Source organism: Nocardia brasiliensis, assembly GCF_042691675.1.
In the GTDB taxonomy this organism is placed as follows: Bacteria; Actinomycetota; Actinomycetes; order Mycobacteriales; family Mycobacteriaceae; genus Nocardia; species Nocardia brasiliensis_D.
On sequence record NZ_CP170507.1, the window covers coordinates 1422390 to 1480060 of the forward strand.

Annotated in this window: 48 protein-coding genes and 1 tRNA gene (2 of these 49 cut by a window edge); 26 read left to right on the top strand and 23 right to left on the bottom strand. The window is 67.6% G+C overall.

Features of this window, described 5'->3' with window-relative positions:
• The 3 genes from ACFK0J_RS06610 to ACFK0J_RS06620 form a co-directional block, all read right to left on the bottom strand.
• Nucleotides 1-133, bottom strand: partial view of a phospho-sugar mutase gene (locus ACFK0J_RS06610; protein WP_378737498.1) — the 5' end (the start) only. It extends 1364 nt beyond the left edge of the window; only the first 133 of its 1497 coding nucleotides appear in the window; the start codon lies at nt 131-133; its stop codon lies off the left edge, out of view.
• On the bottom strand, nt 134-913 hold the full coding sequence (locus ACFK0J_RS06615) for a purine-nucleoside phosphorylase (RefSeq protein WP_218474196.1): 780 nt from the start codon (nt 911-913) through the stop codon (nt 134-136). It lies immediately after the preceding gene.
• Nucleotides 914-997: 84 nt separating this feature from the next.
• Entirely contained in the window at nt 998-2182 is a 1185-nt protein-coding gene (locus ACFK0J_RS06620; RefSeq protein ID WP_378737500.1) for an FAD-dependent monooxygenase, read from the bottom strand.
• Nucleotides 2183-2264: 82 nt separating this feature from the next.
• Here ACFK0J_RS06620 and ACFK0J_RS06625 point away from each other — a divergent pair, with 82 nt between their 5' ends.
• The 4 genes from ACFK0J_RS06625 to ACFK0J_RS06640 all read left to right on the top strand — a co-directional run bounded on the left by ACFK0J_RS06625 (nt 2265) and on the right by ACFK0J_RS06640 (nt 6490).
• On the top strand, nt 2265-2999 hold the full coding sequence (locus tag ACFK0J_RS06625; protein ID WP_378737502.1) for a TetR/AcrR family transcriptional regulator: 735 nt from the start codon (nt 2265-2267) through the stop codon (nt 2997-2999).
• A 56-nt stretch (nt 3000-3055) separates the two neighbouring features.
• Nucleotides 3056-3760: an enoyl-CoA hydratase-related protein gene (locus tag ACFK0J_RS06630; RefSeq protein WP_378737504.1), complete on the top strand. Its 705-nt coding sequence runs from the start codon at nt 3056-3058 to the stop codon at nt 3758-3760.
• Between the two features lie 203 nt (nt 3761-3963).
• Nucleotides 3964-5136, top strand: a complete 1173-nt coding sequence (locus tag ACFK0J_RS06635; protein ID WP_378742671.1) for a M20 family metallopeptidase — start codon at nt 3964-3966, stop codon at nt 5134-5136.
• A gap of 205 nt (nt 5137-5341) precedes the next feature.
• A complete protein-coding gene (locus ACFK0J_RS06640; protein ID WP_378742673.1) occupies nt 5342-6490 on the top strand; it encodes a M20 family metallopeptidase in 1149 nt (382 codons plus the stop codon).
• A gap of 83 nt (nt 6491-6573) precedes the next feature.
• On the opposite strand, the gene ACFK0J_RS06645 is transcribed toward ACFK0J_RS06640, so the two are convergent.
• Nucleotides 6574-7047, bottom strand: coding sequence for a gamma-glutamylcyclotransferase (locus ACFK0J_RS06645; RefSeq protein ID WP_378737506.1), 474 nt, complete (start codon nt 7045-7047; stop codon nt 6574-6576).
• Between the two features lie 212 nt (nt 7048-7259).
• On the opposite strand from ACFK0J_RS06645, the gene ACFK0J_RS06650 reads away from it, so the two are divergent.
• The 4 genes from ACFK0J_RS06650 to ACFK0J_RS06665 all read left to right on the top strand — a co-directional run bounded on the left by ACFK0J_RS06650 (nt 7260) and on the right by ACFK0J_RS06665 (nt 12316).
• Nucleotides 7260-8663 carry an NAD(P)H-quinone dehydrogenase gene (locus ACFK0J_RS06650; RefSeq protein WP_218474201.1) on the top strand — a complete coding sequence of 468 codons (1404 nt, stop codon included), beginning with the start codon at nt 7260-7262 and terminating at the stop codon, nt 8661-8663.
• 252 nt (nt 8664-8915) lie between these two features.
• Nucleotides 8916-9965, top strand: a complete 1050-nt coding sequence (locus ACFK0J_RS06655; protein WP_378737508.1) for a hypothetical protein — start codon at nt 8916-8918, stop codon at nt 9963-9965.
• 231 nt (nt 9966-10196) lie between these two features.
• Entirely contained in the window at nt 10197-11081 is an 885-nt protein-coding gene (locus ACFK0J_RS06660) for a hypothetical protein (protein WP_378737510.1), read from the top strand.
• A gap of 59 nt (nt 11082-11140) precedes the next feature.
• Entirely contained in the window at nt 11141-12316 is a 1176-nt protein-coding gene (locus tag ACFK0J_RS06665) for a PLP-dependent aminotransferase family protein (RefSeq protein ID WP_378737512.1), read from the top strand.
• Between the two features lie 152 nt (nt 12317-12468).
• Here ACFK0J_RS06665 and glpK read toward each other — a convergent pair whose 3' ends face one another.
• Complete coding sequence (glpK, locus tag ACFK0J_RS06670) at nt 12469-13968, bottom strand: glycerol kinase GlpK (RefSeq protein WP_378737514.1); 1500 nt, start codon at nt 13966-13968, stop codon at nt 12469-12471.
• Between the two features lie 282 nt (nt 13969-14250).
• On the opposite strand from glpK, the gene glpD reads away from it, so the two are divergent.
• The gene (gene glpD, locus ACFK0J_RS06675; RefSeq protein WP_378737516.1) at nt 14251-16017 is read left to right on the top strand and encodes a glycerol-3-phosphate dehydrogenase; all 1767 of its coding nucleotides are present in this window, start codon (nt 14251-14253) and stop codon (nt 16015-16017) included.
• 75 nt (nt 16018-16092) lie between these two features.
• Here glpD and ACFK0J_RS06680 read toward each other — a convergent pair whose 3' ends face one another.
• From ACFK0J_RS06680 to ACFK0J_RS06700, 5 genes are all read right to left on the bottom strand, one after another.
• Nucleotides 16093-16662 carry a TetR/AcrR family transcriptional regulator gene (locus ACFK0J_RS06680; RefSeq protein ID WP_378742675.1) on the bottom strand — a complete coding sequence of 190 codons (570 nt, stop codon included), beginning with the start codon at nt 16660-16662 and terminating at the stop codon, nt 16093-16095.
• A 113-nt stretch (nt 16663-16775) separates the two neighbouring features.
• Nucleotides 16776-18137 carry a hydroxysqualene dehydroxylase HpnE gene (gene hpnE, locus ACFK0J_RS06685; protein ID WP_378737518.1) on the bottom strand — a complete coding sequence of 454 codons (1362 nt, stop codon included), beginning with the start codon at nt 18135-18137 and terminating at the stop codon, nt 16776-16778.
• 55 nt (nt 18138-18192) lie between these two features.
• Nucleotides 18193-18375, bottom strand: coding sequence for a hypothetical protein (locus ACFK0J_RS06690; RefSeq protein WP_378737520.1), 183 nt, complete (start codon nt 18373-18375; stop codon nt 18193-18195).
• Nucleotides 18376-18566: 191 nt separating this feature from the next.
• Nucleotides 18567-19361 carry a DNA-formamidopyrimidine glycosylase family protein gene (locus ACFK0J_RS06695; RefSeq protein ID WP_378742677.1) on the bottom strand — a complete coding sequence of 265 codons (795 nt, stop codon included), beginning with the start codon at nt 19359-19361 and terminating at the stop codon, nt 18567-18569.
• 69 nt (nt 19362-19430) lie between these two features.
• The gene (locus tag ACFK0J_RS06700) at nt 19431-24050 is read right to left on the bottom strand and encodes an ATP-dependent helicase (RefSeq protein ID WP_378737522.1); all 4620 of its coding nucleotides are present in this window, start codon (nt 24048-24050) and stop codon (nt 19431-19433) included.
• Between the two features lie 115 nt (nt 24051-24165).
• On the opposite strand from ACFK0J_RS06700, the gene ACFK0J_RS06705 reads away from it, so the two are divergent.
• Nucleotides 24166-24711 (top strand): histidine phosphatase family protein, encoded by a 546-nt coding sequence (locus ACFK0J_RS06705; RefSeq protein ID WP_378737524.1) that lies wholly within the window; start codon nt 24166-24168, stop codon nt 24709-24711.
• A gap of 12 nt (nt 24712-24723) precedes the next feature.
• On the opposite strand, the gene ACFK0J_RS06710 is transcribed toward ACFK0J_RS06705, so the two are convergent.
• Complete coding sequence (locus ACFK0J_RS06710; protein ID WP_378737526.1) at nt 24724-25350, bottom strand: TetR/AcrR family transcriptional regulator; 627 nt, start codon at nt 25348-25350, stop codon at nt 24724-24726.
• A 68-nt stretch (nt 25351-25418) separates the two neighbouring features.
• Here ACFK0J_RS06710 and ACFK0J_RS06715 point away from each other — a divergent pair, with 68 nt between their 5' ends.
• Entirely contained in the window at nt 25419-26366 is a 948-nt protein-coding gene (locus ACFK0J_RS06715; protein ID WP_378737528.1) for a patatin-like phospholipase family protein, read from the top strand.
• Nucleotides 26363-27199: an SDR family oxidoreductase gene (locus ACFK0J_RS06720; protein ID WP_378737530.1), complete on the top strand. Its 837-nt coding sequence runs from the start codon at nt 26363-26365 to the stop codon at nt 27197-27199. Before ACFK0J_RS06715 ends, ACFK0J_RS06720 begins: the two co-directional genes overlap by 4 nt.
• Nucleotides 27200-27259: 60 nt before the next feature.
• On the opposite strand, the gene ACFK0J_RS06725 is transcribed toward ACFK0J_RS06720, so the two are convergent.
• Complete coding sequence (locus ACFK0J_RS06725) at nt 27260-28414, bottom strand: lipase family protein (RefSeq protein ID WP_378742679.1); 1155 nt, start codon at nt 28412-28414, stop codon at nt 27260-27262.
• Between the two features lie 739 nt (nt 28415-29153).
• Here ACFK0J_RS06725 and ACFK0J_RS06730 point away from each other — a divergent pair.
• The 3 genes from ACFK0J_RS06730 to ACFK0J_RS06740 all read left to right on the top strand — a co-directional run bounded on the left by ACFK0J_RS06730 (nt 29154) and on the right by ACFK0J_RS06740 (nt 34278).
• On the top strand, nt 29154-32627 hold the full coding sequence (locus tag ACFK0J_RS06730) for an indolepyruvate ferredoxin oxidoreductase family protein (protein ID WP_378737532.1): 3474 nt from the start codon (nt 29154-29156) through the stop codon (nt 32625-32627).
• 416 nt (nt 32628-33043) lie between these two features.
• Entirely contained in the window at nt 33044-33805 is a 762-nt protein-coding gene (locus ACFK0J_RS06735; protein WP_378737534.1) for a helix-turn-helix transcriptional regulator, read from the top strand.
• An 80-nt stretch (nt 33806-33885) separates the two neighbouring features.
• A complete protein-coding gene (locus ACFK0J_RS06740) occupies nt 33886-34278 on the top strand; it encodes a DUF2511 domain-containing protein (RefSeq protein ID WP_378737536.1) in 393 nt (130 codons plus the stop codon).
• Nucleotides 34279-34536: 258 nt separating this feature from the next.
• On the opposite strand, the gene ACFK0J_RS06745 is transcribed toward ACFK0J_RS06740, so the two are convergent.
• A tRNA-Met gene (locus tag ACFK0J_RS06745) sits at nt 34537-34610 on the bottom strand.
• A 301-nt stretch (nt 34611-34911) separates the two neighbouring features.
• Here ACFK0J_RS06745 and ACFK0J_RS06750 point away from each other — a divergent pair.
• The 4 genes from ACFK0J_RS06750 to ACFK0J_RS06765 all read left to right on the top strand — a co-directional run bounded on the left by ACFK0J_RS06750 (nt 34912) and on the right by ACFK0J_RS06765 (nt 40549).
• Nucleotides 34912-36639: an MDR family MFS transporter gene (locus ACFK0J_RS06750; RefSeq protein WP_378737538.1), complete on the top strand. Its 1728-nt coding sequence runs from the start codon at nt 34912-34914 to the stop codon at nt 36637-36639.
• A 444-nt stretch (nt 36640-37083) separates the two neighbouring features.
• A complete protein-coding gene (locus ACFK0J_RS06755; RefSeq protein WP_378737540.1) occupies nt 37084-37908 on the top strand; it encodes an acyl-CoA thioesterase in 825 nt (274 codons plus the stop codon).
• A complete protein-coding gene (locus tag ACFK0J_RS06760; RefSeq protein ID WP_378737542.1) occupies nt 37908-39299 on the top strand; it encodes a hypothetical protein in 1392 nt (463 codons plus the stop codon). The genes ACFK0J_RS06755 and ACFK0J_RS06760 overlap by 1 nt, the downstream gene beginning before the upstream one ends.
• Nucleotides 39296-40549: a cytochrome P450 gene (locus tag ACFK0J_RS06765; protein WP_378737544.1), complete on the top strand. Its 1254-nt coding sequence runs from the start codon at nt 39296-39298 to the stop codon at nt 40547-40549. Before ACFK0J_RS06760 ends, ACFK0J_RS06765 begins: the two co-directional genes overlap by 4 nt.
• Nucleotides 40550-40609: 60 nt before the next feature.
• Here the strand turns inward: ACFK0J_RS06765 and ACFK0J_RS06770 are convergent, their stop codons facing one another.
• Entirely contained in the window at nt 40610-42142 is a 1533-nt protein-coding gene (locus ACFK0J_RS06770) for an aldehyde dehydrogenase family protein (protein WP_378742681.1), read from the bottom strand.
• A gap of 145 nt (nt 42143-42287) precedes the next feature.
• Between ACFK0J_RS06770 and ACFK0J_RS06775 the strand changes: the two genes are divergently transcribed.
• Together ACFK0J_RS06775 and lat are read left to right on the top strand one after the other, a co-directional pair.
• On the top strand, nt 42288-42740 hold the full coding sequence (locus ACFK0J_RS06775; protein WP_150404358.1) for an Lrp/AsnC family transcriptional regulator: 453 nt from the start codon (nt 42288-42290) through the stop codon (nt 42738-42740).
• 64 nt (nt 42741-42804) lie between these two features.
• Complete coding sequence (gene lat / locus ACFK0J_RS06780; protein WP_378737546.1) at nt 42805-44139, top strand: L-lysine 6-transaminase; 1335 nt, start codon at nt 42805-42807, stop codon at nt 44137-44139.
• Between the two features lie 197 nt (nt 44140-44336).
• Here lat and ACFK0J_RS06785 read toward each other — a convergent pair whose 3' ends face one another.
• Both ACFK0J_RS06785 and ACFK0J_RS06790 read right to left on the bottom strand, forming a co-directional pair.
• The gene (locus ACFK0J_RS06785) at nt 44337-44678 is read right to left on the bottom strand and encodes a hypothetical protein (protein WP_378737548.1); all 342 of its coding nucleotides are present in this window, start codon (nt 44676-44678) and stop codon (nt 44337-44339) included.
• Nucleotides 44678-45088 (bottom strand): DUF1707 domain-containing protein, encoded by a 411-nt coding sequence (locus tag ACFK0J_RS06790; RefSeq protein ID WP_378737550.1) that lies wholly within the window; start codon nt 45086-45088, stop codon nt 44678-44680. Before ACFK0J_RS06790 ends, ACFK0J_RS06785 begins: the two co-directional genes overlap by 1 nt.
• 30 nt (nt 45089-45118) lie before the next feature.
• On the opposite strand from ACFK0J_RS06790, the gene ACFK0J_RS06795 reads away from it, so the two are divergent.
• Together ACFK0J_RS06795 and ACFK0J_RS06800 are read left to right on the top strand one after the other, a co-directional pair.
• The gene (locus ACFK0J_RS06795; protein ID WP_378737552.1) at nt 45119-46660 is read left to right on the top strand and encodes a serine/threonine-protein kinase; all 1542 of its coding nucleotides are present in this window, start codon (nt 45119-45121) and stop codon (nt 46658-46660) included.
• A 187-nt stretch (nt 46661-46847) separates the two neighbouring features.
• On the top strand, nt 46848-48596 hold the full coding sequence (locus ACFK0J_RS06800; RefSeq protein ID WP_378737554.1) for a protein kinase: 1749 nt from the start codon (nt 46848-46850) through the stop codon (nt 48594-48596).
• Between the two features lie 15 nt (nt 48597-48611).
• On the opposite strand, the gene ACFK0J_RS06805 is transcribed toward ACFK0J_RS06800, so the two are convergent.
• The 3 genes from ACFK0J_RS06805 to ACFK0J_RS06815 form a co-directional block, all read right to left on the bottom strand.
• A complete protein-coding gene (locus ACFK0J_RS06805) occupies nt 48612-49550 on the bottom strand; it encodes a patatin family protein (RefSeq protein ID WP_378737555.1) in 939 nt (312 codons plus the stop codon).
• A gap of 95 nt (nt 49551-49645) precedes the next feature.
• Nucleotides 49646-51448 carry an acetyl/propionyl/methylcrotonyl-CoA carboxylase subunit alpha gene (locus tag ACFK0J_RS06810; protein WP_378737557.1) on the bottom strand — a complete coding sequence of 601 codons (1803 nt, stop codon included), beginning with the start codon at nt 51446-51448 and terminating at the stop codon, nt 49646-49648.
• Between the two features lie 160 nt (nt 51449-51608).
• Entirely contained in the window at nt 51609-52523 is a 915-nt protein-coding gene (locus tag ACFK0J_RS06815; protein ID WP_378737559.1) for a sulfurtransferase, read from the bottom strand.
• A gap of 166 nt (nt 52524-52689) precedes the next feature.
• Here ACFK0J_RS06815 and ACFK0J_RS06820 point away from each other — a divergent pair, with 166 nt between their 5' ends.
• On the top strand, nt 52690-53502 hold the full coding sequence (locus tag ACFK0J_RS06820; protein ID WP_378737561.1) for a helix-turn-helix transcriptional regulator: 813 nt from the start codon (nt 52690-52692) through the stop codon (nt 53500-53502).
• Here the strand turns inward: ACFK0J_RS06820 and ACFK0J_RS06825 are convergent.
• The 3 genes from ACFK0J_RS06825 to ACFK0J_RS06835 form a co-directional block, all read right to left on the bottom strand.
• A complete protein-coding gene (locus tag ACFK0J_RS06825) occupies nt 53428-54063 on the bottom strand; it encodes a Maf family protein (RefSeq protein WP_378737563.1) in 636 nt (211 codons plus the stop codon). The two genes, ACFK0J_RS06820 and ACFK0J_RS06825, sit on opposite strands and share 75 nt — an antisense overlap.
• Nucleotides 54060-54371 (bottom strand): acyl-CoA carboxylase subunit epsilon, encoded by a 312-nt coding sequence (locus ACFK0J_RS06830; RefSeq protein ID WP_378737565.1) that lies wholly within the window; start codon nt 54369-54371, stop codon nt 54060-54062. Before ACFK0J_RS06830 ends, ACFK0J_RS06825 begins: the two co-directional genes overlap by 4 nt.
• A gap of 161 nt (nt 54372-54532) precedes the next feature.
• Nucleotides 54533-56173 carry an acyl-CoA carboxylase subunit beta gene (locus ACFK0J_RS06835; protein ID WP_378737567.1) on the bottom strand — a complete coding sequence of 547 codons (1641 nt, stop codon included), beginning with the start codon at nt 56171-56173 and terminating at the stop codon, nt 54533-54535.
• 206 nt (nt 56174-56379) lie between these two features.
• Between ACFK0J_RS06835 and ACFK0J_RS06840 the strand changes: the two genes are divergently transcribed.
• Nucleotides 56380-56568, top strand: a complete 189-nt coding sequence (locus ACFK0J_RS06840; protein WP_378737569.1) for a hypothetical protein — start codon at nt 56380-56382, stop codon at nt 56566-56568.
• Nucleotides 56569-56597: 29 nt separating this feature from the next.
• Nucleotides 56598-57398 (top strand): biotin--[acetyl-CoA-carboxylase] ligase, encoded by an 801-nt coding sequence (locus tag ACFK0J_RS06845; protein ID WP_378737571.1) that lies wholly within the window; start codon nt 56598-56600, stop codon nt 57396-57398.
• A 115-nt stretch (nt 57399-57513) separates the two neighbouring features.
• Here the strand turns inward: ACFK0J_RS06845 and ACFK0J_RS06850 are convergent, their stop codons facing one another.
• Nucleotides 57514-57671, bottom strand: partial view of an acyl-ACP desaturase gene (locus ACFK0J_RS06850; RefSeq protein ID WP_378737573.1) — the end only. The gene runs 796 nt beyond the window's last position; 158 of the gene's 954 nt are visible here — the last part of the coding sequence; its start codon lies off the right edge, out of view; it ends in the stop codon at nt 57514-57516.

Here is a 57671-nt window from a genome sequence, read left to right on the forward strand (position 1 = left end):
CGCCGCCGCCGAGGCAGCGCCCGCGCAACCAGTCCACGATTCCGGCGGTGGCTCTGGTCACCGTCGCCACGTTCATGCCGTCCGGGCCGTCTTGCAGCGGGCCGCGCAGGCCGGCGGTGCCGAAGCGCAGCATCTACACCCGTTCCAGCACGCCGCGCAGCAGCTTGCCCAATCGCGGTGCGGCGGCATGACCTTCGGCGAGCACCTCGGCGTGCGACAGATGCGCGCCGGTGACGCCCGCGGCCAGGTTGGTGACCAGCGAGATGCCGAGTACCCGAGCGCCGAGCGCGCGACAGGCGATCGCCTCCAGCACCGTCGACATGCCGACCAGATCGGCGCCCATGGTGCGCAGCATCCGGATCTCGGCCGGTGTCTCGTATTGCGGCCCGGTCAGGCCCGCGTACACGCCCTCGGTCAGGCCGGGGTCGATTTCCTTTGCCAGGGCGCGCAATTCGGGATCCCAGGCATCGACCAGGTCGACGAAGGTCGCCCCGGTCAGCGGGGTGCGGCCGGTGAGGTTCAGGTGGTCGTTGATCAGCACCGGCTCGCCGACGGCGAGGCCATCCCGGATACCGCCCGCGGCATTGGTCAGCAGCACGATTTCGGCGCCCGCCGCGACGGCCGCGGCGACCGGGTGCACCACATCGGCGGGCTGGTAGCCCTCGTACAGGTGCTGGCGGCCCATCAGCAGCAGCGTGGGTGTGTCACCGACGGCGACCGAATGGACCATGCCGCCGTGCCCCTGCGCGCTCGGCGTGCCGAACCCCGGTAACTCCGGCATCGGCACCGACGCGACCGGCGTACCGATCTCCGCGGCCGCCTCCTGCCAGCCCGAGCCGAGCACCACCGCAACCCGGTGACGCGGCACTCCAGTACGTTCGGCGATCGCCTCGGCGGCCTGTTCGGCAAGCATGATCGCCACGATAGTCCCGTCGGAAGCGCCGTGCCGGTGTGGTCGGCCAACTCGCAGGTCGGCCCACTCGGCCGCGAGTGCGGTTCAGTGAGCCGCGGATGCCATGGCGGGTGGTGTCCAGCCGTAGAGCGAATCGGTGAATCGGGCGCCCGCTCCCGGCGGCGTGCATCGTGCGACGAAGTCGCGGATCAGGGCGGTGCCAGGGTGACTACCTTGCAGTGCTCGCCCCATTCGACCCGAGGTCCGGGCGAGCCGCTGGGTGCGCGGCCGACGAGTTGAGTCGTATGCGTCGAGGCCCGCGGCGACCCCGTGCCGATCGATCGCGGCGGCCAACACCACCGCGTCCTCGATGGCCAGGCCCGCGCCTTGGCCGATGTCCGGTGTGATCGCGTGGGCGGCGTCGCCTAGGAAGGCGATCGGTCCCCGAATGAAACTCGGCAGTGCGGCGTGGAGGTAGTAGACATCGTGTCGCAGTACTGCCGTCGGTGGTGTCGCGGCGAGCACGTCGGGAATCGGGTCGGACCAAGCATCGGCGTGTGCGATGAGGTGAGCCACATCGGGTACGTCTCGGGCGGCCTCGCCCGAAGTTTCCAAGGCGTACCAGTAGATTTGTCCGTTTCGCAGTGGCGTGACGCCGATCCGCAGGCCCTCGCCCCAGGTCTCGGTCAACACCTCCGCGACACGCAGCGGCGCGGCATCGGCCGCGGGCACTATGCCGCGCCACGCGACGTACCCCGCATGTCGCGGACCGGGATAGTCGGGAAAAACGGTGGCGCGCAACGGACTATGCACCCCATCGGCGGCGACCACGAGATCGGCGGACAGTGCGCGCAATCCGTCCGGGCCCCGCAGCGTGACCGTCGCGGTGGCCCCATCGGGGCAGACGCTGATCGCCCGATGCCCGGTGTGCACCCGCACCTGGTCCAGCGATTCGACCAACAGCCGGTGCAGATCGCCCCGGTGCAGCGAATACAGGCCGCCGCCGTACTTGGTGGCGAGTTCGGCGGCATCGATGCGCAGCACGCGGTGACCCGAGCGCAGTCGGGCTTCGAGGCCGTCCAGCCGCCGACCGTGCGTCTCCAGCGCGGCGTCCAGTCCCAGGCAGCGCAGCGCCGCGACCGCGTTCGGTGCCAGGGTGAGGCCCGATCCCGCAGGTCCGGCGTCCATTGATCTTTCGTAGACGTCCACCTCCCATCCGTGGTGCCCCAACGCTTTAGCGGCGGTCAGTCCGCCGATTCCGGCCCCGATGACGATGGCCTTACCAGGCATATCGATTCCCTTCATACCAAGTTAGAGACAATCCCTTGGGTTAGACCCTCTAACATTCGCTAGAGTATGTAACATCGAACGCGTGACGAGCAAGGGGACGATCAACGCACAGGCAACCAACCGCCGTGACCGAGTACGGCAAGCCACCATGGGCGAGATCCGGGATACCGCCCGTCGGCTGTTGCTGGAGAACGGAGCGCAGGCGGTGACCATCAACGCCATCGCGCGTGAGATGGGTATGAGCGGGCCCGCGCTGTACCGCTACTACCCGCGACACGAAGTACTGGTCCAAGCCATCACCGCGGACTTCTACGACGAACTGACCGCGGCGGTCGCTGCGGCCCGCGACACCCATTCCGGTGCGGGCGAGTCGGTTCGATTGCTCGCCATGTGCCGGGCCATGCGGGCCTGGGCGGTGGCGCACCCGGCGGAGTTCGGCTGGTTGTTCGCCACGCCATCCACCACGCTCGCGCCCGATTCGTTGAGCTATCAGAGCGCGCTCGGCTTCGAAGCGGTCTTCCGGAACGAGGTCGCCGCGCTGTGGCTGCGGCGGCCCTTCGCCGTACCGGATCTCGCGGCGCTGGATCCCTCGCTGCGTGAACAATTGACCACCTACTCGCGAGGCATCGACGGACAGTTGCCGCCGGAAGCGGCGCACGTGTTCCTGAAGAGCTGGATTCGGCTCTACGGCCTGCTGTGCATGGAAGTGCTCCGGCAGCTCGACTTCGCGTTCAGCGATCTCACCCCCGTTTTCGAGGAGTTCTTGCGCGAGTTCAGCGCGGACCTCGGCCTGGACTACACCCCGGAGGAGCGATGATCGGGGATTGCTACCCACCAGTAGGGGTATCGGCGCGGGCCGGATATTCTGCACGCATGCCGTATCTGGAACGTGAAGGGGAAGTGTTCGTCGTCCACCTCGGAAACGAGGGACAGACGGACAGCGAGAACCGCTTCCACCCGGACTGGATCGATGAGTTCCACGGTCTGCTGGACAAGGTGGAGAGCTCGGAGGGGCCCGCCGCGCTGGTCACCGTGGCGACCGGGAAGTTCTACAGCAACGGCCTCGACACCGACTGGCTGTTCGGCAACCTGGACAAGATGCACGGCTACCTGGACCGCGTGCACTCGCTCTACACCCGGTTGCTGCAGTTCCCGATGCCGACGGTCGCCGCGATCAACGGGCACGCCTTCGGTGCGGGCGCGATGCTGGCCACCTCGCACGATTTCCGGGTGATGCGCGCCGACCGCGGCTTCTACTGCCTGCCCGAAGTGCACCTCGGTATGCCGTTCACCATCGGCATGAACGCCCTGCTGACCGAGCGGCTGTCCAACCAGGTCTGCGTGCAGGCGATGACCACCGGCTACCGCTACCCGGCCGACGAGGCGATCGCCGCGGGCATCGTCGACGCCAAGGCCGACGCGGAATCGTTGCTGGCGACTGCCGTGGCCAGGGCCGCGGCACTGGCGAGCAACCGCAAGCCGAATCTGCCGGTCATCAAGCGCGCACTGCACGCCAACGCGCTGGCCGGTCTGGCCGTGCGGACGACTGCGGAAAACCTCGCTTTCGCGGCCGGATAATCGCCATCGCGACCGCTGTGTCGACGCGCTGACCTGCGCAAATATCGGATAGTGCGGCACGGGTAGGTCGTCCGCGGTGGTTGCCCGAAGAGATATGGGCTGCGCTCGGTGTGCGACACAGTGCAACACTGTGTGCCATGCCACCACCGCGCAGCGGGCACCAGGGATCGCGCAACGACTATGACGTCGCGCGCACTGATGCCATGCAGCTGTCGGACGCGGCGATCAAGGCCGCCTGCGACGAGCTGATCGACCTTTCGCACTCCATCCACGCCGAGCCGGAGCTCGCTTTCGAGGAGACCCGCAGCGTCGCCAAGACCATCGCGCCGCTCGCCGAGCGTGGCTTCGAGATCGAGACCGGCGTGGCCGAGCTGCCGACCGCGTTCCGCGCCAGCTTCGGCAGCGGCCCGCTCACCGTCGGCATCTGCGCTGAGTACGACGCCCTGCCCGGCATGGGACATGCCTGCGGGCACAACATCATTGCCGCGTCGGCCGTCGGCACCGCGCTCGGCCTCGCCGAGGTCGCCGATGCCCTCGGACTGACCGTGCTGGTGCTCGGCACCCCGGCCGAGGAGAGCGGCGGCGGCAAAGTGCTGATGCTGGAGCGCGGCATCTTCGACGACGTGGCGATGGCGATGATGGTGCACCCCGGCCCGCTCGACATCGTCGGCGCGCGGTCGCTGGCCATGGCCGATCTGTCGATCGTCTTCCACGGCCGCGAGGCGCATGCCAGCGCCGCCCCGGAACTGGGTCGCAACGCGGGCGACGCGGTCACCGTCAGTCAGGTAGCTCTCGGGTTGCTGCGGCAGCATCTCCAGCCTGGCCAGCAACTTCACGGTATAGTCGGCGATGGTGGCGTAGCCCCCAACATCGTGCCCGGACGTGCGGAACTGCTGTATTACCTACGCGCAGTCGACTCCGCATCTCTCGACAATCTGATGCGACGAGCGTCGGCGTGTTTCGAGGCGGGCGCCCTTGCGACCGGCTGCACCCAGGAAATACGGACTGTCGCGCCGACATATACCGAGCTGACACCCGATCCGGCGTTACTGTTTGCCTATCGCGAGCAGATAACCGGATTGGGGCGAGTGCCGATCGCACCCGAGCTCGAGGCACAGCGGCCGCTCGGGAGTACGGACATGGGCAACGTCACCAACGTCATTCCGGGCATCCACCCGGTTATCGGCATTGATGCCGGAGGTGCGGTGACGCACCAGCCAGACTTCGCCGCGGCGAGTGTCAACGCCTCGGCGGATCGTGCGGTGGTCGATGGTGCGCTGGCACTCGCGCGTACCGCGATCACCGCTGCCAGCGATGAAGAACAAAGGGACAGGTTGTTGCAACGGCTCGTTCAACGACAGGAGGACTTTCAGTGAGGGAGCGCAGCGAGCGAACCGGGGGCTCAGTGCGCCCAGTGCGCACGGCGGAGCCGAGCGACAGCGAGGCGCAGCCGTGAGCACTATCGGCCGTTCGGCGGAGCGGGCGACGGGCACGGAAGCGGGTGCGTGCGCACTCGCGGAGGGCCCGGACATCGTCGCATTGTCGGACACCGTGGGAACGGGGAACACCGTGGGAACGGGATTGGGATCGGTCGAGGGCTGGCTGGCCGAGCACGCGGCCGACCTCGTCCAGTGGCGTCGGCACATCCACGCCAACCCGGAACTTTCTCGCACCGAGTTCGCCACCACCGAGTTCGTCTCGTCCTGGTTGATCAAGGCGGGCCTGACGCCGCAGCCACTGCCCGGCGGTACCGGCCTGATCTGTGACATCGGGCCGGAGGGCCCGCGCATCGGCTTGCGCGCCGACATGGACGCGCTCCCGCTGCAGGAGTTCACCGGTCTGAGCTTCGCCTCCACCGTGCCCGGCGTCTCGCACGCCTGCGGCCACGACGCGCACACCACCATCCTGCTCGGCACCGCGCTCGCGCTGGCCGAGGTGCCCGAGCTGCCGGTCGGCGTGCGGCTGGTGTTCCAGCCCGCCGAGGAGGTCATGCCGGGCGGGGCGATCGACGTGGTCGCCACCGGCGCGATGGAGGGTGTGGAGCGGATCTTCGCGCTGCACTGCGACCCGCGCCTGGAGGTGGGCCGGGTCGGCATCCGTGTCGGCGCGATCACCTCGGCCGCCGACACGGTCGAACTGGTCCTCGACTCGCCGGGCGGGCACACCTCGCGCCCGCATCTCACCAGCGACCTGGTCTACGCCATCGGTACCGTGATCACCGGCCTGCCCGGCTTGCTGAGTCGTCGCATCGACCCGCGTACCAGCACCGTGATGGTGTGGGGTGCGGTGAGTGCGGGCAAGGCGCCCAACGCGATTCCGCAGACCGGCATGCTCACCGGCACCGTCCGCACCGGCGATCACGCGACCTGGTCGCTGCTGGAGCCGATGGTGCGCGAGATCGTCGACGGCCTGCTCGCCCCGACCGGCGTGCGGTACCAGCTGAACTACCGTCGCGGCGTGCCGCCGGTGGTCAACGACGAACAGTCCACCCGGATGTTCGAGGACGCGATCCGCAAGATCGGCCCGGACGCGCTGGCCGACACCATGCAATCCGGTGGCGGCGAAGACTTCTCGTGGTACCTGGAAGAGGTGCCGGGCGCGATGGCGCGGCTCGGTGTCTGGTCCGGACACGGCGAGCAGCTGGATCTGCATCAGCCGACCTTCGACCTCGACGAGCGGGCGCTCGCGGTGGGCGTGCGGGTGCTGACCAATATCGTGCTGAACGCTTAGGGCGCTTGCGAGCGCGAATGCGCGAGGCCGCTTAGAGCGCTTGCGACGTGGCCGACCCTCGGGTCGGCCACGTCGTCCGTTTGTCAGCCGAAGTTCCCCGGCCCGACGTTGCGACTGTTGCGGGTGCGCAGGGAATGTACGTATTCCTCTGGCGCACCGGCCTTTTCGGCCGCATCGGCGATCACGCCGATATAGCGCGCCGAGGGCAACCCGCCCTCGTAGGCATCGAGCACGTACAGCCAGGCCAGTGTCGGATCGGCGGTGCTCTCACTGCGAGTGACGCGCAGCCGGATCTTCTTGTGGATGCCGAAGTCCGAGCCCTCCCAGCGGTCCAGGCGCTGCTCGTCTTCCGGCGACACGTCGTAGAGCACGACGAAGACCCGCGAGCCGGGCTCCTCGACCACCGTCGCCAGCGGCCCTTCCCAGCCGATGTCGTCGCCGGCGAACGTGAGCCGCCAGCCCTCCAACCAGCCCGTTCCGGACATAGGCGAGTGCGGACAGCGCTCGAGCATCTGGGTTGAGTCCATGTTGGACCCATAGGCGGCGTAGATCGGCACCAGCAAAGGGTAGCCAATAACATCCCGGGATCGACTCTATCCCGGCCAGATGCGGTATTCCTGTGGCGCGTTCCGGGCGCGGCGACCCTCTGGACCCGCATCGCGTAGCGATTCCGTGGGGGGTGGTGGCCGGGCGGCGGGTGCGCCTGCCTCGCCCGATAACGTTGACAGGTACCGGAGATCCCGGTGCGCAACCAAGAGCGGAGGTATCAATGACCCGCATAGCGATCATCGGTGGCGGACCGGCCGGTTACGAGGCGGCGCTGGTGGCGGCCCAGCACGGTGCGTCGGTGACGCTGATCGATAGCGACGGCATCGGCGGGGCTTGTGTGCTCTGGGATTGTGTCCCTTCGAAGACCTTCATCGCCTCCACCGGCGTGCGCACCGACCTGCGCCGCGCTCGGGATCTGGGGATCACGCTCGATCCGAATCAGGCGACCGTGCAACTGGCCGAGGTGAACGGCCGCGTCAAGGCGCTGGCGTTGGCGCAGTCCTCCGACATCCGGTCCAAGTTGCAGACCGTCGGGGTGACCGTGCTGGCGGGTCGCGCGGAGCTGACCGACGCGTCCAGCGGCCTTGCCGCGCACCAGGTGCTGGCCAAGCTGGCCGACGGCACCGAGACGACCATCGAGGCCGAGGTTGTGTTGATCGCCACTGGTGCGAGCCCGCGCGTGTTGCCCGGTGCCGAGCCGGACGGTGAGCGCATCCTGAACTGGCGCCAGCTCTACGACCTGGAAGAGCTGCCGGAGACCCTGGTGGTGGTCGGTTCCGGTGTCACCGGCGCCGAATTCGTCTCCGCCTATACCGAAATGGGTGTGCGGGTGCGGCTGGTCTCCAGTCGCGACCGGGTGCTGCCCGGCGAGGACGCCGACGCGGCCCTGGTGCTGGAGGACGCGCTGGCCGAGCGCGGTGTCGAGCTGGTGAAGCACGCCCGTGCGGACGCGGTGGAGCGCACCGCCGAGGGTGTCGTCGTCAAGCTGTCCGACGGCCGGACCGTCGCCGGGTCGCATGCCCTGATGACTGTCGGCTCGACGCCCAATACCGACGGGCTCGGCCTGGAGCGGGTCGGTATCGAACTCGACCGCGGCGGTTACCTGCGGGTGGACCGGGTCTCGCGGACCTCCGTGCCCGGCATCTACGCGGCGGGCGACTGCACCGGCCTGCTGCCGCTGGCCTCGGTGGCCGCGATGCAGGGCCGCATCGCGATGTACCACGCGCTCGGCGAGGGCGTCAGCCCGATCCGGTTGAAGACGGTCGCGTCCGCGGTGTTCACCCGCCCGGAGATCGCCACCGTCGGCGTGAGCCAGACCGCGATCGACAACGGCGAGACGCCCGCGCGCACGGTGATGCTGCCGCTCAATACCAACCCGCGAGCCAAGATGTCGGGCCTGCGCAGGGGTTTCGTGAAGATTTTCTGTCGCCCCGCGACCGGCGTGGTGATCGGCGGCGTGGTAGTGGCCCCGATCGCGTCGGAGCTCATTTTGCCGATCGCCCTTGCGGTGCAGAACAACCTGACCGTCAACGACCTGGCCCAGACCTTCTCGGTGTACCCGTCGCTGACCGGCTCGGTGACCGAAGCGGCACGTCAGTTGATGCGGCACGACGACCTGGATTGAATGGTCTTGCGGTTCAGCGAGGTTCGTGCTGCCGGAAGAGTTTCATTCACATTGCCCATCAGGCCTACATATGGTTCACTTCCCGCAGAGATGCGATCGGCGGGCGGTCGCGTGGTTCGGTGTTCGGGGGGATGGATCTTTTCCCAGTCGAAACGTCGAATGACCTTCGCGTCGTTCGACGAACCGGGCGTCTCGACAGAGACAACTGTGTGCGACCGAACCAGGTCGCACCCGGGAAAGGGAATGCGAAAAGTGAAACATCGTAAGCCGAGTCGGGCGCAGCGAGCGATGGCGAGTTCCTCGTTGCCACTGGCCACCGCGGCCGCTGTGGCCACTCTCTTCGCGGCACCGGCGGGGGCTCAGCCGACCACACCACCGCCAGCACCGCCTACGCCGGCGCCGTCACAGCCCGGAGTGAACGAGGCGCCGCCGAGTCCGGAAACCACCCAGCCGGATCCGAACAAGCCGACCGTGCCCAACACGCCGACCGTGCCCCCGTCGCCCAGCCAGCCCGGTGTCACCACGCCGGACCCGAACCAGGTCATGCCGAATCCGCAGCAGGATCCGAAGCTGCCCCAGCCGACTCAGCCGGGTGTCACCACCCCGCGCGTCGCGCCGCTGCCGGTGCCGGGTCAGTCGGATCAGCCCGCGGTCATGCCGGACGCGCCCGCCGACCAGCAGCAGCCAGGCGGCCAGCAGCAGCCGGGCGATCAGCAGCCCGCCCAGCCCGGCACCACGCCGCCGAGCACGCAGACCACGCCGAGGGACGAGAACACCCAGGCGCAGCAGCCGGAGACCTTGGTCCAGCCACAGCAGCAACCGCGCTGGCAGGCCCCGCAACTGCAGGCCGCCCCGCCGGCTCCGGTCGTCGAAATGACCGGCCCGCACCAGGAAATCGGTGCGAACATCGACGGTGGCACGTTGTTGCCCGGCTATGTGGCCAACACGCACCACTTCAACAACGAGTCGGGTTATGTCGGCACCATCGGCTACCGCACGCCGGCCGGTCAGGGTGAGGCCGGTGTGTCGGTCGAGTACGTCGACACCAACACCGTCAAGGTCACCACCTACACCGGTGGCGTCGGCCTGGCCGACAACAAGACGATCTCCGTCTTCGACACCACCCAGGCCAACCTGGCCAAGGCGGCGGTCGAGAACTGGATCAAGGAACAGCCGGGCGGTGCCGCGGCACTCGAAGCGGCGGCGCAGGTTAAGCTTCCGCTTCAGCCGGGCGACCTCGCTCCGCAGACAGTCGAAGTAGGCGGTGTCACCACCCAGTGGGGTGGTTCACTCCAGTACTGACACCGGCTGGAGCTTACTGACACCGGCTGGAGCTTTTTCGACGGGTGGGGCGGTCGTTCGCGACCGCCCCACACGTGTGTCCTGGGGAAAGGATTGGGTGTGAACTCCGAGGGTGATCGTAGGGAGAACGAATCCGACGACCAGTCCGCGTCGGATTTCGGCCCCCCGGTGGGCGAATTCGGCCCGCCTGTCTCAGAATTCGGTCCGCCCGTCTCGGAATTCGGTCCGCCGATGGGTGATACCGGCCCGCGCTGGCCGGTGCCGGAGCAGACGGCCGACCATCCCGAACTGGTGTGGCGGCCCGCGGCCGAACCAGAGCCGACACCGCCGCCGGGAGCGCAGTACCGGGCACCCGATTCGACGGTCTTCCCCGGGCCCCCGTCCGCCGCGCGGCCGGGACCGGCGCAGCCACGAGTGCCGTCCGCCGAGCAGGTCACGCCGCCGCCCGCCGACGCCGACAAGGACTCGTGGTGGACCCGCCCGACGGACACCGGCAGCGTGCCCAAACCGCCGCCCTTGGCCGCGTCGGGACTGTCCTGGGCGGACGATCCGATCGCGCAGCGGCTGGCACCCACGGCTCCGGTCGCCGCGCCGCCGCAGCGGTCCGGTTCGCACAAGGGCCGCAATGTGATCGCGGGCGTGCTGGCCGTGGTCATCCTGGTCGGGCTCACGGTGACGGTCATCATGGTGTCCAGGAACAGCGGCGGCGACAATCCGGCGCCGCCCGCCACGACCACCGCGGCGCTGAGCTGTCCAACCACCAGGGACAGCAAGGTCACCATCGGCAACGGCAGCGGCGACACCGCCAGCGGGCCCGGCGCGATCCTCGGCTTCCAGTACGCCTTCTACGTCGAGCGCAGCGGTGAGCGCGCCCGGAGATTCGTTGCCGACGACGCGTTCAATGTGTCCACCGCGGCGAACATCCAGAAGGGCATCGACGAGGAAATCCCCGTCGGCACCCTGCATTGCCTGCGGATCCTCGAAGTGACGCCGGGGTCCTACGAGGTCGATCTGCAGGAGTTCCGGCCCGACGGGACAAAACGGCTCTACAAGCAGATCATCACCACCGTGGAGCGGGACGGCAAGCACCTGCTGTACTCCATCAACGATCGCTGACGTCTCAGAATCTGGGATATTGGTTTCATATATTGGTAGCGGTATGCAAAAGTGAAGTCATGTCGGCGACCTTTCCGCCGCTGGCGGGCAAGCTCGGTGGCCTGCGCAGCTCGGCGATCCGTGACCTGTTGAAACTCACCGCGCGGCCGGAGGTGATCGGCCTGGCCGGTGGGTTGCCGGACGCCGAGCTGATGCCGCGCGAGCGGTTCGCCGTGGCGGCCGACCGCGCGTTGCGCGGGACCGGATGTCTGCAGTACACCGAATCGCGCGGCTGGGCACCGCTGCGGGCAGTGCTCGCGGAGCGGGAGTCGGTGCGGCTCGGGCGTTCAGTCGACGTCGCCGAGGTGTTCGTGACGCACGGTTCGCAGCAGGCGCTGTCGCTACTGGCCGAGGTGCTGCTGGATCCCGGCGCGCTGGTGGTGGTCGAGGATCCGGCGTATGTCGGTGCGCTGCAAGTCTTCCGGGCCGCGGGTGCGCGCATCGTCGCGGTGCCGCTGGACGGCGCGGGCATGCGCGTCGACGTGCTGAAGGATCTGCTGGCGCGTGGTGAGCGGCCCGCCCTCGTGCACACGGTGAGCAACTTCCACAATCCGGGCGGGGTGACGCAGAGCCCGGCGCGCCGCCGGGAGCTCGCCGAACTTGCTGCCGCCCATGGGTTCTGGGTGATCGAGGACGATCCGTACGGTGAACTGTGGTTCGACCGCCCCGCCCCCGAACCGGTGGCGACATACTCGCCCAACGTAATCCGGCTCTCCAGTGCCTCGAAGATCATCTCGCCGACGCTGCGGGTGGGCTGGATGGTGGCACCCGATCCTGTTTGCCGCGCCGTCGAGTTGCTGAAACAGGGTGCTGACCTGTGTGGTTCGGCGCTCACCCAGCAGATCGCGACCGAACTGCTCGCCGACGAAACCTGGCTGACCAGCCATGTCGATACCGTCCGCCATGCCTACGGCCAGCGCGCCAAAGCCCTTGTGCACGCGCTGCGTACCCGTTTCGGCGACCGGGTGCGCTGTACCGACGCCACCGGCGGCATGTTCGTCTGGGTCGATTTCACCGACGGCACCGACACCGAACTCCTGCTACCCGCCGCGCTGGAGGCGGGAGTCGCCTATGTGCCCGGCTCCGCGTTCGCCGTCGAGGACGGCTACCGGCACTCGATGCGCCTGTGCTTCACCACCTCCGACGCCGCAACCCTGACCACGGCCGTGGACCGATTGGCCCGTGCCGCAGGGTAGTGCGCCGCGGCCACCGGCGCGCGCGGATTGCGCGCCCGGCGGCCGTGGCCGACGGGTCAGTCGTCGTTGATACCCGGCCGCAGGTAGTTCGCGACCTGCCACATGTACCCGCCGCCGGAGCGAGCACAGCTCGCGGCCTCCCCGGTACCGGGTCAGTCGGCCCAGTTGTAGGTGCGTTCGACGGCCTTGTTCCATGCCTTCAGGTGTTCGTCGCGATCCGCGTCGGACATCGTCGGCTCCCAGGTCTTGTCGGCAGCCCAGTTCTCCCGGATCTCGTCGGTGCCGGACCAGTAGTCGACCGCGAGCCCGGCGGCGTAGGCGGCGCCGAGCGCGGTGGTCTCGTTGACCATCGGACGCACCACGGGTGCGTCGAGGATGTCGGATTGGAATTGCATGAGCAGGTCGTTGCCGACCATGCCACCGTCCACCTTCAGAGTGGTCAGTTCCAGGTCCATCTGCTCGGATTCGGCGTCGGCGCGCATGGCCTCGACCACCTCGTAGGTTTGAAAAGCGGTGGACTCCAGCACCGCTCGCGCCAGATGTGCCTTGTTCACATACCGGGTGAGCCCGGCGATGACGCCGCGCGCGTCCGGCCGCCAGCGCGGCGCGAACAGCCCGGAGAAGGCGGGCACGATGTAGGCGCCGCCGTTGTCCTCGACACTGCTGGCCAGCGGCTCGATCTCGTCCGCCGACGAGATGATGCCGAGATTGTCCCGGAACCATTGCACCAGTGAGCCGGTGACCGCGATCGAACCCTCCAGGGCGTACACGGCAGGCTCGTCGCCGAGTTGATAGCAGACGGTGGTGAGCAGCCCGTGCTTGCTGACCACCGGCGTGGTGCCGGTGTTGAGCAGCATGAAATTGCCGGTGCCGTAGGTGTTCTTCGCTTCACCGGGGGACAGGCAGGCCTGGCCGAAGGTGGCGGCCTGCTGGTCGCCGAGGATGCCCGCGACCGGAATCCCCTGCAGCGGACCCGAGGTGATTTCCGCGTACACCTCGGAGGAACTGCGGATCTCGGGCAGCATCGACTCCGGCACACCGAATTCCGCGCAGATCTCCGAATCCCATTGCCGGGTCTGGAGATCCATCAGCATGGTGCGCGAGGCATTGGTCACGTCGGTGATGTGCTCGCCGGTGAGGTTCCACAGCACCCAGCTGTCCATGGTGCCGAAACACAGCTCGCCCGCCTCGGCGCGTTTGCGCGCACCGTCGACGTTGTCCAGGATCCAGCGCAGTTTGGGCCCGGCGAAGTAGGTGGACAGCGGCAGCCCGGTGCGCTCCTGGTAGCGGGTCGGGCCGATGTCGCCACCGAGTTCGGTGGTCAGCCGGTCGGTGCGGGTGTCCTGCCACACGATGGCGTGGTGAATCGGCTTGCCGCTGGCGCGATCCCACACCACCGTGGTCTCGCGCTGGTTGGTCACGCCGACCGCGGCGATATCGTCGCTGCCGAGCTTTTGCTGTTTCAGCACCTCACTCAGCACGAATTCGGTGTTCTTCCAGATGGTTTCGGCATCGTGCTCGACCCAGCCCCGGCGTGGGAAAATCTGTTCGTGTTCCCGCTGGGCCACGCCGACGACGCGCCCCTGCCGATCGAAGACGATGCAACGACTCGAGGTCGTGCCTTGGTCGATGGCGGCCACATAGCGACGCATTCGTGCAGGTTACTAAACACGGCGCGCGCTGTGTCCGATTGCGGCCCTCGCGGGTCCCTTCGTTATCCGCGCGGCCAGGGGTGGGCGGGCATCACATCGCCGTCCGCGTGCCAGAGGATTAGTGTTGGCATTGGTTACCGACAAGTAGCGCTCGGCGACACGAGCCATGCCATGGTCGAGGAGATCCCTCCCCACTGGCATAACCTGTAGACGAGCAGCTCGAACGAATGCCCGCGAAAGACCACAAGTCGTCGACAACCGGCGCGGTTGGAGGAGTCGAGCATGACCAAGAAACCGGAATTCCAGTTCCTCGGTCCGGAGCAGCGCAGAGCGGCCTGGGAGCGGTTCGGCAAGGACCACTTCGATGTGGTCGTCATCGGCGGCGGCGTGGTCGGCGCCGGTATCGCGCTCGACGCGGCCACCCGCGGGTTGAAGGTCGCGCTGGTCGAGGCGCGAGACCTCGCCTCCGGCACGTCGAGCCGGTCGTCGAAGATGTTCCACGGCGGCCTGCGCTATCTGGAGCAGCTGGAGTTCGGCCTGGTGCGCGAGGCGCTGCGGGAGCGCGAGCTCGCGCTGTCCACGCTGGCCCCGCACCTGGTGAAGCCGTTGCGCTTCCTCTACCCGCTCACCCACCGCGCGTGGGAACGTCCGTATGTCGCGGCGGGGCTGGTGCTCTACGACACCATGGGCGGCGCCAAATCCGTTCCCGGACAACGCCATCTCTCCCGGATGGGGGCGCTGCGGCTGGCCCCCGGCTTGAAGCGCAGCTCGCTGATCGGCGGCGTCAGCTACTACGACACGGTCGTCGACGATGCCAGGCACACGATGACCGTGGCCCGCACGGCCGCGCACTACGGCGCGGTGATCCGCACCTCCACTCAGGTGGTCGGGTTCCTGCGCGAGTCCGACCGGGTGGTCGGCGTGCAGGTGCGCGACAGCGAGGACGGCCGCACCGCCGATATCCGCGCGCACGTGGTGATCAACGCGACCGGCGTGTGGACCGACGAGGTGCAGGCGCTGGCCCACCAGCGCGGCCGCTTCCATGTGCGGGCGTCCAAGGGCGTGCACATCGTGGTGCCGCGCGACCGCATCGTCAGCGACGCCGCGATCATCCTGCGCACCCCGACCTCGGTGCTGTTCATCATCCCGTGGGGCACGCACTGGATCGTCGGCACCACCGACACCGATTGGAACCTGGATCTGGCGCACCCGGCGGCGACCAAGGCCGATATCGACTATCTGCTCGACCGGGTCAACGACGTGCTGGTCACCCCGCTCACGCACGACGATATCGATGGTGTGTACGCGGGCCTGCGGCCGCTGCTGGCGGGGGAGAGCGACGAGACCTCCAAGCTATCCCGCGAACATGCCGTCGCCCGGGTCGCGCCGGGTCTGGTCGGCATCGCGGGCGGCAAGTACACCACCTATCGGGTGATGGCCTACGACGCGGTCGATGAAGCGGCACAGGATATTCCGGCCCGGGTCTCACCGTCGATCACCGAGAAGGTGCCGCTGCTCGGCGCCGACGGCTACTTCGCGCTGGTGAATCAGACGGTGCAGCTGGCCGAGGAATACGGCGTGCATCCGTACCGGATCAAGCACCTGCTCGATCGATACGGCTCGCTGATCGATGAGGTGATGGCGATGGCGGACGGCAAACCCGAACTGCTGCAACCCATTACCGAGGCGCCGTCGTACCTGCAGGTGGAGGCCGTTTACGCGGCCGCCGCCGAGGGCGCGCTGCACCTGGACGACATCCTGGCCCGCCGCACCCGCATTTCCATCGAGTACCCGGACCGCGGTGCCGACAGTGCCCAGCAGGTGGCCGAGCTGGTCGCCCCGATCCTCGGCTGGGACGAGGCCGAAATCGAACGCGAAGTAACGACTTACCGTGCCCGTGTCGAAGCCGAGATCCGTTCGCAAACTCAGCCCGACGACGCTTCCGCCGACGCACTGCGCATCGCCGCTCCCGAACCACGCCCCGAAATTCTGGAGCCGGTTCCGGCGGACGGCGCGGTGAACAGTGCACTGCGACAGTCGAACCGGTAGCGCCGAAGACGAATCACGCTGGTATTCAGGAAAGGCCGATTGCAGTCGGCGGCACCGGGATGGTGCCGCCGCCGGTCAGCGGGGTGCTTCCAGGCGGATCGCCCAGCCGACGAGTGAGCGCAGGTAGCGCAGCACCATCTCGTCCGGGTAGGTGTCGGGGTCGGTGAGATGGAGCCGGGCCAGTTCCTCCATCGCCGCGAGCAGGATGCGCTCGGTCGGCCCGTTCGGATCCACGGTGACGCCGGCGTAGCGGGACAGGTGCCGGGCACCGATGGCGCGGGCATAGGCCCGGCCGAGCTCGAGCCGGTTACGCAGATCGGGCGGACCGCCGTCGGGCGGGCTGAGGATGATTCGCCAACTTGTCGGTGCCGCGTGCAGGTAGGCGAGGATGCCCCGCCCGACCTGGTCGACGTCGACGGTGTCGGACCAATCGACGCTGCTGACCCCCGCCAGCGCGATCGCCGACTCCCGGTCCAGCAGCGCGGTCATCAGCCCGGACAGATCGCTGAACTGCTGATACACCAGGGCGCGGGCCACCTGTGACTCGCGCGCCACCCGATCGATGGTGACCGCGCCGAAACCGTCGGCGGCCACGATGTCGCGTGCGACATCCAGCAACTGGGCACGTCGGTCGGCGGCCGACATCCGGCGCTTGGGCGTCGGCTGGTCGGCCGGCGGCTCGGTGGCCGGCGGCTCGGCTGCCAGCGGCTTGCCGGTCGGCGGGTCGGCGACGTAATCGGACGTGGCGCGATCCGTGGTCACGGCACCGACGGTAGCGCAAGCAGCAGGTCGACCGCCCTGGCCGCGCTCTGTACTGCGCTTTCCATGGTTGCCGACCAGTCGGTGGCGGTCCAGTCGCCCGCCAGCACCAGCGTCGGCACCGACGTCCGCTGATCGGGGCGCAGCGCGTGCGTGCCGACGACCTGTGAGAACGTCGCTTTCGGCATCCGGACCACGTGGCCCTGCAGTACTGTCGCTTCCGTGGCGGCGGGATAGTAGCGGCGCAGCAGTGCCATCTGCTCGGCGACGATCTCCTCGTTGGTCTTGTGGATCTGTTCGTAGGCCCCGCTGGTGGTCAGGCAGTACAGCCAGGCCTGGTCGGTCTTGCGGCCGGTCATTCGCTGGCGGTCGAAGACCTCGTCGATCACGCCGGTGCCGCCGATCAAGGCCTCGAACTCGGCGGTGGTGCCCAGCGGGCGATCCAGGTACAGGTTGGTGCTGACGATCGGCGTGTAACCCAATTTATCTGCGGCCGCGTAGATTTCGGCATGTTCGGGCAGGTCGTCCAGCAGGCCGTTGACGTTGGAGTTGGGTACGGCGCACACCACCGCGTCGGCGGGGACAGTGGTGCCGTCCGCCAGTGCCACGCCGGTGACCCGGCCGCCGGAGATATTGATTCGCCGGGCCACCGCGCGATGCTGGACCTTGACCCCGTGCTCCGCGAAGACTTTCAGTGCACCGGTGATGTAGAGCGTGTCGAGGTCGGTGGTGGGATAGCCGATGGTGGCGGGCCGCCGGTGCTTGATGCCGAGGCGGATGCCGGTGGCCATGACATCGGCGAGCACCTTGGCCGACTCCTGCTGCACCGGCTCGGCGGCGACCCCGAGGGCCAACCAGTCCCACAGTGCCTCACGGGCTTTCGCGGGCATGCCGATGCGGTTGAACCATTGTTCGGTGGTCAGGTCGGGCAGGTCGGCGGGTTGGTGCAGGCATTGCCAGCCGAGCCGGAGGGTGGCGACGGTGGCGCGCGCCCGCTCGAGCAGATTGGCGTCGGGGTGGGCACCGGCGAGCGTGCGCAGTGCGCCGAGACCCTTGGTGCTCATGGTGACGCTGCGGCCGTCCGGCCAGCGCAACGTCGCATGGTGCGGAAAAGCGACGTACTGGCGGGTGCCGACGCTGGTGAGATACCGGAACAGGTGCTCGTAGCCGCTGGCGATCACGTGCTGGCCGTTGTCCGGGAGGTCGTCGGCCGCGTCGACCTTCATGGCGTGGGTGCGGCCGCCGAGCCTGCCGCGCCGCTCCAGCAGGGTGACCTGCTTGCCTGCTTCGGCCAGCCAGACCGCGGCTGCGAGGCCCGCGAGTCCGCCGCCGATGACCACGTATTGCCGTGGATCGTTCATGCCACACTCCCTGATTAACTTACAACTTGTAAGTTAAGTGGGAGGCCGCGCTACGTCAAGGGCGAGGCGACACCGAGGTGATCGGCGGCTGTGGCTGCTGCGGCGTGCTCGTGTCCGAGTTCGGGTGCAGCAGAAGGTAACTGAAGAGCACGGTGGCCAGGGTGGCCAGCGCGGCGAAGAAGAGGCGGCTGGCAATCGCGAGGAGCAATCGTCTGCCCGATCTCGATACCGTCGTCATGGCCTGCTCCTGTGCTGTGTCGTGACTGCCACGGATATAGTCGTGCCGAGCGCGCCGATCATTAGCAACTGAGTGGCAAATTACAGTGATGGTTGGTCGATAGCCCGGGGCCACGCCGAGCGATTGGTTCGGTTGCACAGTTGATTCGATGCCGCGAACCGATGGGCTGGGTGGTGCGGCAGATTTTTCGATCAGTCTTTATCCGCGTGCCGCGGGTCGGGCTGGCAGCGGGGGCAGAAGTAGATGCCGCGCTCGCGGTAGGCGATCCGGTCCGAGGCGGGCGCGGGCTCGCCGAGCAGCTGCGACGCGATGGGCGTGCCGCATCGCTGGCAGGAGCGACGGGTGCGACCGTAGACCAGCTCACGCCGCGGTGGCGCCTGCACGGCCTGGGTCAGCACCCGGTGCGCCTCGTTCACCAGCGCGAGGAGGTCGGGCACGGCGCCGACCGGGGTGGCCGGGTGGACCCGGCGCAGAAAGCAGATCTCGCTTCGATAGACATTGCCGATACCGGCCAGGTTCCGCTGATCCAGCAGCGCGACTCCGATCGGTTGCTCCGGATATCGTTCCAGCCGCCGCACCGCCTCGGTCACATCCCAATTCGGGCCGAGCAGGTCCGGGCCGAGGTGGTCGATGACGGTGTGCTCGTCGCCGACTCGCAGCACCTCCACCTTGCCGAGGGAAAACCCGACGGCCTCGACCTCATCCGTGCGCAGCACCAGCCGGGCGGTGACGCGGGGTTTGGTCCAGCGCTGCCCGCAGTGGAAGACCCGCCACGTGCCTTCCATCTTGAGGTGGGTATGGATGCTCACCGTCGGGGTCCGAATGAACAGATGCTTCCCGTAGCTGCCGACGCTGTCCACGACCTGGTCCCGCAGATCGACGGTCGCGTACCGCGGCACCCGGAAGTCACTGCCGGTCAACGTCTTACCCGCCAGCGCCGCGCGCAGCCGGGCCGCGGTGAGGTAGACGGTGTCACCCTCGGGCATGCCGCCGCCCTCGGTGGTCACTGCCGCCAGCGGGCCCGGCCGGGCAGTGGTCTGTTCGAGCGGGGCCGCTCATGGGCGGCTCCGGAGGCGGAGGCCGCGGGGAGTCGCCGAGAAGCCCGCCTCGGTGAGGAAGCCCGCGAAGGTGTTGCCGTGCACGGTTTCGCCGTCGACGCGGTCGATGACCAGGGAGTCGACGCGACGGTTGTGCACGAGGTCGGCCAGTGCTCGAGCAGCGGACTGACGGGCTGTCGGGTCCTCGGTGAACGTGAGCAAGGTCTTGCCGCCGCGTTCCAGGTAGAGCACGAGATCACCCTCGACGAGCACGACGAGTGCACCGGCCTTACGGCCGGGTCGGTGACCACTGTCGCTGTCACCCTTCGGCCAGGCCAGGGCCGCCCCATACGGATTGGCCGGATCACAGGCCGCCAGTGCGAGTGCTTTCCCGGTCTGTTTCCTGGTTTCGCCGGGACGGCTGCGCTCGGTGTCGAACGACCGCAGCCGATCGACCACATCGGTGGTGGAGAATTGCGCACCGCCGAGTGAGTCGACGAAATACCCTCGGCGACAACGCCCGCGGTCCTCGAACTCGGTCAGTACCCGATACATCAGCGCGAATCCGCCCGGCACCCCCTCGTTCTGCACCGATCCGCGGGTGAGCACGCCGTACCGCTCCAACAGCATGTCCGCGGTCGCATGCGCGCGAACGGTGTTGTCCGACACGCGCTCCGGCAACAGCGACCACCGTCCGGCCACCGCGGGCGGGCCGGACCGGGTCGGCATGCTCGGCCGCGGCAGATAGGCCCGCCCGCGCGGGGCCCGTCGTGGCGTTCGATGGGCGGTCGTCGTCCGCGTCGTCCCCGTCAGCAGTGCCCGGACCGGTGCGAAGGTATCGCCCGAAATCATTCCGGCCCAGACCAACTCCCACAGCGCCGCCGCCACAGCGCTGTCGTCGAGGAGCCCGGTGGCATCGGACAGTTGCCGGAAGAAGAAGGCGCCCCCACCGTGCATCACCGGCACGGGTGGCGTGGCGTCGCTGGGTGCCTGCTCTGGGGACGACACCGGGGGTGCGAGGGATGCGCCGAGGGCGGTGAGCAGCCGCAACTGCACCTCGGACAGTTCGATGTCGTCGGGCGGCGCGAGGGTGAAGGGGGCTTGGTCGGTCAGGTGGAGGGCGATCCACCCGTCCTTGGCGGTGATCGAGCCGTGTCCGGACCAGGTGACCTCGCCGGTGGCCATCAGTTCGTCGAGCATCGCGGGGGAGTAGTCGCGGACGCGGGCGGGCAGGACGAGCGATTCCCAAGCCGAGGCCGGGACCGGCACGCCGGCGAGCTGTTCCACCACGGTGGCGACACCGTCGACACCGCGGAGTTCGCCGGTGCCGATGTGCTGCCAGGACGGCAGGAAGCGGCCGAAGGTGGCGGTCGAGACCGGCTCGACCTCGTGTCGGGCCGCTGCCAGCGAGCGTCGGCGTAGTCGGCGCAGCACCTGCGCGTCGCACCATTCCGAGCCCGCCGCGCCGGGCGTGAATTCGCCTTCCACGATGCGTTTCTCGGTGATCAATCGGTGTAGTGCGGTGGCGACGACGGCTGTCCCGAGACCGAAGCGGGCGGCCACCGCCTCGGTGCTGAACGGTCCGTGCGAGCGGGCGTACCGGCCGACCAGATCGCCGAGCGGGTCGGCGACCGGTTCGATGAATGCCGCGGGGGTGCCGATCGGCAGCGGCACGCCGAGTGCGTCGCGCAGCCGGGACGCATCTTCCACGGCCACCCACCAGCTGCGGCCCGCGAATGAAACTTCCAGGGCACGGCGTGCTTTCACCAGCTCGGCGAACCACTCCGTCGGATCGTCGACGCAGCGTTCGGCGGCCTCGGCGGCGGTGAGCGGTCCGAGCAGGCGCAGCAGATCGGCCAGTCCCTCGGCGTCGCGGGCATGGCGTTCGGGGGTGAGCCGCTGCAGCTCTCGCTCGGTCAGTTCCAGGACCGAGGCGTCCAACAGCTCGCGCAGTTCCACCCGGCCCAGCAGTTCGGCGAGCAGGCTCGAGTCGAGTGACAGTGCGGCGGCGCGGCGTTCGGCCAGCGGGCTGTCGCCGTCGTACATGAACTGGCCGATGTAGTCGAACAGCAGGGCGTTCGCGAACGGCGATGGAGTCGCCGTCTCCACCTCCACCAGCCGCAGCTGGCGGCGCGCCACCCGGCCGAGCAGGTCGCGTAGCGACGGCAGATCGTAGACGTCGCGCAAACATTCGCGCACCGTCTCCAGCAGAATCGGGAAGTCGGGGAACTTGCGCGCCACATCGAGCAGCTGCGCCGACCGTTGCCGCTGCTGCCACAGCGGGGCCCGCTTGCCGGGGTCGCGGCGGGGTAGCAGCAGGGCGCGCGCGGCGCACTCGCGGAAGCGGGACGTGAAAAGCGAGGAGCCGCCGACCTGTTCGGTGACGATGTCATCGATCTCGTCGGGCTCGAAGACGAACAGCTCCGCGCCGGGCGGATCGTCGGTGGTGTCCGGCAACCGCACCACGATGCCGTCGTCGGAGGCATTGGGCGCGGCGTCGACGCCGAACCGTTCGCGCAACCGTGCCCCGATGGCCAACGCCCATGGTGCGTGCACCGGTAGTCCGTACGGCGAATGCAGCACCAGCCGCCAGTCGCCGAGCTCATCCCGGAACCGCTCCACCACCAGTGTCTTATCGGTGGGCAGATGCCCGGTCGCGGTGCGCTGCTCGTCCAGCAGCGTGCCGAGGTTCGCGGTCGCGAAGGCGTCCAGACCGGCTGCCGCGGTGAGCTTTTCCAGATTCTCCGGGTGCTGACCGACCTTCCGCACGAATTCGCCCAGCGCCCCACCGAGTTCGGCGGGACGGCCCAGTCCGTCGCCGTGCCAGAAGGGCAGCCGTCCCGGTTGCCCGAAGGCGGGTGTCACCAGCACTCGGTCGAAGGTGATCTCCTCGATCCGCCAGCTCGTCGCGCCGAGTGCGAACACGTCGCCGACGCGCGACTCATACACCATCTCCTCGTCGAGTTCGCCCACTCGCGAGGCCTTTTCGCCGACCATGTACACCGCGAACAAGCCGCGGTCCGGGATGGCTCCGCCCGAGGTCACCGCCAAGCGCTGCGCGCCGGGGCGTCCGGTGAGCGTGCCCGCGTCCCGGTCCCACACCAGTCGCGGCCGCAGCTCGGCGAACTCGTCCGACGGATACCGTCCGGCCAGCAGGTCGAGCACCGACTCGTACGCCGAACGCGGCAGCGTCGCGTAACTGCCGGTGCCGCGGACGATATCGAACCAGGCGTCGACGTCGATCGGTTCCAGCGCACACGCGGCAACGGTCTGCTGGGCCAAAATGTCGAGCGGATGCGCGGGAATCTGGATGGCCTCGATCTGTCCGGCGGTCATCCGCTGGGAGGCCACCGCGCAGTGGATGACATCGGTCCGGTGCTTCGGGAACAGCACGCCGCGTGAGATCTCGCCGACCTGATGCCCGGCCCGTCCGATCCGCTGCAGACCGCTCGCTACCGAGGGCGGCGCCTCTACCTGCACCACCAGATCGACCGCGCCCATGTCGATACCGAGTTCGAGACTGCTGGTCGCGACGACGCAGCGCAGCCGCCCGCTCTTGAGATCGTCCTCGATGAGCGCGCGCTGTTCCTTGCTCACCGAGCCGTGGTGCGCCCTGGCGAGCAGCGGGCCCGCGCCATGAACCACTTCGGTCGACGCGCCGAGCTGGGCGGGCGGCTTGTGCTCCGTCTCCACCGGTTCGCCGAGCCGCGCCGCATAGGTTTCGTTGAGCCGAGCGGTGAGCCGCTCGGCCAACCTGCGCGAATTCGCGAACACGATCGAAGAGCGGTGCTCCAGCACCAGATCCACGATGGCCTCGTCCACATGCGGCCAGATCGAGCCGGGCTGATCGGATTCACCGGGTTCGGTCATGTCCGCCACCGGCACGCGGACCGACAGGTCGAAGGTCTTCGGCGCGGGCGGCGAGACGATGGTGATCGGTGCGTTGCCCACCAGGAACCGGCCGACCTCGTCCGGCGGCCGGACAGTCGCCGACAAGCCGACCCGTTGCGCGGGCCGCTGAAGCCCACCCGTCGCCCGACCACCACCCCTCATCGAGTCGCTACGCGACGCCGACGTCAACTGATCGAGCCGAGCCAGCGAAAGCGCCAGATGCGCGCCACGCTTGGATCCCGCGATCGCGTGCACCTCGTCCACGATCACCGTGCCCACATTGCGCAGCGTCTCCTTGGCCGCGGAGGTGAGCATGAGGAACAGCGACTCGGGGGTGGTGATCAGAATGTCCGGCGGCGTGCGCTGCATCGACCGGCGATCGGACGCACTGGTATCACCGGACCGGACACCGACCGTGATCGCGGGCGGATCCAGTCCGAGCCGCTTGGCGGTCTGCGTCACACCCACCAGGGGCGCCCGCAGATTGCGCTCCACGTCCACCGCGAGCGCTTTGAGCGGTGACACATACAACACCGAGGTGCCCGCCCGCTCCGTCGATTTCTCGCGGGTGGCCAGCTGATCGATCGCCCACAGGAATGCCGACAACGTCTTGCCGGACCCGGTCGGCGCGATCACCAGGGTGTGCTCGCCCGCCGCGATCGCCGCCCACGCGCCGAGTTGAGCGGCGGTCGGCGCGGGGAACGCGCCGTCGAACCACTCCTGGGTAGCGGGGGAGAACTGGGCCATGGATTCAGTGTGCACCCGGGCACCGACAACCCAGCGGCAGCACCGACCGCACCTGAATCCGGTCAATTCCCGGAGAGCCGGAACAGTGACATGCGCATAGCCGTACGCTTCGAGCGTGCAAAAGGTGCTCAGACTCGACCTGGTCAGCCATGGCATGACCGAGGCGATGCGCAAGGCACGTTTTCCAGTCGACGAATCGCTGACCGAAGCAGGCCGCCGCGCCATCTCTGGCTGTACGCCGCTTGCCGCTCCCCGGGTGCTCACCGGACCCGAGCGCCGGACGGTGGAGACCGCGGCGCTGTTAGGGCTGCCCGGCGAAGAGGACACCCGACTACGAGACCTCGACGCGGGCGCTTGGCGCGGCGGTGCGCTGATGTCCGTGCCGCAAGACGAGTTGTACGCGTGGCTCACCGACCCGAAGTTCCGCGGCCACGGCGGCGAATCCGTGGTGGATGTGATCGAGCGGACCAGGTATTGGATGGCCGAGATCGCCTCCGAAGGTACGTCCACCATCGCCGTCACCCACCCCGCCGTCATCCGCGCGGCACTGCTGGTGACCCTGGACGCGCCGCCGAAATCGTTCTGGCGGATCGACATTCCGCCGGGCAGCGTCACCCGGTTGCACTACCGCGGCGAATGGACCTTGCACTTCACGGCGTGACTGCCGCGCACCTCACGGTGTGCCGGAGCTGTGCGCGGCCAGTGGTCCGGTGCCGAGAGTGACGAGCAGTCGCACGGCATCGGTGATCAGCCGGGCCGGGATGGACGGGTCGATGGCGCGTTGCATGCCCAGGCCGATGCCCATGCTGAGGATCGCCGTCGCGGCGTCCTCGGCGGGCAACGGCAGCTCGATGCCGATCGTGTCGGCCAGCGTCTGGACCTGTGCCGCGACCGCGCCGCGCACCACGCCGAGGCTGGACACCAGCGCGGCCCGCAATGCGGGATCGTCGCGGGAGACGGTGGCGAATTCGAATTCGAGCATGGTCCAGCCGACGTCGCCGACGGTCCGCTCGGCCCACTCCTGGAAGCGCTCGAGCTGTTCGTCGAAGCTGTCGCCCGCCGCGAGCAGGTCGGTCACCTCTTGGAACTTGGTCGCGTGGATGAGTTCGATCACCTCGAGACCCAGCTCCTTCTTGGTGCGGAAGTTCGAGTAGACGGCGCCCTTCGAATAGCCCGCTTCCTCGGCGACCCGCTCCAAACTGGTGCTCGCGTAGCCGTCGGCCAGGAAGAGGTCGCGTGCCGTGGCGATCAGGTCAGCGCGGGTGCGGGCCTGGCTCTCGGACCGGGTCAGACGTGCCATGCCGTGATTCTACGTACCGTCAGATTTCGGATACCACTGGTATTTGGATTCTGCTAGTGTGTGGAACCATGGGTAACAACAACGGGTCGCAGCGCCGCGGCCTGGCCATCGGCTGCGGTGGCACGCTCGGCGCCGCGTGGATTGTCGCGGCACTGGCCGCCGTCCGGGATGCGCTGGACTGGGATCCACGCGAGGCCGACGTGCTGATCGGGACGTCGGCGGGTGCGGAACTGGTGACCATGCTCGGCAGTGGCATCTCGGTGGACGAGTTGGTCGCCATGCAGGACGGCACGTCCACGAACCCGATCCTGCTGGCGCACATGCGTTCCGGCCCCGGGCGGCTGCCGCCGTTCCCGCGCCCGCGACTGGGTTCCTTCCGATTGCCGTTGCGCCGCACCGGCTCCGGTCAAGCCCTGCTCACCGCGGGCAGTGGACTGATGCCGGTCGGCAGCGGTGACGCGAGCTGGTTGCAACAGCTTGCCGAGCGACTGAACCCTGGACGTTCCTGGGTCGCGCATCCCGCTACTTGGCTGGTGAGCATGGATTACGCGACGGGAGAACGGGTTCCGTTCGGTTCGCCGGATGCGCCGACCGCGCCGCTCGGTGCGGCGCTGCGCGCGTCGTGGGCGGTGCCCGGTTGGTTCCCGCCGGTATCCCTGGCGGGACGCCGCTTCATCGACGGCGGCGCCGGTTCGACCGCATCGGTGGACCTGCTCATCCCGCGGCAGTTGGACGAGCTCGTCGTGCTCGCGCCGATGGCCTCGACCGGGAAGATCCCGGCGACCGGCCCAGGTCATTTCCTCGAACGGCAAATGCGAAACCGGATGAGCGACAAGCTCGATGCCGAGATCGCCCAGCTGCGCGCGACCGGAACCAAGGTCCTTCGCCTCGACGCCACCGCGGACGACCTCGCGGTGATGGGCGCCAACTTCATGGACGGTCGCCGCCGCCTCGACACCTTCCAGCACAGCCTGCGCAGCACTCGCCGTGCGCTCGAACAAGGAGCCTTCGTATGAGAATTCTCGGTCACGGTTATCCCGACATCGATCTGACCGGCGCTCGTGTCCTGGTCACCGGGGCTGGACGCGGCATCGGGCAGTCCACCGCGGAACTGTTCGCGTCCAAGGGATCCCAGGTGGTGATCGCCGACGTCGACGCCGTCGCGGCCGAAACCGCCGCTGCCGCGATCGGTGCCACCTCCTATGAACTCGACGTGCGCTCACGTGGTCAGTGGGACAAGGTGATCGCCGAGCTCGGACACGTCGACATCCTCGTCAACAACGCCGGTGTCATGCCCGCGGGCCCGTTCCTCGACGAGCCGGATGTGGTGGGGCAGGCCACGATGGATATCAATGTCTGGGGCCTCATCAACGGCATGCGCGCGGTCGCCCCCGGCATGATCGAGCGGGGCCGCGGGCACATCGTCAACGTTGCCTCGCTGGCAGGCAAGATCCCGGTCCCCGGCCTGGCCGTCTACAACGCGAGCAAGTTCGCCGCCGTAGGCCTGTCCGCGGCAACGCGTTTGGAGTTCGCCCCGCAGGGCATCAGTGTCAGCTGCGTCATGCCTTCGGCTGTGCGCACCCGGCTCTCCTCCGGCCTGACCCTCGGCCACGGCATGCCCACCGTCGAGCCCGAAGACGTCGCCGCCGCCATCCTGCGCACCTGCACCACCAGGAAGGGCGAAGTCGCTGTCCCCAACTATCTCGGTCCCATCGACCTGGCGCTGGCCGCCGCTCCCGAACGTGCGGTCCGCCTGGTACGCAAGCTGTTCGACGGCGACCGTGCCCTGCACCCCGCCGACGAGAAGACCCGCGCCGAGTACGAGGAGCAGGTCCGCTCCATCAGCTGAGCGCCGCTGAACGGAAAATGGCCCCGGAGTCGAACTCCGGGGCCAGTGGTCCGTCTGCGGTCAGCAGCTGGTCGGTGCGGGTTCGCCGCGGAAGCGGGCTTCCACGTAGTTCCACGCATCGGCGAAGCCCGCGACGGCGGTGGTCATGTGTTCGGCGATGTCGTAGGCGCGGAATTCGACCGGGGCGCCTGCGCGGCAGTAACGTTCGGCTACCTCGGCCACCGGGGGGAAGAATGTCAGGGTGTCGAAGCGGCCCTGCCAGAGGTAGGTGGGGACGGTCGGGATACCGGGGTAGTTGCGCAAACTGTTCTCCCGCAGGATGGCCCGGGCCTCTGGGTTATCCATCAGGCTCTTCGAGGCGGCCATTTGCTCGGCGCTGCGGAAGGCGCCATGGAAGAGCAGGAACCGGCGGCAGGCGTCGTGCGTGAATTCGCGGAACCACAGGCCGTTTTCGTTGAGCTGATCCGAAATCGGCAGCTTGTCGGGATATTCGCGCTCCAGGCCCATGGCGGCGGCGAACGCGAGCCCGAATCCGGGGTGCGGCTCGAAGCCGAGAGCCAGCGCCATCTCTTCCAGATCTGCGGGGATACCACCGGCGACCGCGGCGGCGAGCTTCAATTCCGGTGCGTAGGTGGGCTGTAGCGCCGCCGCCCACGCGGTGGCCATGCCGCCGCCGGAGTAGCCCGCCAATGCGACGGGTGAATCGGCGAGACCGAGGTCGGCGACCTTGCGCACGGCACGGACGCTGTCCAGCGTCATCATGCCGCTGAGCCGGGCCGCACCGTAGGCGGAGGTGGGGCCGAGGTAGTCGGGCAGCGAAACCGCCCAGCCGCGCCCGATCGGCAGCATGGCGCCGACGGCATCCTGCAACTCGCCGTTGAACAGCGACCGGGACGGGTTGCACTGGGTGCCAAGGGAATTGATCAGCGCCTGGTAGGAGACCAGCGGTGGGTTCCGCACGCCGTTCGGCAGCAGCACCGTGGTCACTCCCATGACCGGGTTGCCCATCGAGTTGGTGGAACGGAACGCCACCTGCCAACCCGTGGTTCCCACATAGGGGCCGGTGTCGATCTTGCGGGTGCGGACTACGTCGCCGGGCTGTAATGCCGCCAAATCGGCGGGCGGCGCGTAGAACACATCGGGATCCGGGGTGGGATAGAGCGGTTGAGCGTTCGCGGGCAGGCCCAACAGCCCGACCGAGACGACGCTCAACAACAGGATCGCGATCCTGAATGGAACTCTGTGCACGGGTTTCCTTCGAATCTCGGCCGTTACCGACTCACCGACCCCGACAACGCCTCGGCAACTCGGACGGACCACCACTGCATGGGTAACCGCGGCGAACATCGTCGTTCACCACGGACGGATAGCAGGAACCCACAGCCGAACCGAAGGTCGGACCGGCACACCACCTTTCGGCTCACACAACTGCGGGTAGCCGCAAAGCGGCGGCACCATCCGCAGCGAAGGTAGCGTCGCGCCCGTCGCGCCGCGCAACCGGGTCCGGCAAATTGGACAATTCACAACACAACAGCTGTGCAGTTGCCCAAGGCCCACTACCGGAGCCGTCATTCCGAGTCGGTGCGGGGCACACCACTCGACGTTCGCCGCAACCAGGTTCCCTCCACCGCGTATTCCCGGCCGATCCGCCGGACGCCTGGTCCAGGGCTCGGCATGGGTCATCCGCCGAGTGGGACATAGGGCCATTAGCACTCGGCGGATGCCGCTGGCCTGTCCCGTTCGCGCGGTACGGGCGTTAGGGGCGGTAGGTGGTGGGGGTCACAGTAAACCTCGCATGGTGCATAGTGTGTGCCCATTCACAGTCGGAGAAATTGCGCAGACTGCTCAATTTTTTGACTGGCTATTGTTCATTTAGCACTTCAAGGACAGGATATCGGCATCAAGTGCTCAACTAGGGAGGCGCCCGATCGGTGCCGACCGGACGGGTGGATGTATGACCGAGCTCGCCGATCACGATCTGATTCCGGCGCCTTATGACCTTGCCGACCGCTACCGGGTCGGTGCCGGCACCGTTGTCCTGACCGGGGTCCAAGCGATCGCGCGTCAGTTGGTGGAGCAGCACGTGCGCGACCTGCGCGCCGGGCGTCGGGTCGGCACCTTCGTGTCGGGGTATCAGGGCAGTCCGCTCGGCGGCGTCGACAAGATGCTGGCCGGTATGCCCAACGTGCTTGCCGAGCACGACATTTCCTTCGTCCCCGGGCTGAACGAGGAGCTCGCCGCGACCTCGGTGTGGGGGAGCCAGGCCGATCTGCCCGCGGGCACCGCGACGCACGATGGCGTGGTCGGTGTGTGGTACGGCAAAGGGCCAGGTCTGGACCGCGCGACGGACGCGTTGCGGCACGCCAACATGTACGGCGCGAACGCCAACGGCGGTGTGCTGCTGCTGGTCGGTGACGACCCGGCCTCCAAGTCCTCGACGGTGCCCGCGGTGAGCGAGCGCTCGCTGGCCGCGATGAACATCCCGGTCCTGTTCCCGCGCAACGCCCGCGAGATCATCACCATGGGCCTGCACGGTGTCGCGCTGTCCCGTGCCTCGGGCTGCCTGGTGGCGCTGAAGATCGTGGCCGATGTCGCCGACGGTGCCTGGACGGTCGACGGCAACGTGGGTGCGATCGACATCGTCGTTCCCGAGATCAACTGGGAGGGCAGGCCCTTCCGCTACCTGCAGCGCCCGATGGCGGCGCCGACGGACAGCGTGATCGCCGAGGCGGACCTGTACGGGCCGCGGTGGGAAGTGGTCAAGGCGTACAGCACGCTCAACGAACTCGACGTCATCGAGGTGAATCCGGCCAAGGCCACCATCGGGATCGCCGCCACCGGAACCACTTTCGACGCCGTCCGGCAGGCGCTGATCGATCTCGGCGTGGATGACGACGCGCTCCTCCGCGCCGGTGTCCGGCTGTTGCGCATCGGTATGCCGTACCCCATTGCGCCCGAACGTGTTCAGCAGTTCGCGAAGGGCTTGACCCGACTCGTGGTGGTCGAAGACAAGACCGCCTTCATCGAGACGCAGATCCGGGAAATCCTGTACGGCATCGCCGACGCCCCCGAGATCATCGGCAAGCGTGACGCGGCCGGTCGTCCGCTGTTCGCCCAGGACGGTGAACTCACCACCGGTCGGATCACCAAGCCGCTGCGTCGCGCCCTCGACGGCTACCTGGACATGAAACGTCCCTTGCCGCAGCCGCTCGCACTGGCGGTGCTGCCCGCCAAGCGCGCCGCCTACTTCTGTAGCGGCTGCCCGCACAACCGCTCCACCGCGATACCAGAGGGCTCACTGGCCGGCGGCGGCATCGGCTGCCACACCATGGTGACCATGTCGGGCCGAGCGGACAGCAAGGTCACCGGCCTGACCCAGATGGGTGGCGAAGGCGCGCAGTGGATCGGCCAGGCGCCGTTCACCGATGTGCCGCACCTGTTCCAGAATATCGGCGACGGAACGTATTTCCACTCCGGCCAACTCGCCGTGCAGGCGTGCGTCGCCGCCGGGGTGAACATCACCTACAAGTTGCTCTACAACGATGTCGTCGCGATGACGGGCGCGCAGGACGCGGAAGGCGCGCTCGCCGTGCCGATGCTGACCCACAAGCTCACCACCGAGGGCGTCGCGCAGATCATCATCTGCGCCGACGACCCGAAGAAATACCGCAAGCGCGATCTCGCCCCCGGTACCCGGCTGTGGCACCGTGATCGGCTCGACGAGGCACAGCGCACCCTGCGCGAGATCCCTGGTGTCACCGTCCTCATCTACGACCAGCACTGCGCCGCCGACGCGCGCCGCCAGCGCAAGCGCGGCACCCTGCCGGTCCGCCGGACCCGGGTCGTGATCAACGAGGCGGTCTGCGAGGGCTGCGGTGACTGCGGCGTCAAGAGCAACTGCCTGTCGGTGCAGCCGGTGGACACCGAATTCGGCCGCAAGACCCGCATCGATCAGACCTCCTGCAACACCGACTACACCTGCATGGACGGCGACTGCCCGTCCTTCGTCACGGTGGAGCTGCCGGAGCCGGGGAAGGCCAAGAAGCGCAAGGCAATGCAGCGTCCCGCACCGCCGGTACTACCCGACCTGCGGCAGACCGCGCCGACGACGACGCAGAACGTCTTCCTGGCGGGCATCGGCGGCACGGGCATCGTCACCGTGAACCAGGTGCTGGCGACCGCCGCGCTGCGCGCTGGCTACGACGTGGCCAGCCTGGATCAGATCGGCCTCAGTCAGAAGGCCGGGCCGGTCGTCTCGCACCTGCGGTTCGTGCAAGGCGAACTGGAGCCCGCGAATCGGCTGACCCCGGGTTCGGCGGACTGCATCGTGGCCTTCGATCTGCTCACCGCCACCGACAACAAGAACCTGGCCTACGGTTCGAAGGCGACCACTCTGTCGGTCGCGTCCACCAGCAAGACCCCGACCGGGGACATGGTGTACGACAAGGCCGTCGAGTACCCGGAGACACCCGCGCTGCTGTCCCGGCTCGAGCAGGCGTCGCGCGAGGTGCGCTCCTTCGACGCGCTCGGCGCGGCCGAGGTGCTGTTCGGCAACACCGCGGCCGCCAACTTCCTGATGGTCGGCGCCGCTTACCAGCTCGGCGGCCTGCGCCTGCCCGCCGCGGCGATCGAGGAGGCCATCGAGATCAACGGTGTCGCCGTGAACGCCAATATCGCGGCGTTCCGCTGGGGTCGGGTCGCGGTCGCCAGGCCGGACGATTTCGCCGCCGCCACCGGCCGCCCGCAGCTCGAGCGTGCCGAAACCGAGGTTCCCGCCGACCTTTTCGACGGCCTGACCGCCACGGGGGAGACCAGGCGGCTCGTCGAACTGCGTGCCGCGGAGTTGATCGGCTTCCAGGGAGATCGGCTCGCCCGCGACTATGTGTCGACCGTGCAACGCATTTGGGATGCGCAGCAGAAGGTCACCGGCCGCACGGAATTCAGCGAGCAGGTGGCCCGCGGCCTGTACAAGTTCACCGCCTACAAGGACGAGTACGAGGTGGCCCGCCGGTTGACCGACCCGGCGTTCCTGGACGAAGTCACTGCCCAGCTGCCGGAAGGGTCGAACCTCACCTACAAGCTGCACCCGCCGGTCCTGCGCGCCATGGGACGCAAGAAGAAGATCGGCATCGGACCGCGCGGACATATCACCCTGCGGTTGCTGGCCAAGGGAAAGCGGCTGCGCGGCACCAAGTTCGATCCCTTCGGCTACGCACATGTCCGCCGCGTCGAGCGCGCCCTGCTCGCGCACTACACCGAGATGGTGACGGCGCTCGCGGACACCCTCGACGAGGCGAACTACGACCGCGCGGTCCAGGCCGCCGCTCTCGCCGACACGGTGCGTGGCTATGAGGACATCAAGCTCGCCAATGTGGAGCTCTACCGAAACAGCCTGCGCGACCTGGGTATCGATCCGCCGCAGGTGTAGTGGACAAGCGCGGTCTGGGCAGTAGTCCGCGCGCCTGGTCGAGCGTCTAGGCCCGCTCCCAGGCATAGGGGAAGCGGCCCGGAACCATCGGTTCCGGGCCGCTTTCCTCTTGGCGGGGAAGGGGTTCGGCGCGCCCTGGACGCGACTGCCGACGGCTGTTAGCGGGCTCTCTCAAAACTGTTGTCTCCGATATGGAACCGATCGGGCGGTTCGTGCGTCCAAACAGATAGCTAGGAACGAAAGGGAGAAATCGGGCGCCGGGAATCAGCGGCCGGAGCGGGCCACTGAGGTGGACTGGGGAGGGGCCGCGGCTCCATCGGCGCTCGATATGGCTGGACGAGACCGCACGGCGCACGGTGCGGCATCCCGGATCAGGTGTGGTCGCGGGTGCGCCGAGCGAAGTAAGGGGGGACGCCTTGAACGCTGTACAACTGAGCCGGGGCATCGAAAAGATGGCCAAGCCCAACGCCTTCGTGCATCCGAGTCTGCGCGACTACCTGGATCCGACGAACGGACCATGTGGGAGCCTGTTCGCTCCGGCTTTTCAGCTGGAGTTCGCCGACTACGACGAACTTGCCGCACGCGGGGATGTCGACGGCGCGCCGATCGTGCTTCCGGTCAACACCGAGCATCAGGCCGAGAGCCTGCGGTCGATCCGGACAACACATGCCATGGGCCTGATCGTCGCGGTCACCAACGACGTAACCGGCCACTCGACCTATTTCGCGATTCGATCCGGCGCCAACTTCGTTGTCAACATCGCGATAGCCATCGAGCGGCAAACCGAGATCCTGCATGCGCACCTACTGGACCACATGCGTTCGGTACGCGAGAATCGGCGCCCGCCGGTGCGCGACACCGTCACCACAAGTGACCCGCACAGCCCACGGCGCGGACCCACGCGAATCCGCATGGCCCCTGCCACCAGACAGAACCCGCCGCCCGCCCAGCAGAACAGCCGACCCGCGTTGGACGAGTTCGACGCGCGCCTGTTGCGAATGCTGCGCACATCGATGACCGTCGCCGAGATCGCCCGGCTCAACTACCTTTCCGAGCGATCAATGTACCGACGCATCCGAAATCTATACGACACCTTGGGCATAGCCAGCCGCGCCGAACTGGCCAGATCGGAGCACCACGCCGACCCGCCTCCTCCGCTCGTCCCGTTGCGCGGGTGACCGGTGGCGGCGGGAAGGATAATCGGCTACCGGCCGACCAACCGGTGTGCACCTGGAAGGCCGATGTAATTGGAGGAAAGATGATTTCGCAGGTTCGGGGATGGCTGGCGGTCGGGGTTGTGTGCGTCGCGATGACGATCAGCGCGTGCGGGAGCGGTGGTGGGGCGAAGGATCCTGCGCATCCGAGCCCGGTACCGCTGGCGGAGCCGACATCGAGCAGCCAGGCCGTCGCCGGTGAAAACCTCGGGTATCTGTGGCCGTTCACGGTTGATCGCGGCACCATCGAATGCCGCGCGGGTGCGGAGGCGGTGTTCGTTGCGCCCGACGGCAAGTCCTACGCCCTCAACGACAAGGCCGAGCAGGCAGGCCTGCCCAGTGTCGAACCGCTGCGGGCTACCGGTTCCAGCGGCGACGAGATCAGTCTCGGCGCATTGCGCAGCCGCGCGTTGCAGCTGTGCGAGTTCGCGGGATAGGGGACGAACAGGAATGCTGCCAGCCCCGTGTGAACGGCATACGCCAGGTAGCTCGCCTAATCGAAGGGCGTTGCGGGGAACCAGTTCCGTTGCTCGGGCGTCGAAGACTATCGAATCGGCTTCATGACCTCGAGCCGAGAACTGTTCTGCTGCAGCGGATGCTGGCGCGGAAGCAGGAACGTCGAGCTCGGCCGCGGTGCTCGTCGCAGGAAGAAATGAAAACGGCCCGGAACTGTGAGTTCCGGGCCGTTTTCGTAGTAGCGGGGACAGGATTTGAACCTGCGACCTCTGGGTTATGAGCCCAGCGAGCTACCGAGCTGCTCCACCCCGCGTTGGGTGTCTCCAACCTTACACACCGAGTGCCTGGATGCGAAAACGCCTGGTAGGGCGAGTCGTGCGGCGGCCGGTCGGACGGGCAGCCCAACCACGGCACCGTGTCGCCGGAAGTGGTGTCGGTCACATCGGGTGGTCGATCGAGATAGACATCACTCCGCGTTTCCCGAATCGTGACCGAGGTTTATCGTTGCTGTTTCGTACTGCTGAGTTCGTGGGCGGATGTCGCCGCGGTCCGGGGATGAGATGACCGCAGTTCATAACTGATGCGTGATTTCTTTCTGATTTCAGGAGTTACTGATGGCGCTGACCAACCGCGGACATCGAAACGAGCCGGTAGCCGCGCCTTCGCCCGCCACGCAGCCGGGCAATACGGGCGGATTCACCCATCGGCAGGTCTTGATCATACTGAGTGGCCTGGTACTCGGCATGTTCATGGCGGCGCTGGATCAGACGATCACGGCGACCTCCGTCCGGACCATTGCCGACGATCTGTCCGGTTACTCCTTGCAGGCGTGGGTCACCACCGCGTATTTGATCACGGCGACTTTGACGACGCCGTTGTACGGCAAATTGTCGGATATGTACGGTCGCAGGCCATTTCTGCTCGCCGCGATTGTCATATTCGTCGGCGGCTCGCTGTTGTGTACGGTGGCGCAGTCGATGTACCAGCTGGCGGTGTTCCGTGCCATCCAAGGTGTCGGCGCGGGCGGGTTGATGTCGCTGGCGTCGGCCATCCTCGGTGACATCGTGAGTCCCCGCGAAAGAGCGAAATACCAGGGGCACTTCCTCGCGACCTGGGCGATGGCCAGTGTGATCGGCCCGGTGCTCGGCGGCCTGTTCGCCAGTCAGCACACTATTTTCGGGGTCACCGGGTGGCGCTGGGTGTTCTTGGTCAACGTTCCGGTCGGCCTGATCGCGTTGGTGGTGGTGTACCGCGTGGTCAAACTGCCGAGCAGTAACCCGGCCCGCGTCCCGGTCGACTGGCTCGGCACCGCGGCCTTCGCGACCGGCATCACGCCGGTGCTGATCGTGGCCGAGCAAGGCCGCAGCTGGGGCTGGACCAGCCCGGGCGCGGTGGCGTGCTATCTGATCGGTGCGGCCGGATTGATCGCGTTTGTCGGCATCGAAGCCAGGATGGGTGACGCGGCGCTGATCCCGTTGCGGCTGTTCCGGAATCGGACGTTCGCGCTCGGCGTCGCGATCGCGATGGTGGTCGGTGCGGCGCTGTTCGGCGGCATCATCCTCGTTCCGCAGTATCTCCAGGTGGTGCGTGGCGCCAGTCCGATCGCGGCGGGCTTGCAGCTGCTGCCGATGGTCGGCGGCCTGATGGTGGGTTCGATTGTGTCCAACCGGCTCATCTCGCGGACCGGTCGCTATCGGGCGTTTCCGATTATCGGAACCGCCACGGTGGCCGTCGGCTTGTTCCTGTTCCACTATCTGACGCCGGAAACGCCGCTGTGGCGAACCATGATCTTCATGGCCATCACCGGCGTCGGGCTGGGAAATCTGTTGCAGCCCATCACCTTGGCCATCCAGAACGCCGCCGCACCCAAGGACATGGGCGTCTCGACCGCGGCCGCCACCTTCTTCCGCCAGGTCGGCGGGACACTGGGGGTCGCGGCGCTGCTCTCGACACTGTTCGGCTTGTTGCCGACCAAGGTGTCCGCCGCGATCGAGGCGGCCTCGACTCACCCGGCGTACCAGCAGGCCGTTGTGGCGGGCTTGCACAGTGGTAATCCGGCCGACGTCGCCTTCGCGCAGGGCCTGGTCCATCACGACTCTGCGGCGGTCCAGAAGGTGCTCGATGACAGCTCGGTGATCCAGCAGTTGAATCCGACGCTCGCCGAACCGTTGCAGACGGGCTTTGCCGATGCCATGTCGACGGTGTATCTCACCGCCGCCGGGATCGCGCTGATCGCGTTGGTCATGGTGCTGTTCTGGAAGGAGATCCCGCTGCGGGAATCCGACGGGATCGAGGCATCGGCGGCAGCGGACCGGAATGCGGACGGAATTGTCGCGGAGTAGGGGAGCCGGATGGCCGGAAATCGGACAGTTTACGATCTGTGCTTCGAATTGTTAACTGTCGATTAATTGATCGTCGAGGCCCGGTCAAGGATTTCCAAGGAATGCTTGGCAAAAGGGTAAATCGCGCCCGACGATGCCCGATTCGCGCAATTCGACGGTTCCGTATGCGTGTCCTGACGGTGCCCGGAACTGATAATTAGGGAACGACGCAACGGCCCCGTTTCACCTGATCATGGGCATGTATGGGCCTTTTGGCCCAATTGTCGAATGGTGGTTTTCCGTAAAGATATCCCACTCGCTTGTGAAATGAATTACAGCACCTTGAAACGCGTTAACTAGAGGTTCACTGTATCTGTTACAACGCGTCACGTGCTGGTTCGACCGTAGGCCACCTGTGGTGCGTTGCAGGCACTTTTTGGGATCGCTCAAGAGAAGGTTTGGCCCATGGTTGAGTTACTCGACGCAATGGCGGTGGAGCAGATCGACACGAACTTCTTTCGTGGCAAGTTGCGGCACCGCACCGCGCTGGTTCGGACATTCGGTGGCGAAGTTGCGGCGCGCGCCCTGGCAGCGGGGTCGTCCGGGATGCCGGCCAACTTCATCGTCCATTCGATACACGGCTACTTCGTCCGGTCGACCACCCCCGAGATTCCTATCGACTATCTGGTGGACACCGTCAAACACGGCCGGTCCTTCGTTGTTCGCCGGATCAGGGCGCTGCAGCACGGCCGGGAAACCTTCTTGATGGTCGCCTCGTTCCACATCGGCGATCGCGGCGTGCGGCACGCCGACGCGTGCCCGGCCGCACCCGACCCCGAAGAGTTGGTCCGGATCGGGCACAACGACGCGGGCAACGAATGGGAGGGCTGGGATATCCGCCGGGTGCCCGACCGGGCAACCGGCGGGGCGCACCAACAGGTTTGGCTGCGCTACACCCACGACCTGCCCGATGACGCCGTGACGCACAGTTGCGCGCTGACCTACGCCAGCGATATGACGCTGCTCGGCGCCGCCGTCGCGCTGCATCCCGGCATCGCCATCCAGACCGCCGCGCTGGACTATTCGATCTGGTTCATGCGGCCGTACCGAGTCGACGATTGGCTGCTGTACGACGAGATATCGCCGTCGGCCGAGGGCGGCCGGGCGTTCACCCAGGGCCGGATATTCAGTCGCAACGGTGAATTGGTGGCAATGGTCGCCCAGGAACGCATGCTGCGGTTGGCCGAACCCGGCTACGGCACCGGCTTGATCGAACGGGCGGCCTCCTGATGGCGCCGGTGTATGTCGGTCTAACCGACAAGGCATTTTTGCGCCTGCACCACGGCTACGGCGCACCGGTCATCAGCCAGACCGTCACGATCATGGCGAACCGGCTCACCGACGACCAGCTGAGCGAGATGTACGCGACGCTGCGATCCGGTCCGTTCATGCGGCGGGTGCACCGCCCCCGGGTGCCGTTCGCCCGATGGCGCTGGGTACTCGCGGACACCGCACTGCCGTTGAGCCTGGAGCACGCCGCGATCGACGACGCCGACGCACTGGCGTGGGCAAACGACCAAGCGCAGTATCCGCTCGATCCAGAACGCGGTTACGGGTGGCGGCTGTCCGCGGTACCAACCCGGTCCGGCGGCATGGTCTGCTCCTGCGTCGCCTCGCACGCCATCGCCGACGGTCACGCGGGACTGATGGCGGCCATCGGCCTGGTCCAGCCGGAACTCGCCACGACGGAGGGACTCGACGACGTAATCGATGTCCGCGCGGATCTCAAGGATGGCCTGCGCCGTGGTGCCACCGTTGCGCGCGAAGCGGTTTCGGAGGCGCGCCGGGCGGCCAAGGATCCATCCCATCGGGCGGCCCTGCGAAAGGCGCTGTCCCGCCGAGGCGCCGCGCACGCGGAGCCGACACCGCTCGGCTGGCGGGAGGGCTCGGTGATCGCGACGTTCGATGCGGCGCAATGGAAGGACATCGCCGCACAACGCGGCGGTACGCCGAACACGTTGTACCTGGCGCTTGTCGCCGATCTGCTGCGGCACTGCGGCCTCGTCGGCGAAGCCGACCCGTTGGTGCTGATGACCGCCGTACGTATCCTACGGGAGCAGGACCAGATCGATTCGAATTCCTTTGCCCGCGTGCCGATTGTGGTGCAACGGGAGTGGTTGGACCGGCTCGATCTCGCGCCGCTGCGCGCGGCCAGCAAGGCCGGATTCGGTTCCGTCCACGCGGTCGGTTCGGGCGGGATCTCCCGCCCACGCAACATGCCGCCCGAGCTGATCGACGTGCTGCCCGAGGGCGTGGTCGAACGGCTCGTCGACACCCCGCCCATCACCGTCGGCATGTGCTCCAACATGGGCGTCCTCGACCCCTTCCTGCCGACGGTGATGCGCCAGGGCGCGCAGCCGACGATGTTCGTGATGCGTGGTGTATTCCAGGGCATCGACACGGCGCGGGCGGCTGCGCAGCCGATCGCGCTGGCGACCTGGTTGTCGGAGTTCGACGGGAAGATCCAGTGGGTCCTGGAAAGTATCAAACCCGAGATGGCGCACACCGATGACGAACTGGGCTTCTTGGCCCGACTGGTCGCCGAGACCTGGGGATTGAAACCGCTCCAGATCAGCACTGGCGGCGGCATTACCAGCAAGACAGCCAGGGAGTTCTCATGACCAAGCCGCTGCTCAAACTCGGCACCGAATTCGTCTACGACCCGCACCCGGTGTACGACGAACTGCGCAAGCAGGGCCCGATCCATCACGTCCTGCTGCCCAACGGCCTGACCGCCTGGCTGGTCGTCGACTACCGGCTCGCCCGTGAGGTGCTCGCCGACGACCGGATCAAGAAGAGCGCTGCGGGCCTCGCACCGATCACGACACGGCTGCGACCGGGGGACAGCTACACCTCGGTGAGCCAGGATCTGTGGGAACACATGCTCAGTTCCGATCCACCGGACCACACCCGCCTGCGCAGGCTCGTCACCAAGGGGTTCACCGCGCGAACCGTGGAGCTACTGCATCCGCGGATCGATGCGCTGGCGGATCAGTTGCTCGACGACATGGCCGACAAGTCCGAGGTGGACTTGATCGCCGACTACGCGCTGCCGATCCCGATGACGGTCATCTGTGAACTGTTCGGGGTGCCGGAAGCCGACCGGGCGCGGTTCCGTGAGCTGTCCACCACGATGACGGCCTCGTCAGCCGAGAACGCCGAAGATCAAGAGGCGGCGGCGAATTCGCCGTTCTACGCCACGGCGGCCGAGCGTGGCGCCGCGAGCGTCGAGCTGGCCACCTATCTGATCGGGCTGATCGCGGAGCGTTCGAAGGACCTCGGCGATGATCTGCTGTCCCAGCTGATCATGGCGAACCACGAGGGCGACAAGCTCAGCGACCGGGAACTCATCGCGATGTTGTTCCTGATCCTGGTGGCCGGTCATGAAACCACGGTGAACCTCATCGGCAACGGCCTCTACGCGATGCTGCGCGACCGGGTGCTGTACGAGAACCTCACCCAGGCGCCGGACCGGATTCCCGCGGCGATCGAGGAGTTCCTCCGGCACGAGGGACCCGTCCATCTGGCCACCCTGCGGTACACCGCCGAGCCGGTCACCTTGGCGGGCATCGACATTCCGGCCGAGGAACTGGTGTCGGTGTCGCTGGCCGCGGCCGACCACGACCCGAGCCAGTTCGAGCACCCGGACACCATCGAGATCGGGCAGACCGGCAAGAGCAAGGGCGGGCACCTCGCCTTCGGGCACGGTATCCACTACTGCGTGGGTGCGCCGCTGGCGCGCCTGGAGGCGAAGGTCGCGTTCGAGAAGATCCTGGCCCGCTATCCGAACATGAAAATGGCCGGTGACGTGCAGTGGCGACCGAGTACGTTCCTGCGCGGTCTGCAAACATTGCCGATCGTGATCGACTGACCGCGCGGTAGCCCAGATCAGTCGGCCGATGTCGACCGGCTGACCTGGGCGCTAGCGGTCTCAGCCGAACTTGATGCCCTGGGCCAGTGGCAGTTCGGCGGAGTAGTTGATCGTGTTGGTGGCCCGGCGCATGTACGCCTTCCAGGAATCCGAACCGGATTCGCGGCCGCCACCGGTCTGCTTCTCCCCGCCGAACGCACCGCCGATCTCGGCGCCGGAGGTACCGATATTGACGTTGGCGATGCCGCAATCGGAGCCGTCCGCGGCGAGGAAGCGTTCGGCCTCCCGCTGGTCGGTGGTGAAGACCGCCGACGAAAGACCTTGCGGCACTTCGTTGTGGATGGCGATCGCGTTCTCGAACTCGTGATAGGTCAGCACGTACAGGATCGGCGCGAACGTCTCTTCGCGCACCACCGCGGTCTGCGCGGGCATCCGCACGATCGCCGGGCGTACGTAGTACGCGTCATCGCCGAAGCCGTCGACTCGCTCACCGCCGCAGATCAATTCGCCGCCGTCGGCGAGCGCCTTGTCCAGCGCGGCCCGCATACCGGCATAGGCCCGTCCGTCGATCAGCGGGCCGACCAGCACCCCGTCTTCGAGCGGATTGCCGACGCGCAGTTGCTGATACGCGCTCTCGATCCGTTCGATCAGCGGCCCGACCACATCGGCGTGCACGATCAGCCGCCGCAGCGTGGTACACCGCTGCCCGGCCGTGCCCGCCGCGGCGAACACGATGCCGCGCGCCGCCAGCTCCAAATCAGCTGAGGGCGTGACGATCGCGCCGTTGTTCCCACCCAGCTCCAGCAGGCAGCGACCGAATCGCTCGGCCACCCGCGGCGCGACGATCCGACCCATCCGCACCGAGCCGGTCGCACTCACCAGCGCCACCCGTTCGTCGTCCACCAGCCGCGAGCCGACCTCGGCCGCGCCCTGAATCAGTTGGTGCACTTCGGGATCCGCGCCGACCTCGGTCGCGGCGCGGCGCAGCAGGGTGTGGCAGGCCAGCGCGGTCAGCGGCGTCGTCTCCGACGGCTTCCACACCACCGTGTCGCCGCAGACCAGCGCGATCGCGGTGTTCCATGCCCACACGGCCACCGGGAAGTTGAACGCCGAGATGACGCCGACCACGCCGAGCGGATGCCAGGTCTCCATCAGCCGGTGCCCCGGCCGTTCCGAGGGCATCGTCTGCCCGTACAGCTGCCGGGAGAGGCCGATCGCGAACTCGCAGACGTCGATCATCTCCTGCACCTCGCCCGCGGCCTCGGCGCCGATCTTGCCCGCCTCCAGCGTCACCAGCTCGGCCAGCACACTCTTGTGCGTGGTGAGCAGCTCGGCCAGCCGGCGCACCACCGCGGCGCGGACCGGTGCGGGCACCGTGCGCCAGGCGCCGAACGCCGTGGCCGCGCGGTCGATCGCGGCATCGACCTCGTCCAGCGAGCTGGAACGCAGGGTCATGAGCTGCCCGCCGGTGATCGGACTGCGGGCGGGCAGGTCGCCGGGTTCGGGGGATTCGACGCCGAGTCCGCGCAACACCGCTGCCGCGCGCTCCGCCAGTTCCCGGGTGGTCTGATCGCCGGGTGCGGCCTCGCGCATCCGCGACTCGCCAGCGCTCTGTACATCTGTCATCTGTTGCTCCGCCGTACCTTTCGGCCGCATTGCGGCGTAGTTGTCCCATGTCTTGGGAGGATCGGGGTGAGGTTTCTGCCACGAGCCGGGTCGCCTGGGTTAGCCTTCGCTGATGGCGGATACACCTGCACGACCTGCGCTCGACGACATTGATCGCCTGCTGATTCGGGAATTGATGGCCGATGGACGCGCCACGTTGTCGAACCTGGCCGAGAAGGCGAGCCTGTCGGTGTCCGCCGTGCAGTCGCGGGTGCGCAGGCTGGAAGCACGCGGGGTGATCCGCGGATATACGGCGCACGTCGACCCCGAGGCGCTCGGCCAGCTGTTGTCGGCATTCGTCGCGATCACTCCTCTCGACCCGTCGCAGCCCGATGACGCTCCGGCAGTGTTGCAGCACATCCCCGGGATCGAGGCGTGCCACTCGGTGGCAGGCGACGAGAGCTACATGCTGTTGGTCCGGGTGGCCTCGCCGCGGCACCTCGAGCAGCTGCTGCAGGAGATCAGAGCGACCGCCAACGTCAGGACCCGAAGCACCATCATCTTGCAGACATTCTATGACAGGTAGCCGTTACGTGTAATTAATCCGCTTTCCTGTACAGATACCGTAAATTTTGCGTACCCTCGGTGGCGTGACCATCGAACTGGAACGCACCCGCCCGGCGGTCACCCCCGCCGCCCGGGTGCACGAGATCTTGTCGGCCAGCATCCTTGCCGATGGCTTCGATTTGGTGCTGGACCTACGACAATCCCGCGGGTGCAAGCTCGTCGACGAACGCGACGGCAGCACCTACCTGGACATGTTCGGCTTCTTCGCGTCCAACGCATTGGGGATGAACCACCCCGCGTTGGCCGAGGACGCCACCTTCCGGGACGAGCTGGTGACCGCCGCGCTCAACAAGCCGAGCAACTCCGACATCTATACCGTGGAGATGGCGCGGTTCGTCGAGACGTTCGTGCGGGTGCTCGGCGACCCGCGGCTCCCGCACCTGTTCTTCATCGACGGCGGCGGGCTCGCCGTGGAGAACGCGCTCAAGATCGCGTTCGACTGGAAGAGCAGGCACAACGAAAGCAACGGCCGCGCACCGGAGCTCGGCACCAAGGTGCTGCACCTGACCGGCGCGTTCCACGGCCGCACCGGCTACACGATGTCGCTGACCAACACCGACCCGGTGAAGACCGCCCGGTTCCCCAAGTTCGACTGGCCGCGTATCGACGCGCCCTTCCTGTCCGACGACCACGACATCGCCCAGGCGGAAGCCGAGGCGCTGGACCAGGCTCGGCGCGCATTCGCCGAAAACCCGCACGACATAGCGTGTTTCATCGCCGAGCCGATTCAGGGCGAGGGCGGCGACCGCCACCTGCGGCCGGAGTTCCTGCAGGCGATGCAGCGGCTCTGTCACGAGAACGACGCGCTGTTCGTGCTCGACGAGGTGCAGACCGGTGTCGGCATGACCGGAACCACGTGGGCCTACCAGCAACTGGGGCTGGAGCCGGACATCATCGCGTTCGGCAAGAAGACCCAGGTGTGCGGCGTGATGGCGGGCGGGCGGGTCGACGAGGTGCCCGACAACGTCTTCGTGGTCAACTCCCGGATCAACTCGACCTGGGGCGGCAACCTCACCGACATGGTGCGCGTCCGGCGCATCCTCGAGGTGCTCGAGCAGGATTCGCTCATCGAACGGTCCCGGGCACTCGGTGCACACCTGCTGGAGCGGCTGCGGACACTGGCCGCACAGCATCCGAGCGTCAGCGAGCCGCGCGGCCGCGGGCTGATGTGCGCGATCACCGTGTCCTCGGCGCAGCTGCGCGACGACGTGCTCACCGCGTTGCGCGAGCGTGAGCACGTGCTGATCCTCGGCACCGGCGACCGGGGCATCCGCTTCCGGCCGCCGCTGACCGTCACCACCGCCGAGCTGGATGCCGCGGTCGACGCGCTGGACCGGGTGCTGGCCGGCTTCGAGTAGTGCCGCACGGATTGTTTCCGGCATTCCGCTGTTGATCGCGGCGGAATGTCGGCGACGCCTCGCGAACCCGCCCGTCGCGCGCCGCGCTGTGTCGGCCGCTGCGCACCTAGTCGTCGCGCTGCGTGCGCGATTGCTGGTGATTCTGCGCGCGTCTCGCAAGGACGTGCGCGGGAGGGCTGGTACCGAGCTGACGGGAGTCAGGGGGTGGGGTGCAGGCCCAGGGCACCGGTGACGAATCTGCGGATAGTTGTCAGGCCCGCGTCCAGTGCGGGTTCGTATCCTTCGCGTGCCCAGCCGGTGAGTTCGGCGGTGCCGTCGTCGGCGGGCGTCGCGCCGACCTCGGCGACCATCTCCGCGGTCGTCGGTTCGCAGACCGCCCAGGAGAAGTGCGTTTCGTCCGCCCAGCCCGCGGTGCGCAGCGCGACGTAATCGGGGTCGGTGATGCCGCCGGCCGCCAGTGCCGGGCGGTCATCGATGCGGTCGTCGGCGCGTAATGCGCGCAGATACCAAGTGCCCGCGTTGATTTCGATCGGTTCCATCAGTGCCTGCGCTCCTCGCGACCGTGCCCATGCCAGTTCCCGTGCCCGCCATGCCTTCCGCCGAAGAGCAAGGCGCCCATCAGCGGAATCGCCAGGAACCACAGCCAGCTGCCGGTGGTGAAGAACAGGATGACCGCGAGAATCGGGGTCACCGCCATGATCCGTTCCGGCCACTCCGAAAGGAAGCCGGACGCCGATTTGGCAGGCGCCGCCACGGCTTTGGCGACCGGTTCGGGCAGATCCGTGAAAACCTTCGCCACATCGCCGCGCGTGACGGCCGCCGCGATCACCGCGCTGCGCTCGTCGAATTCCGCGACGCTGAGCCGCCCGGCTGCGAAATGATCGGACAGTCGCCGCATCGCTTCCTCGCGCTCTGCGGTGCCGATACGAATTTCGGGTAGCTCCTCCATGAGGAAGAGGCTAGCGGGAGGTACAACGCCATGGGTGAGACGTGGTTCGGCCACTATCGCCTCGATCGGTTGCTCGGCAGCGGCGGAACGGGCCAGGTATGGCTCGCGCACGACACAGCCACCGATCGGGATGTCGCACTCAAGGTGCTTTCCGTCATGTGGGCCACCGACCCGACGTATCGGCAGCGGTTCACCAGGGAGGCACGGCTGGCGGCCCAGGTGCGCGGTCCGCACCTCGTGCCGATCCACGCGTTCGGCGAACTCGACGGCCGCCTCTACCTCGACATGGAGTTCATCGAGGGCACCGACGTCGGCGCGGTGCTCCAGCGGGAGGGGCCGATGTCGCCCGCGCGGGCGGTGCGGATCTGTGTGCAGGTGGCGTCGGCGCTCGACGCCGCCCATCGCGCCGGGCTGGTGCATCGCGACGTCAAACCGTCCAACATCATGCTCGGCCCGGGCGGCCTGGTCCATCTGATCGACTTCGGTACCGCCCACCGGATCGATCAGCCCGCGATCACCACCAGCAGCCACGTGGTCGGCACCCTGGCCTATATGGCGCCGGAGCGCTTCCAGGGTGCCGGCGACGCCCGCTCCGACCAATACGCCCTCGCCTGCGTGCTCTACGAATGCCTGACCGCTCGAAGGCCTTTCGGCGACACCGACCCGACGCAGGCCCTAGTCGCCCACTTGATGACCGACCCGCCGAAAGCCGCCGATCTGAATCACACTGTGCCAGCGGAATTGGATGCCGTGATCGCCCGCGGTATGGCCAAGGAGCCCGCCCAACGCTGGTCCAGCGCAGGCGAATTGGCCTCTGCCGCATACGCCGCGGTGACCGGATGGGATGCGACGACGGTGGAAACCGCCGCGGCCACAATACGGGCCACATCCATACTGCCCCAGCCATTCCCGTCAGGAGGACCACGACTGACCGAACGACCGGGATCGGCTGCCGACCAGGGCCGGGTGGCGTGGCCGGAAACCGAACGCACGCAGGCACATGCGAGCACACCCCAGGAAGTAGAGGTCCGGCCGGGCGGCGGAGTGGGACCGCACGCCCCGGCCGTTTCGGCACAGCCGACCGGGACGGCGGCAGCGCAGCCAGCGGAGGGTGCACCGCACGAGACAAGGGTCAGGATTGCGGTCGCTGCCCTGTTCGCCCTGTTCGCGGCGGTGGGCGTGGCGCTGTGGCTGGGGCAACCCGGGGGGTCCGAAACCGATTCCGCCGCACCCATACCCGTCCCGACCACTACGTCCGCTGTGCCGTCACCCGCACCTACGTCGGCGCCGACGAGCACACCTCCGCCCGAGCCCGCGCACACCCCTGCTCCGGCTGCCGCCCCACCGCCGATCGCCACCATCCCGGTGGCTTGGCAGCCGTGCGATCCCGCGGTCGATGCCAACGCACACGCCCGAGACGGCACGCCCCTCCGATGCGTCCCCACTGTAGGCCGCCTGGCGAATTGGATCCCCACCCCACCGGTATCCGACAAACCCAAGCAGGACAACGACAAATCCGGCCACGGAAACGGCCACGACAAGCCGGACAAGCCCGCCAAGCCCAATAAGTAGCCCCTGCCGTGCGACTCACCCGGCTCGTGGGTGTGTTGTTGAGGACACACTGGCCGGGGGTGGGGGGTGCGGTTAGGCTGCGAAGGAGGTTGGGTTCTCTGGTGTTCGCGGTGTGAGCTGGTCTTTCGGTGATGCCGCGGGTGGTCGGGCCGAGCCTGGACAAGTCGACGGTGACTGGAGGTTCGCGATGGGGGAGGTGCGATTCGGAGGGTATCGGCTGGAGCGGTTGCTCGGCAGGGGCGGGATGGGGCAGGTCTGGCTGGCTTATGACAGTGCGGGCGCGCGGTGGGTGGCGTTGAAGCTCTTACCGACTGAGCTCGCGGCGGATGCGGGGTATCGCAGGCGGTTCGAGCGCGAAGCCGAAGTTGTGACCAGGTTGCGTGATCCGCATATCCCGCGGATCCATCGGTTCGGGGAGATCGATGGGCGGCTGTTCATTGATATGGAATTCGTCGAAGGTCAGGATCTGGCGAGCATGATCGCCGCCGGGGCGCTGGGTCCGGCCGCGGCTGTCGGCATCGTCGGGCAGGTCGCCGCGGCGCTCGAGGTGGCGCATCGCGCCGGATTGGTGCACCGGGACGTCAAGCCGTCCAATATTGTTGTGCACGCCAGTGGCTTCGCTTACCTGATCGACTTCGGCATCGCACACGGCATCGGGCAGACCGCGGTCACCACCACCGGACTGGCGATCGGCACCTTGGCCTACATGGCACCGGAACGATTCACCGGCAAGGCGGACGCCCGCTCCGACGTCTACTCCCTCGCCTGCGTCCTCTACGAATGTCTGACCGGTGCCCGCCCCTACGGCGACACCGACCCCGCCCAGCAGATGCACGCCCACCTGATGACCGACCCACCCCGCGCCGCACTCCGCAACGCCGCGGTCCCGCCCGCCCTGGACGCCGTCATCGCCCGCGCCATGGCTAAGTCCCCCGCCGACCGCTATTCCACCGCAGGCGATTTCGCCACCGCCGCCAACGCCGCGATCGGCATCCGACCAGTCTCGCCACCGCCTCCAGCGAAATCGCCTGCGCCGACAAAGGTTCTGCCGGAACCGGGCCCGTCACCTACTCGGGTGCAGACCCGACTCGACGTACCGGTCGTGCCGCCTTCGAGACATGTGCTGCCGCAGTCGAAGCCGGGAGTCGTGGTTCCGCGGGTCAATCCTGCGGTGCGGCATGCGCGTCCGGATGGGGTGGCGCTCCGGCCGGTGGTCCCGCGGTCGCCCTACCCCGTCGGCTACGGGCGGCGAGTGTTTCCGAAACCGGCGAAACCGCCGAAGTATCAGAAGTATTCGCGGGCTCGTCGGCGACCACCGGTGGTGCCCGCGGTGCGGCCGAGGCGCAAGCGCGGCGGTGTGTTGTCCAAGGTGATCGGGGCTTTGGTCGTCGTCTTTCTGACCCCGTTCATGCTGGCGGCGGGGTGCCTCGCGCTGCTGGCCTCGGGCAGCAGGATGGGGGATTCCGGCGGGACAGGTGCGCCACCGCCCACGGCGATGGCCGAGGAGAATCCGGCGCCACCACCGGACCGACCCCAACCGGCGGTGCAGGCAGGCGCCGGAACTCCGGTGCGGGACGGCAAATTCGAGTTCGTGGTGACCGATGTCGATACCGGCGTGCCCAGGGTCGGCCTCCAGGTCGCGGCGGGTTCGTTCGTGATCGTCACGCTCGCGGTCCGCAACATCTCCGACGAGTCGAAATGGTTCCTCCCACTCGGGCAGCGCCTGTTCGACGCGCAGGGCACCCCGTTCGACCACAATGCCACCGCCACCATGTGGCAGGTCGCCCAGCAGCGCTACGGCTATTCCTTCGAATTGCCCCCCGGCGAGTCCGCGACCACCCAACTGGTCTTCGACGTCCCGCCGGAAACCACTCCCGACCATCTCGAACTACACGACTTCATGCTCTCCAACGGTGTCGCCGTCCAGCTGGATTAGCCCGCCCCGACGAGGTCAGGCGACGCGGGCCGTGTCGGAGAGTGCCGTGTGGACCGCGTGGCGGCCGATATCGAGGGCTTCGGCGAGCAGGGCAGTGTCGCGGGCGGCGCTGTCGATGTCGGGGGAACCGGCAGGCGGGTGGATTTGCAGAACGCTGTCGCCGAGATCGGCCAGGGCGCGGTCTTCGATCGCCTGCTGGAGGGGGCGTTGCAGCCAAGCACGGTAGGCGCCGGGAGCGGCGACGCGCAGATAACCGCCGCCGACGACGCGGTGCAGGCGGGACGCGGGCGGTCGCTGTTCGTCGATGCGGCGGGTACGCAGGACCAGGGCGTGGGTGGCGCCGTCGCGGGCCGCGGTGCGGATGGGCACGGTTTCGGCCAGGCCGCCGTCGAAGTAATGCGAACCGCCGAGCGGGACCGGTGGACCGGCGAGGATGGGCAGGCCCGCGGAGGCGCGCAGCGCGCCTAACAGTGTGCGTTTGTCGACGATGTGCGGGTGCAGGTCGACCGCGCGGCCGGTGCGGATGTCGGTGGCGATGGGATGAAAGGTGGTGGGATTGGCCAGGATCGCCGGGAAATCCATCGGCTCGATGCCGTCGTAGACCTGGTGCACCAGGTAGTGCAAGTCGAACGCGGGTCGCCCGCGCAGTAACCGGGTCGGGTCGATGGCGCGGCGCATGATCGCCGGATCGGTCCAGGAACGCATGCCGGCCACCGCACGGCCGCACAGCAGCCAGGCACCGTTGATCGCCCCCGCGGAGGTCCCGTAGACGGCATCGAATACCGAGCCGAGACCCAGTTCCTCGAGGGCCGAGACCATGCCGCTGGAATACACGCCCCGGCTGCCGCCACCCTCGACGACGAGTACCAGCCGGTTCCCGTCGGCGCGGCTGCCCGCGGCGCGACGGGCGTGGATCACCGCAGCGACGGCGGACACGCTCGGCGTACTGGTCACCGGACCACGATACGACAGAGCGGGCGCGGACGTCATTGTCCAGCGCCCGCTCGAAACGGTGTTCGCCCTGCGTTTACGCGAGAACTACCACGGCCTTACTTGATCTCGGCGAGTACCGTGCCCTGGGTGATCGCGGCACCGGCCTCAACCGCCAGCCCGGTGACCACACCCGCCTTGTGCGCGTTGACCGGGTTCTCCATCTTCATCGCCTCGAGCACCACGATCAGGTCGCCCGCCTCGACGGACTGGCCTTCTTCGACCGCCACCTTCACCACGGTGCCCTGCATCGGCGCGGTGACCGCGTCACCGGAGGCCGCACCGGCGCCGGCGCCACCACGCTTGCGCGGCTTGGGCTTCTTGCGCACCACACCGGCGCCGTTGCCCGCGGCCGCGACGGCACCGCCGCCGAGGCTGAACTGGCCGGGCAGCGACACCTCGACGCGACGCCCGCCGACCTCGACGACCACCCTCTGCCGGGGCAGGTCCTCGTTCTCGTCGGCCGGTGCGCTGCCGGTGTACGGCTCGACGGTGTTCTTCCACTCGTTTTCGATCCACTTGGTGTAGACGTCGAACTTCTCGCCGTCACCGATGAACGCGGGATCCTCGACGATCGCCCGGTGGAACGGGATGACCGTGGCGAGCCCGTCGACCTCGAACTCGGCCAGCGCGCGGCGGGCGCGTTCGAGTGCCTGGGTGCGATTCTCGCCGGTGACGATTAGCTTGGCCAGCATCGAGTCGAACTGTCCGCCGATCACGCTGCCTGCCACCACACCGGAATCCACGCGCACGCCGGGGCCGCTGGGCTCCTTGTACACCGTCACCGGGCCGGGGGCGGGCAGGAAGCCACGCCCGGCGTCCTCGCCGTTGATACGGAATTCAAACGAGTGCCCCCGCGGGGTCGGGTCCTCGGTGATGGTCAGTTCCTCGCCGTTGGCGATGCGGAACTGCTGACGCACCAGGTCGATGCCCGCGGTTTCCTCGGTGACGGGGTGCTCGACCTGAAGGCGGGTGTTCACCTCGAGGAACGACACCGTCTCACCCTGGACCAGGTACTCCACCGTGCCCGCACCGTAGTAGCCGGCCTCCCGGCAGATCGCCTTGGCCGAGGCGTGGATCTTCGCGCGCACCTCGTCGGAGAGGAACGGCGCGGGGGCCTCCTCGACCAGCTTCTGGAACCGCCGCTGCAGCGAGCAGTCGCGGGTACCGGCGACCACCACGTTGCCGTGCTTGTCGGCGATGACCTGGGCCTCGACGTGGCGGGCCTTGTCCAGGTACTGCTCGACGAAGCACTCACCACGACCGAACGCCGCGACCGCCTCACGGGTGGCCGAGTCGAACAGCTCGGGGATCTCCTCGATGCTGTGGGCGACCTTCATCCCACGCCCGCCGCCACCGAAGGCGGCCTTGATCGCGACCGGCACACCGTATTCCTTGGCGAAGGCGACGACCTCGTCGGCGTTCTTCACCGGGTCCTTGGTACCCGCGGCCATCGGCGCCTTGGCGCGCTCGGCGATGTGCCGCGCGGTGACCTTGTCTCCGAGATCGCGGATCGACTGCGGCGAGGGCCCGATCCAGATCAGCCCCGCGTCCATCACCGCCTGGGCGAAGTCGGCGTTCTCGGACAGGAATCCGTAACCGGGGTGGATGGCGTCGGCGCCGGAACGGGCCGCGGCATCGAGGATCTTGTCGAACACCAGGTACGACTCGGCCGAAGTCTGGCCACCCAGCGCGAACGCCTCGTCGGCAAGCTTCACGAACGGCGCCTCGGCATCGGGCTCGGCGTAGACCGCGACGCTGCCGATGCCGGCGTCCTTGGCCGCCCGGATCACGCGCACGGCGATCTCGCCTCGGTTAGCTACGAGTACCTTCGTGATCCGTGCGCTGGCATGGCTGGGCACTGAGCCTCCTGTGTGAAATCTTTTGGTCGCCCCGTGGTCGACAAACTACGTCTCGGGCGAGTGTAGGCAGTCTGCCAACAGACGCCGAACTCGGCCACTCCTACTGGACAGTAGGTCATGCATCACACTCGGCCGGTGCGAGGTGAAAGCCGTGCGTGCGCTACTTGGCGCGAGCCCGGCGGCCGGTACCGACGGGCGCCGCACCGGGTTCAGTCCCCTTGGCGATCGGCATCCGCACCGAGTTGCCCCATTCGGTCCATGAACCGTCGTAGTTGCGCACGGTGTCGAACCCGAGCAGATAGGTGAGCACGAACCAGGTGTGGCTGGACCGCTCGCCGACCCGGCTGTAGACCACCAGCTCGTCCTCGACGGCCAGGGCTCGGTAGATCGCGTCCAGTTCGGCGCGCGAGCGAAACCGGCCGTCGTTGTTGAACGCCTCGGTCCACGGAATGTTCACCGCGGTGGGGATGTGCCCGCCGCGCAGCGCGGCGTCCTCCGGGTTGATCGGCGGCTGGATGAGCTCGCCGGAGTACTCCTCGGGCGAGCGCACATCGATCAGCGGCTTGCCCAGGTGGGCGAGCACGTCTTCACGGAACGCGCGCACGCTGCTGTCGTCGCGGGTGACGGCGGGATAGTCGCTCGGGGTGATGGGCGGGACGTCGAAGGTGGTGTCGCGTTCCTCGGAAATCCAGGCGCCCCGGCCGCCGTCCAGCAACCGCACATCGACGTGTCCGAACAAAGTGAAGACCCACAATGTGTGTGCCGCCTGCGCGTTGCCCCGGTCACCGTAGATCACCACGGTATCGTCTCGCTCGATTCCCTTGGCGCGCATCAACTCGGTGAATCGGGCACCGTCGATGTAGTCACGGGTGACCGGATCGTTCAGATCGCCCCGCCAGTCGATCTTGATAGCGCCAGGAACATGTCCGATGTCATAAAGCAATATGTCCTCGTTGGACTCGACGATCTTGAGTCCCGAGGTGCCGATGTTTGCCGACAGCCACTCCGTGGTTACTAGTCGGTGAGGATGTGCGTAAGAACCGAATGAGGGATGTGGGTCCGGAGCAGCGGGCACGATGTGGGTCCTTCACGCGTGGTAGACGGTGGTTTCAGCGGTTCGGGTCTCACAGCGATGGTATGTGTGAGGCGTTAACGACTCTCGTTTCAGATCACAAATCGGCTGAAGTAGCGAATAAATTGCACCTACATCCGATAAAGTCTCCCGGGAGGAGGGGTGAGCTATGTCCGATTCTTGGCCGCGGCGGCGACTGCTCGCGATCCTACGTGGCGCCAGCGAGCCTCTCGACGCCCAGGAACTGGCCAGAATCACCGGACAACACGTCACCACGGTTCGGTTTCATCTGGACGTGCTCACGAGGGAATCCCTGGTGCGCCAATTTCAGCAACCGCCGCGGGGTCGCGGTCGTCCGCGCATCGGATACAGCGCGGTGCAGCGATCGGTCGGCTACCAGGAACTCGCGCAGGTGCTGGCCGACCAGCTCGGCCCGGATCCGCGCCGGCGCTCCGAGGCGGCCATCGCGGCGGGCCGGGCCTGGGGCGCGAAGCTGGACGCCGGTGACCACCGGGTCGAATCCCTGGAGGACGCCAAAGACGTCACCATGACGCTGCTTTCGGAGCTCGGCTTCGCACCGGAACGCGACCCGAACACCGAGACCAATGAGCAGGCACTGATCCGGTTGACCGCCTGCCCGCTGCGAGAACTCGCGCGCACGCACTCCGAAGTGGTCTGCGGCGTACATCTGGGACTGATCAAAGAGGTGCTGGACCGCAACGGCGCGCGCGGGGAGGTGAACGTGCGGCTGCATCCGTTCGTGGAGCCGGAACTGTGCGTGGTCCGGCTGGAGATGTTGGCGCGGCGGGAGCAGGAGATGCGTCGCGAACCGGAGACCCGCGAGGTCGCCACGGTACCCGCGGTCGGCGGCGACGCGAGCGCGTCGGAGCCGCTGATCGCACCCCCATCAGCCGGGCGTGTGGCCCCACAGCTGCGTAACGGCGACCCCAACGTCGCCAAGCAGTCGGCGCAGCAGTGGTAGCCCGATGCCGATCACGCTCGACGGATCGCCGTCGATGCGGTCGACGAACCAGCCGCCGAGACCGTCGAGGGTGAACGCGCCCGCCACCTGCAGCGGCTCGCCGGTGGCGATGTAGGCGTCCAGCTCATCCGGTTCGGGCTTGGCGAAATGCACTGTGGTGGAACTGCAGTCGACGGCTTCGGCGGTGATCCGGCCGTCCTGTAGCCGGAGGACGCAATGCCCGGTCACCAGATCGGCGCTGCGCCCGGTCATTTCGCCCCAGCGGGCCCGGGCGACCTCGGCGGTGTGCGGCTTGCCCTGCAGCTCGCCGTCCACCAGCAGCATCGAATCACAGCCGACGACAACACAATCGGCGCCGAATTCGGGAATGGTCGCGGCAACCGCCGCGGCTTTGGCCTTGGCCAGCTCGACGACGACAACCTCGGGTGGGGTGCCGTCGGGTAGCGCCGCCGCGACCGCGTCCTCGTCGACATCGGAGACCCGGACGATCGGATCGATGCCCGCCGACCGGAGAACTTCCCGGCGAGCGGGGGACGCGGAGGCGAGAACGAGCTTGGTCACCCGCGCAGGTGCGACAGCTGCGGGAAGGCGTAGGGGGAGAACGGTGAGGTGCCCCGGTGCATGAACGTGGGGCGGCCCCACATGTCCGCCGGCCCGGTCGGGCCGGCCGTGCCGCTGTTCGCGGCGGCGGACAACACGCAGACCAGTGCCGCCAGCTCCTCGTCGCTCGGGTTGCCCTTCACGACGCGAAACAGCGGCTCGGTTGCCGCGGGTGCGGCCGTACCGGCGTCCCCCGCCGACTCGACCTCATTGGCGATGAGGTCCAGTTCAGCGGCGGTCAATACATCTTCTTCTGCCACGGTCGTCACAGTGCCAGATCCTCTCTTTGCCTGATCAGGCGTGTTCCCATAGTCGAGATAAGCATATGGATGATGCGATCATCCTCGGATCCACTCATTGCGTCTCTGCAACCAGTGTGCGCGGCCTCCCGAGGGTATCGCTTGTCCCGAGCCGCATGTTGCGGTCCGAATCACAGCGGGATGTTGCCGTGCTTCTTCGGCGGCAGGGTTACCATCTTGCGCTCGAGCAGGCGCAGCGCCGAGACGATCTGGCCGCGGGTGTGCGAGGGCGGAATGACCGCGTCCACATAACCGCGCTCGGCGGCGATGTAGGGGTTGACCAAGGTGTCCTCGTACTCGTTCTGCAGCTCGAGACGCAGCGCATCGACGTCGGCGCCGCTCTGCGCGGCCTCTTGCAACTGCTTGCGGTAGACGAACCCGACGGCGCCGGAAGCACCCATCACCGCGATCTGCGCGGTCGGCCAGGCCAGGTTCACATCGGCGCCCATGTGCTTGGAACCCATGACGTCGTAAGCGCCGCCGTAGGCCTTGCGCGTGATGATCGTGATTTTTCCCACAGTGGCCTCGCCGTAGGCGTACAGCAGCTTCGCGCCACGCCGGATGATGCCGTTGTATTCCTGGCCGGTGCCGGGCAGGAAGCCGGGCACGTCCACCAGGGTGATGATCGGGATGTTGAACGCGTCGCAGGTGCGCACGAACCGGGCCGCCTTCTCCGAGGCGTCGATGTCGAGGCAACCCGCGAACTGGGTCGGCTGGTTGGCCACGATGCCGACGCTGCGGCCGTCGATCCGGCCGAAGCCGATGATGATGTTCATCGCGCGCTCGGCCTGCACCTCGAGGAATTCGTCGTCGTCGAGCAGGCGACGGATCACCTCGTGCATGTCGTACGGCTGGTTCGGCGAATCCGGGATGATCGAGTCCAGCTCGAGATCTTCCTCGGTGAGCGAGTCCTCGATGGCGCCGTCGATCGGGTCGGAAGCGGGGAAGCGCGGCGCCTCGGCGCGGTTGTTGCTCGGCAGGTAGGACAGCAGGTCCTTGACGTAGTCGAGCGCGTCCTGTTCACCGGAGGCGACGTAGTGCGCGACACCGGATTTCACCATGTGCGTGTGCGCGCCGCCGAGGTCCTCCATGGTGACGTCCTCGCCGGTGACCGTCTTGATGACGTCGGGTCCGGTGACGAACATCTGGCTGGTCCCGTCGACCATCACCACGAAGTCGGTGAGCGCGGGGGAGTACACGTGCCCGCCCGCGGCCGGACCCATGATCAGCGAGATCTGCGGGATCACCCCGGAGGCCTGGATGTTGCGGTGGAAGATCTCGCCGTAGAGGCCGAGCGAGACGACACCCTCCTGGATGCGCGCGCCGGCGCCCTCGTTGATGCCGACCAGCGGGCGGCCGGTCTTCAGCGCCAGATCCATCACCTTGACGATCTTCTCGCCGTAGACCTCACCGAGGCTGCCGCCGAACACGGTGACGTCCTGGCTGAAGATGCAGATGTCGCGGCCGTCGATGGTGCCGTACCCGGTCACCACGCCGTCGCCGAGCGGCCGATTCTTGTCCAGACCGAAATTCACGCTGCGATGCCGGGCCAGTGCGTCGAGTTCGACGAAGGAGCCCTCGTCCAGCAGTGCCAGGATGCGCTCGCGGGCCGTCATCTTGCCCTTGGCGTGCACCTTGTCGACCGCGGCCTCACCCATCGGGTGCTTGGCCTCTTCCAGCCGATTCCGCAGGTCAGCCAGCTTCCCGGCGGTGGTGTGGATGTCGGGGGCGCCCGCCGGATCTTGCGCGGACTGCTGCTGGACACTCGTCATGGCTCCGGAGTGTAACGAGTGGCAGTGCATCGCTCTAACCGAGTACGGCTTACCGGCGGGTAGAAAAGCGCAGCTAGATCATGTTCTGGCCGAAAAGTTCCAGGTGGTTCGGCGCGTTCGGGTCATAGAAAATCGGTATCGCCGCGGATAGGCACCCAGTTATTCTGGGAGAGTCCAATTTTCGAGCTCAGGGGGAGGGCCCAGTTATGTGGGAATGGAGCAAGACCGTCGCGGAATACGCGGCCGCGGCGTCGTGGACGAGCTGGCAGCAGACCGAGACCGAGCCGACGATCGTCGACCCGGATTTCACGACCGCGGCGATCGAGGGGGATTCCGATGGTGCGGACCGGATGGCGGTATACCTGGCGATCATGGGGTATGACCTCGTCGGTTGAGGCACCGGGCACCGAGTAGCCTGCCGGGTGTGCACAGGCCCCCCTTGGATGCAGAGCAGTTGCGGCGCAGTCTCATCGATTCGCCCGAGCTGTCGTTCTTCCACCACATCGACGTGGTGGAGTCGACCGGGTCCACCAATGCGGACCTGATCGCGCGAGCAGGCGATCCGGACGCCGATCGCGCGGTACTCCTTGCAGAGGCGCAGGAGCAAGGGCGCGGGAGACACGCACGTACCTGGGTCAGTCCGCCGCGGGCGCAGATCTCGATGTCGGTGCTGGTGCGCTTGCCCGGGATCGAGCCCGCGGCGCTCGGCTGGCTGCCGCTGCTCACCGGTATCGCCGTGGTGGACGCACTGCGCGCGACGGCAAACGTGCACGCGAACCTCAAGTGGCCCAATGATGTGCTGGTCGATGGCCGCAAAGTGGCGGGCATCCTGGCGGAGGTCGCGGCGAGCGGCGAGGTGCCGGCGGTGGTCGTCGGGATGGGGCTGAACGTGAGCCTCACCGAGACGGAACTGCCGGTGCCCCACGCTATTTCGCTCACGCTGGCTGGCGCGTCGGTCACCGACCGAACACTGCTCGCGCAGGCGATGCTGGCCGAATTCGCCCGCCGTTTCACCGGCTGGCGCGACGCGGGCTGGAAGACGGCCGACCTGGCCGCCGCCTACCGCGAGCGGTGCGCCACGCTCGGCAAGCAGGTCCGTGCCGAACTGCCCGGCGGTCAGACGCTGACCGGCGTCGCCACCGATATCGATGACGCGGGCCGTCTGCTGATCGGCGACCGTGCCGTGTCCGCGGGCGACGTGACCCACCTGCGCGCCGAATACTGAAGCTGCGCGCCGAATACTGAAATCACCTCAGCCGCACACGCTTTGATTTCCCGCACCGGTAATCACTGGTGAATTGCTGGTGCGGAAAGTCAAAACGTATGCGGCTGTTGTCAACTCACGCGGGCTGCAGTGCTGCCTTGGCCGCTTCCCTGGCGAACATCCGGTCGCGCTGTTCCTCGAATTTGAGCACGTCTTGCTCGAGCTTCTCGATGAACACGCCGAGCTCTTCGCGCGCCTGCTCGCCGCGCGGTCCGAAGTCGGTGCGCTCGAAGA

Bases quoted from the DNA above. Each gene is read 5' to 3' on its own strand.
- ACFK0J_RS06615 (WP_218474196.1), bottom strand. From the start codon at position 913: ATGCTTGCCGAACAGGCCGCCGAGGCGATCGCCGAACGTACTGGAGTG.
- ACFK0J_RS06620 (WP_378737500.1), bottom strand. From the start codon at position 2,182: ATGCCTGGTAAGGCCATCGTCATCGGGGCCGGAATCGGCGGACTGACC.
- ACFK0J_RS06630 (WP_378737504.1), top strand. From the start codon at position 3,056: ATGCCGTATCTGGAACGTGAAGGGGAAGTGTTCGTCGTCCACCTCGGA.
- ACFK0J_RS06635 (WP_378742671.1), top strand. From the start codon at position 3,964: ATGCAGCTGTCGGACGCGGCGATCAAGGCCGCCTGCGACGAGCTGATC.
- ACFK0J_RS06650 (WP_218474201.1), top strand. From the start codon at position 7,260: ATGACCCGCATAGCGATCATCGGTGGCGGACCGGCCGGTTACGAGGCG.
- ACFK0J_RS06660 (WP_378737510.1), top strand. From the start codon at position 10,197: ATGGGTGATACCGGCCCGCGCTGGCCGGTGCCGGAGCAGACGGCCGAC.
- ACFK0J_RS06665 (WP_378737512.1), top strand. From the start codon at position 11,141: ATGTCGGCGACCTTTCCGCCGCTGGCGGGCAAGCTCGGTGGCCTGCGC.
- glpK (WP_378737514.1), bottom strand. From the start codon at position 13,968: ATGCGTCGCTATGTGGCCGCCATCGACCAAGGCACGACCTCGAGTCGT.
- glpD (WP_378737516.1), top strand. From the start codon at position 14,251: ATGACCAAGAAACCGGAATTCCAGTTCCTCGGTCCGGAGCAGCGCAGA.
- ACFK0J_RS06680 (WP_378742675.1), bottom strand. From the start codon at position 16,662: ATGTCGGCCGCCGACCGACGTGCCCAGTTGCTGGATGTCGCACGCGAC.
- hpnE (WP_378737518.1), bottom strand. From the start codon at position 18,137: ATGAACGATCCACGGCAATACGTGGTCATCGGCGGCGGACTCGCGGGC.
- ACFK0J_RS06690 (WP_378737520.1), bottom strand. From the start codon at position 18,375: ATGACGACGGTATCGAGATCGGGCAGACGATTGCTCCTCGCGATTGCC.
- ACFK0J_RS06695 (WP_378742677.1), bottom strand. From the start codon at position 19,361: ATGCCCGAGGGTGACACCGTCTACCTCACCGCGGCCCGGCTGCGCGCG.
- ACFK0J_RS06700 (WP_378737522.1), bottom strand. From the start codon at position 24,050: ATGGCCCAGTTCTCCCCCGCTACCCAGGAGTGGTTCGACGGCGCGTTC.
- ACFK0J_RS06710 (WP_378737526.1), bottom strand. From the start codon at position 25,350: ATGGCACGTCTGACCCGGTCCGAGAGCCAGGCCCGCACCCGCGCTGAC.
- ACFK0J_RS06715 (WP_378737528.1), top strand. From the start codon at position 25,419: ATGGGTAACAACAACGGGTCGCAGCGCCGCGGCCTGGCCATCGGCTGC.
- ACFK0J_RS06720 (WP_378737530.1), top strand. From the start codon at position 26,363: ATGAGAATTCTCGGTCACGGTTATCCCGACATCGATCTGACCGGCGCT.
- ACFK0J_RS06730 (WP_378737532.1), top strand. From the start codon at position 29,154: ATGACCGAGCTCGCCGATCACGATCTGATTCCGGCGCCTTATGACCTT.
- ACFK0J_RS06740 (WP_378737536.1), top strand. From the start codon at position 33,886: ATGATTTCGCAGGTTCGGGGATGGCTGGCGGTCGGGGTTGTGTGCGTC.
- ACFK0J_RS06750 (WP_378737538.1), top strand. From the start codon at position 34,912: ATGGCGCTGACCAACCGCGGACATCGAAACGAGCCGGTAGCCGCGCCT.
- ACFK0J_RS06755 (WP_378737540.1), top strand. From the start codon at position 37,084: ATGGTTGAGTTACTCGACGCAATGGCGGTGGAGCAGATCGACACGAAC.
- ACFK0J_RS06760 (WP_378737542.1), top strand. From the start codon at position 37,908: ATGGCGCCGGTGTATGTCGGTCTAACCGACAAGGCATTTTTGCGCCTG.
- ACFK0J_RS06765 (WP_378737544.1), top strand. From the start codon at position 39,296: ATGACCAAGCCGCTGCTCAAACTCGGCACCGAATTCGTCTACGACCCG.
- ACFK0J_RS06770 (WP_378742681.1), bottom strand. From the start codon at position 42,142: ATGCGCGAGGCCGCACCCGGCGATCAGACCACCCGGGAACTGGCGGAG.
- ACFK0J_RS06775 (WP_150404358.1), top strand. From the start codon at position 42,288: ATGGCGGATACACCTGCACGACCTGCGCTCGACGACATTGATCGCCTG.
- ACFK0J_RS06785 (WP_378737548.1), bottom strand. From the start codon at position 44,678: ATGGAACCGATCGAAATCAACGCGGGCACTTGGTATCTGCGCGCATTA.
- ACFK0J_RS06790 (WP_378737550.1), bottom strand. From the start codon at position 45,088: ATGGAGGAGCTACCCGAAATTCGTATCGGCACCGCAGAGCGCGAGGAA.
- ACFK0J_RS06795 (WP_378737552.1), top strand. From the start codon at position 45,119: ATGGGTGAGACGTGGTTCGGCCACTATCGCCTCGATCGGTTGCTCGGC.
- ACFK0J_RS06800 (WP_378737554.1), top strand. From the start codon at position 46,848: ATGGGGGAGGTGCGATTCGGAGGGTATCGGCTGGAGCGGTTGCTCGGC.
- ACFK0J_RS06820 (WP_378737561.1), top strand. From the start codon at position 52,690: ATGTCCGATTCTTGGCCGCGGCGGCGACTGCTCGCGATCCTACGTGGC.
- ACFK0J_RS06835 (WP_378737567.1), bottom strand. From the start codon at position 56,173: ATGACGAGTGTCCAGCAGCAGTCCGCGCAAGATCCGGCGGGCGCCCCC.
- ACFK0J_RS06840 (WP_378737569.1), top strand. From the start codon at position 56,380: ATGTGGGAATGGAGCAAGACCGTCGCGGAATACGCGGCCGCGGCGTCG.